The sequence below is a fragment of the Lysobacter luteus genome (assembly GCF_907164845.1).
GTDB lineage: Bacteria > Pseudomonadota > Gammaproteobacteria > Xanthomonadales > Xanthomonadaceae > Novilysobacter > Novilysobacter luteus.
In genome coordinates this window covers 610,001-667,671 of the sequence record NZ_OU015430.1, presented here as the reverse complement: position 1 = coordinate 667,671, position 57,671 = coordinate 610,001, and the positions used below count along the sequence as shown (strand labels likewise).

Below are 57,671 nucleotides of genomic sequence, written 5' to 3'. Positions count from 1 at the left end.
GCCTTGGCCGCACCGGTGCTGGACGGGATGATGTTCTCCAGGATGCCGCGGCCGCCGCGCCAGTCCTTGTTGGACGGGCCATCGACGGTCTTCTGGGTCGCGGTGGCGGCGTGCACGGTGGTCATCAGGCCACGCTTGATGCCCCACTTGTCGTGGAGCACCTTGGCCACCGGCGCCAGGCAGTTGGTGGTGCAACTGGCGTTGGAGATGATCGCCTCGCCGGCGTACTTGTCGTCGTTAACGCCGAACACGAACATCGGGGTGTCGTCCTTGGACGGCGCCGACATGATCACCTTCTTCGCACCCGCGTCGATGTGCTTCTGCGCGGTTTCCTTGGTCAGGAACAGGCCGGTCGACTCGATCACGACCTCGGCGCCGATCTCGCCCCACTTCAGGTTGGCCGGGTCGCGTTCCTGGGTCAGGCGGATCCTGCGGCCATTGACGACCAGGTCGTTGCCATCGGTGGACACCTCGGCATCGAAGCGGCCGTGCACCGAGTCGTACTTCAGCATGTAGGCCAGGTACTCCGGCTCGAGCAGGTCGTTGATGCCGACGATCTCGATGTCGTTGCCGAAGTTCTGCACGGCCGAACGGAACACGTTGCGTCCGATGCGGCCGAAACCATTGATGCCAACCTTGATCGCCATTGCGAGGAGCTCCTGAGCGGGCGGAGTGAGGGGGAAAACCCCGCCATTTTAGCCCATTGGCCGAACGGTCGACCGATGCACGGACCTTTTGCGCGAATCGCCGGCAACGAGTGCGACCCACCCACTCTTTCCGGTCATCGCTATCCTTCCCGGAACCGCCCCACGGCTCCGGACCCGCACGATGGCTGATACCCGCTCCTTTGCCCGCCGCTTCCGCGCCTCCCTGATCGGCCTGTTGGTGGTGCCGTCGCTTGCGGCGGCCTGGGGGCCACAGGGCCACCGGCTGGTGGCCGCGCTGGCGTGGGACGAGCTTGACCCGCAGGTGCGCGAGCAGATCACCGCGCTGCTGGAAGGCGAAACCGACCCCACCCTGCCCGGCATCGCCAACTGGGCCGATGATCTGCGAGGCAACGATCCCGACCTCGGCCGGCGCAGCGCGCGGTGGCACTACGTCAACATCGCCGGCGACGGTTGCGCCTACGATGCCGCTACCGCATGTGCCGGTGGCGATTGCGTGGTGGAGGCGATCCGCACGCAGGCGGCGATCCTTGGCGATCGCGACCAGCCCCTCGAGGCGCGTCGGCAGGCGCTCAAGTTCGTCGTGCACTTCGTCGGCGACGTGCACCAGCCGATGCACGCCGGCCACGGCCACGACAAGGGCGGCAACGACCTCCAGGTCCGCATGCCCGACGGCACCCCCGGCGGCAAGGGCAGCAACCTCCATCGTTTGTGGGACAGCGGCCTGCTCAACACCGCCGGCCTGGACGATGCCACTTACCTGGCGCAGCTGCGCGCGTTGCCGCTGGCAGTACCGGTCGGCACCGATGCCGCGGCCTGGGCCGAGGCGTCGTGCGACATCGTGGTGCGCCCCGGCCTGTACCCCGTGGCCGGTGCGCTGATCGACGATCGCTACGTGAGCGCCTGGCGCCCGGTGGCCGAAGCCCAGTTGCGCCGCGGTGGAGCCAACCTCGCGGCGCTGCTGAACGGCACGCTCGGCGGCTGATAACCGGCCGGCCCGGCCGCCTGGAATCAGCCTTGTGCCGCCGGCGCCTTCCCGTCGGCTTCGAACCGGATCGGAACGCGAACGCGACCCGGCACGTTCCTGCCGCCCTTCATCTCGGGTGTGAAGCGCCATTGCATCGCGGCGTCCATGGCGGCCTGGTCGAACACGCCAGCCGGCTCGGACTTCTCGACCACGACATCCAGCGGCTGCCCGCGCTCGTCGATGGAAACGATCAGCACCACGGTGCCGTCGATGCCCTGCTCGACCGCGCTCTTGGGATAGCGCGGCGGCGGCATGCGGTTGGCCGGTGGCGGAAGTGGTGACATCGGCGGCGGCGGGGGCGGCGGCGCCGCGTTAGGCGCTGGTGGCGGCGGAGGCGCCAGTGCCATCGTCGGTGCGGCCGGGGCTGGCGGTGCTGGCGGTGCATTGGGCGCAGGCGGAACCGGCGGGGCGGGCGGGGGCACCGGCAGCACCCCGTCCGGCGAAACGACCAGCACGGGTTGCTGGCTGGCCGGCTGGGCCGACCATGCGCTGTAACCGGTGACCAGTGTCAATGCCACCACTGCGGCGGCGCCAGCGAGCCGGCGGGTGAACGTGGGAACAGGTTGCCTGAGCATCGCGATTCTCTCCTTGAGTGGGTGGCCGTAGCCCCAGTGGCAGCCCAGCGGCAGCGGGATGGCTGCCAACTGCGCCTTGAACATCGCCTCGCCGTAGGCGCGGCGAGCATGCGGGTGGCACGCGATCACGCGCTGGTCGCAGGCCAGTTCCTGGTCGTGGCGGAACTGCCCGGCCGCCAGGTGAAGCAGCGGGTTGAACCAGAACACGCAGCGCGCCGCGACGAAGGCGGCATTGGCCAGCGGGTCGCCATGGCGGACGTGGCAGCGTTCGTGCGCCACCATCAGGACCCGCTGCTCGTCGGTGTAGTCGTGGTCAAACCCCGCCGGCACGACGACGCGGGGCGGCAGCAGCCCCACCGTCGCCGGCAGGCCGCACCGGCCCCCGGCCTGCAACAGCCCGTCGGCACGTGGCCGGACCTGCCCGATCGCGCGGTGGAAGCGGCGCTGCTGCAGGGCGAACACGCCGCCGGCAACCGCTGCGCCAGTGCCCCACAGCAACAGCCAGGCCGCCGCGTGCCCGTCGGGGGGCGTGGCACCGGATGCAAGCGCCTGCGGCACCGCGTTGCCGATCGCCAGCACCATCGAGACCACCGGCGCGGGTGCCGGCGCCGCCGGCAGCAGCACCGCCAGCAGGGCAACCGGTACCAGCGCCCACGTCGCATAACCCACCCCGGCGCCGAACGATCGCCGTAGCGGTGTCCGCAACAGCAGCACCAGTGCGGTGGCGACCGCGCCGGCCACCGCCAGTTCCACCAGCACCTGCAGCAGGTCAGCGGGAACCATCGTCGATCTCCTCTAGCAGGCGCCGCAGCTCGGCGACATCGGAGTGGCTGAGCTTGCGGTGCTGGCTGAAATGCGCGACCAGCGGCGCCACGCGTCCGCCAAACAACCGGTCCAGCAGGCCTTCGCTCTCGTCCAGCAGCCACTCTTCGCGCCGCAGCACCGGCGTGTAGAGATAGCGGCGTCCGTCCTTTTCAGCGGCGATCGCGCCCTTGCGCAACAGCCGGTTGAGCAGGGTCTTGATGGTCGGTTCCTGCCAGTCACGCGCCTCTGCCAGCGCGGCGACCACGTCGTCGGCAGCCAACGGATGGCGCGACCACAGGACGTCCATGACGATCGATTCGGCTTCGCTGATCTGCATTCGTTTACACCTGTAACCGTAAGCTGAAATTACACCTGTAATTCCTGCTGTCAACCCCGACCGTAACGCCGGACGCACTCAAGGTGGGGAGGATGCCGCCGATATACCGGACACCTCCCCGCGACCCATCCGGATGACGTCGTTCCCCGCCCCAGCACACGCGGTACAGGACCCGGGCGAACCTGCCGGCCCGCGGGTGCTGCTGGTCGAGAACTCGCGCGCCTACGCCAACATGCTTGCGGCCGAACTGCGCGACCGCCTGCAACTGGAGGTCGTGGCGGTGTCCTCGCTGGCGGCCGCACGCGAGGCCCTGCAGGCCGGACCACCGTTTTTCCTGGCGCTGACCGGGCTGGTACTGCCCGACGCGGACCCGTCACGGATCGCCCGGCTGCTGGTGGGACACGGACTGCCGATCGTGGTGGTCACCGGCGTGTACGACGAAGCGACCCGGGAGCAGATGGCTGAGCTGCCGATCATCGATTACGTGCTCAAGGAAGCGCCCGACACCATCGACTACCTGGTGTGGCTGGTACGGCGCGTGCTCAGCAACCGCGGGATCACCGCGCTGGTGGTCGAGCCGCCCGGGCCGGCGCGGGCGGAGACCAGCGCGCTGCTGGCGCTCTACGGCTTCCGCGTGCGCGAACTGGGAAGCGGCACCGACGGCCTGGAGGCGCTTGCAACCGATTCAACGATCCGGCTGGTGGTGGTCGAACATGACCTCCCCGACATGGACGGGGTGGAGTTCACCCGCCGTGCCCGGCAGAACCGGCCGCGCGACATCCTGTCGATCGTCGGCTCGGCCACCGGCGGCGGGGCGCCGCGCATCGCACGCTTCCTCAAGCACGGCGCCAACGACTTCATCGGCAAACCCTTCTCGCGCGAGGAGTTCATGTGCCGCATCTCGCAGAACGTCGACAACCTCGAGCTGATCGGCACGCTGCAGGACCTGGCCACCCGCGACTACCTCACCGGTCTGGCCAACCGACGCCACTTCTTCGATGCCGGTCGCCGCGCCCTGGCGTCCTCCCGGGACGAGCCGGTCTCGATGGCGATGATCGATATCGACCACTTCAAGCACATCAACGACAGCCACGGCCATGACGCCGGTGACGCCGCGCTGGTGGCGGTGGCCAACCTGATCGGCGCGCACGCGCGTGAGGGCGACGTGGTCGCCCGCTTCGGCGGCGAAGAGTTCTGCGTGTTGGCGCGTGGGCTGGACGAAGAGGAAGCGGTGGCGTACTTCCAGGCGCTGTGCGGAAGCATCGCCGCGCTCGAGATCCCGTTCCGGCAGCGCGTGCTCTCGCTCACGGTCAGCATCGGCATCTGCCACAGGGCCGGGCGCGACCTGTACGCGCTGCTGTCGGAGGCCGACCGCCAGCTTTACCTGGCCAAGGCCGCCGGGCGCAACCGCGTCGCCCTTCAGTCGCACGTGCCGGCATGACGGCGCGCTTCATCACGCGGCCATGCCGCGCAAGGCGATCAGCTGTCGGCCAACGTCCGGGCGTAGCACCGGCCCGCGTAGACATGCTATCGAATGTCGACATACCGGCAAGGCCGCGATCGGCCATGCCGCGACCATTTACAGATCCCATCCGCCCATGAAGTTGCAGGAGCTGAAAATCAGTCCCGACCAGGTCCAGGCCGGCATGTACGTCTGCCGGCTCGACCGGCCGTGGGTGGAGGCGCCCTTTCCGCTACAGGGGTTCCTGGTGGAGGCGCACGACCAGGTCGCCTGGCTGCGCGCGCACTGCGGCACGGTGTGGATCGACGTGGAGCGCGGCCTGGCACCGCCGGATGCGCAGGTCTCGCGGCGCCCACCGCCGAAACTCGCCGGCGACGAGCTGCTCGGTGGCAAGCGCTACACGGACCAGGTCGACTTCGACGCCGAGCTTCCCGGTGCGCGTGAGGCGCACGCCACCGCCACCCGGCTGGCCGCCCGCATCCTGGAAGACGTGGAAGCCGGCCAGAAGTTGGCCGTCGCCGACGTCCGGGCGGCCGCCGAGCCGATCGTGCGGAGCGTGCTGCGCAATGCTGACACCCTGTTCTGGGTGAACACCCTGCAACAGCACAGTCGCTACGCCTACAGCCATGCGATCAACTGCTGCGCGCTTGCCGCGGCGTTCGGTCGCCACCTCGGCCTGCCCGAGTCGCTGCTGGTCGATCTCGCCAGTGGCGGACTGCTGCTCGACGTCGGCAAGGCAAAGCTGCCGGACGCGCTGCTGTCGCACGACGGGCCGATGGATGCCCGGGCGATGGGCGAGGTCCGGACCCATGTCGAGCTCGCCAGCCGGATTCTCGACGAGAGCGGCGACGACCATTCCGCCGAGGTCCGGGAAATGATCCGGACGCACCATGAGCGCTGGAACGGGTCGGGCTACCCGCGGCGGCTGGTCGGCCACCAGATCCCGTTGTCGGGCCGGATGGCGGCGATCATCGACAGCTTCGACGCGATGACCAGCGTGCGTCCGCACGCCGCGCCGCTGGCGCGGCACCAGGCGCTGCAGGAGCTGTACCGTGAACGCGACCGGCTGTACCAGGGAGAGCTGGTCGAACAGTTCACCGGCTGCCTCGGCGTCTACCCGACCGGTTCGCTGGTGGAACTCAGCACCGGCGAGGTCGCCGTGGTGATGACCCAGAACCCGAGCCGTCGCCTGCGGCCGCGGGTGATGCTGCTGACCGACGCGGACAAGCGCCTGCGCGACGAGTTCAGCCCACTGGACCTGATGCGGCAGACCGAGGGCATCCCGATCTCCCAGCAGGTCAACATCACCCGCCCGCTGCCGGTCGGCGCGCACGGGCTCGACCCGGCCGAGCTGTTCCTGTGACGCGGGAAGACCTGCTCGCTCGACTGGGTCAACTGTTGGCGGAGCGCCGCGCGGACGATGGCCCACTCGGCGTGATGCTGGTGCGGCTGCAGCGCCTGCGCGAGTTCCGGATTGCCCACGGGTTTGCCGCCAGCGAACGCATGGCGGCCGCGGTCCGCGAACTGATCGGCGAGGTGCTGCGTCCCGGCGACGAGCTCCACCAGATCGACGGCGGCGAGTTCGCGGTGTTGCTGCCGCGCCTGCGCGATCGCAACCACGCGCTGCTTGCCGGCAACCGGGTGCTGCGGATCTTCCAGTCGCCGGTCCGGCTCGGCCAGCGCGAGATGCCGGCGTCGACGACCATCGGCGTCAGCGTCGCACCCGACCATGGCGACGATGCCGAAACCTTGCTGCGCCGGGCCGAAATCGCCCACGGTGTCGCGCTGCGCGGACAGGAGCGCTGCGCGATGTACGCCGACGGCACCGACACCGCCCTGATCCCGTACGAGCTGCTGCGCGACGCGATCACCGGCAACCGGCTCGAAGTCCACCTCCAACCGATCCTTCAACTGGACAGCGGCACGCTGTTCGGCGCCGAATCACTCGCCCGCTGGCACGACCCCGAGCGCGGGGCGATACCGCCCTGCGAGTTCATCCCTCTGGCTGAGGACACCGGGCTCATCACCGAGCTCACCCGGTGGAGCCTGCACTCGAGCCTGCGCCACATCGCCCAGGCCCGCCGCCACGCACCCGACCTGGGCCTGTCGCTCAACCTGTCGCCGCGCGTGTTCGGCCAGCGCGACATCGTCCCGCAGATCATGTCGTCGCTCGAGATCTGGGGCGTCCCGCCACAGGCGGTCACGCTGGAGGTCACCGAAACCGCGCTCATGGAAGACCCCGCGTTGAGCCTGCGGTTGCTGGAACGGCTCCGCTGGGAAGGCTTCCACATCTCGATCGACGACTTCGGCTCGGGGTATTCCTCGCTGGCGTACCTGAAGCAGTTCCCCGCGACCGAGCTGAAAATCGACCGGGCATTCGTCACCGACCTGCAGCGCGACCCGCGCTCGCAACAACTGGTGCAGTCGATCATCGACCTTGGCCACCACCTACGAATGGGCGTGCTTGCCGAAGGCGTCGAAGACGAGCCCACGCTGGAGCTGCTCACCCGCATGGGCTGCGACCGCGCGCAGGGCTACTTCATCCAGAAGCCGCAGCCGGCCAGCGACTTCATCAGCACGCTGGACCGGCAGGTTGCCTGATCAACCGGCGCTTGCCTGGCCGAGTGCGCGCGCCGCCTCGACCACCGCCTCGACGGTGAAACCGAAGTGCGGGAAGAGCTGGCTGGCCGGCGCACTCGCGCCAAAGCCGTCGATCCCGATCACCGCACCATCCAGCCCCACGTACTTGCCCCAGAAGCCGGACACGCCAGCCTCGATCGCGACGCGGCGGCGGCACGCCCTAGGCAGCACCGACTCGCGGTAGGCCGCGTCCTGGCGGTCGAACACGTCCGTTGATGGCATCGACACCACGCGCACGCCGTCGCCCAGTTGCGCGGCGGCCTGCATCGCCAGGCCGACTTCCGAGCCGGTCGCGATCAGGATGGTCTCCGGCGCACCGGCCGAGTCCTTCAACACGTAACCACCGCGCGCGATGTCGGCGACCTGCTGCTCGCTGCGCGGCTGGTGGTCCAGGTTCTGGCGCGAGAACACCAGGCAGCTCGGGCCGTCCTTGCGCTGGATCGCGGCACGCCACGACACCGCCGACTCGACCGCGTCGCACGGGCGCCAGACGTCGTTGTGCGGGATGTAGCGCAGGCTCGCCAGGTGCTCGATCGGCTGGTGGGTCGGGCCGTCCTCGCCGAGGCCGATCGAGTCGTGGGTGTAGACGTGGATCGCATGCGCGCCCATCAGCGCGCTCATGCGCACCGCGTTGCGCGCGTAATCACTGAAGACCAGGAAGGTCGCGTCGTACGGGATGAACCCGCCATGCAGGTTCAGGCCGTTGCTGATCGCGGTCATCGCGAATTCGCGCACGCCGTAATAGACGTAGTTGGCGTCCGGGTCGGTGCTGTTGACCGACTTGCTGCCCTTCCACAGGGTCAGGTTGGAGTGGGCCAGGTCGGCCGAGCCGCCCACCAGCTCGGGCAGCAGCGGCGCGAACGCCTCGATCGCCATCTGCGACGCCTTGCGCGAGGCCACTACCGGGCCGTCGGCCTGCAGCTTGGCGATGTAGGCGTCAGCCGCGGCGACGAAGCCATCCGGCAGTTCGGCGTGGCTGCGACGGGTCAGTTCGGCCGCCAGCTCCGGGAAACGGGCGGCGTATCTGTCGAACGCGCGGTTCCACTCGTCTTCGCGGACCTTGCCGACATCGCCCACGCGCCAGCCGTCGTAGATGGCCTGCGGGATCTGGAACGGTTCATGCTCCCAGCACAGGCCGGTGCGGCAGGCGGCGATTTCCTCCAGGCCCAGTGGGGCGCCGTGGCTGGATTCCTTGCCGGCCTTGTTCGGCGACCCATAGCCGATGGTGGTGCGGCAGCAGACCAGGGTCGGCCGGTCGGTGCAGGCCAGCGCCTGCTCGATCGCGGCCTTGATCGAATCGGCATCATGGCCATCGACGCCGCGCACCACGTTCCAGCCATAGGCCTCGAAGCGCGCGGGGGTGTCGTCGGTGAACCAGCCGGCGGTGTCGCCGTCGATGCTGATGTGGTTGTCGTCCCAGAACGCGACCAGCTTGTTCAGCCCCCAGGTGCCGGCCAGCGAGGCGGCTTCGTGGCTGATGCCTTCCATCAGGCAGCCGTCGCCCATGAACACCCAAGTGCGGTGGTCGACGACTTCGTGTTCGTGACGGTTGAAGCGTTGCGCCAGCAGCTTTTCGGCAAGCGCCATGCCGACCGCATTGGCGAAGCCCTGGCCGAGCGGGCCGGTGGTGGTCTCCACGCCGGGAGTCATGAAGTTCTCCGGGTGGCCCGGAGTCCTCGACTCCAGCTGGCGGAAGTTCTTCAGGTCGTCGATCGACAGGTCGTAGCCGGCCAGGTGCAACAGCGCGTACTGCAGCATCGAGCCGTGGCCGTTGGACAGCACGAAGCGGTCGCGGTTGAACCAGGTCGGGTTGGCCGGGTTGTGGCTCAGGTAGTCGTTCCAGAGCACCTCGGCGATGTCGGCCATGCCCATCGGCATGCCCGGGTGGCCGGAGTTGGCCGCCTGCACCGCATCGATGGCGAGGAAGCGGATGGCGTTGGCGAGGTCGCGGCGGGTCGGCGTCGGCATGGGTGGTCGGGGCTCGGGGTAGTGGACGGCGGGCGCACCTGGAGCGGCGGCGGCCTGGAGCCCGCTATTGTCCCACCCCCCGCCGGCCGTGTCGCGCCGCCCCGCCCCCGGCGGGGCGAACCGGCCACGGCATCGGGACCACGGCAGCGTCAATCGGCCAGCAGCTCCGCCGGCGGATCGATCTCGCCGCGCGACACCACCGCCGCGGCGGCCAGGTCGCCGGTCACGTTGAGCGTCGTGCGGCACATGTCGAGGAACCGGTCGACACCCAGGATCAGGCCGATGCCTTCCGGCGGCACCCCGACCATCCCGCAGATCAGCGCCACCACCGGCAGCGAGCCGGCCGGCACGCCGGCGGTGCCGATGCCGCCGAGGATGCAGACGAACATCACGGTCACCTGCTGGCCCAGGCTCAGGTCGACCCCGAAGAATTGCGCCAGGAACAGCACGGTCACGCCCTCGAACAGCGCGGTGCCGTTCTGGTTGGCCGTGGCGCCGACGGTCAGCACGAACCGCGAGACCTTGCGTGGCAGGCCAAGCTGCTCGTCGGCCACGCGCAGCGCGGTTGGCAGGGTCGCATTGGAAGAGGCGGTGGAGAACGCCATCACCATGGCTTCCTGCACGCCCTTGAAGAACTTCAGCGGCGAGTAGCCGCCGGCGAACTTCAACGCCGCCGAATAGACCACGAACATGTGGATGGCCAGTGCCAGCACCACCACGCCGACGTACGCCCCGAGCCGCGCGAGCAGGTCCCAGCCAAACAGCGCGGCCAGGTTGAACATGAAGCAGAACACGGCGTACGGGGCGAGCCGGATGACCAGCCCGATCAGGGTCATCGAGACCTCAAACAGGCCCTCGATGCCGCGCTGCAGGGTGTCGGCCGCCGGACTGCTGGTCATCACCAGGCCGATGCCGATCATCAGCGCGAAGAACATCACCGCGAGGATCGCGTTGTCGGCGGCGGCGGCGACGACGTTGTCGGGCACGATCGACAGCAGCATGTTGATGCCCTGCGGCTGGTTCGCGCTGGAACCGACGATCGCGGCGGCGCGGTCGGAACCTTCGGCCAGCATCTGCGCGGCCGCGGCGCGGTCGACCCCGACGCCCGGCTCCAGCCAGTTGACCAGCAGCAGCCCGATCACCACCGCGATGCCCGAGACGATCACGGTGTAGGCCAGCGTGCGCCACCCCACCCTTCCGAGCGACCGGACGTCGCCCATCTCGGCGATGCCGACCACCAGCGCCGAGAACAACAGCGGGATGACAAGCATGAAGATCAGCCGCAGGAACAGCGTGCCGGCCGGCTGGGTCACGTAGCTGGTCAGCCATTGCACCCAGGTTGCGTCGGGGCCGGACACGTAATGGGCGATGAGCCCGACCAGCAGGCCGGCGCCGAAACCGATCGCCATCTTCCAGTGCAGCGGCATCTTGCGTTCGGCCGCGGTTGCGCCGGTGTTGGGTTCGGTCATGGATCTGCTGCTCCCCTCGACAATCGGGCGAGCTTAACAAACCCGAATCGACGGTTCGGGCCCTCCGGCCGACCGCCGCAGGATGAACAGGCGCCGGCTCAGTCCGGTGGGTACAGCGGCGGCAGCGGACCGGTTTCCCGCGGCGGGGCTTGGTGCCAGCGCGGTCCCCGGGCGAACGCCTCGCGCAGTTGCGCGCGGGCCGCAACGCCGTCGCCCCCGGCCCAGCGCGCGCGCTCCATCGCCTCCACCGCTTCGCGTTGGGCGGGGTCGGCGAGCCGTTCCAGCACCTGCGCCACGTCGCGTGCTGGCGGGCGGGCGAGCCCACGCAGCCGATCGGCGACGTCAGCGAAATCACCCGTGTCGAGTGCCTGGCGCAGTGCTTTCAGATCGGGGCGTGTAGAGGTGGGAGGCTGCGCGGGTGTCGGCGTCGCTGCTGTGGACCGTGCTGCCGGCGACCGCTGCACGGCCCAGACCAGGGTGAACAACCACAGCGCGGCGAACACCAGCGCGGCCAGCACCCAGGCGCGGTGCTCGCGCAGATTGGCGCGGGCGGTCGAAAGCGGCGTGCCCGTGGCCGCAACCGGGTCTCCGCCCGATGCCACCGGCGCAGACGAAGGCGGCATCGTGGACGCCGGCGCGCTACCCGACACCTCCCAGTCGAGCGCCGGCAGCCGCGTGGTCCGTGCCTTGCCGGCATTGACGTCCCACCATTCCATGCCGAACCCGGCCATCGTGACGGCGCCGCCGCGCGTAGGCACCAGCGAGAACCGCCGCGTCAGGGTGACCCGTGGCCGGCCCTCGACGAAGCGCTCGTCGGCCTGGACGGGCTCGGCGAAGACCTGCACGCCATCGATCGGCGGCAGCTGCAGTTCGGGCATCTGCGCGGCGCTGGCGCCGTCGGCCACCGCCTCGATGGTGAGCGTGGCCGCGCTGCCCACGGTGAGGTCCTGTGGCACGGACTGGTAGCGCAGTTGCAGGTCGTGCAACGGCAACCAGGGTTGCGCCGCGTCGTCAGGCACCGGACGCACTTCCAGGAACCGCGGTTGCGCCCGTGCGCTCAGCTCCCCGCTGCGCCCGAGGAAGTCATCGAAGAAGCCGACCGTCCCGCGGCCCTCGAACACCGCACCGGGGATCTGCAGGGTCCCACTGCGTTCGGGGATCAACAGGTAGCGGCGTTCGATCACGGTGTAGCGCCGGCCGTCGATCTCGCGGGTGTACTGGGCGTCGTCGCCCACCTGCCGCAGCGAAGCGCCGTCCGGCTGCGCCTGGTCCAGCTGGCCGGAGACCAGCGGCACGGCCGAGTACAACCTGACCACCCAGCCCACCGCCTGCTGCACGTACGGGTCGCGGTCGTCGGCCTCGCTTTCCATGAACACGTCGTCGCCCGCGCGCGCCGGCACGGCGGCGCTGGAAGGGGTGACCACCAGCGACAGCGGCGGGGTGGTGGCAGTGCCGACCGTGAGCGCCGGGATGGTGATGACGCCGTCGCTGCGTGGCTTGAGGGCGACCGCATGCAGGGTGCGGGTCTGCATGCCGCCGCTGCCGAGCGAAACCTGCCGACTGCTGCTGCGGCCACTGATCTGGAAGGCGGACTGCAGCGGCGTGTAGTCCGGCGTGGCCGAACCGTCGGTCTCGATGTTGAGGGTTACCGTTTCACCCAGGGCGATGCGGTCGCGGTCCAGCCATGCGCGGGTCTGCGCCAGTACGCTGCTGGCGGCCATGCACAGCAGGAGCAACGACAGGGCCTGCAACCAGGCGCGGTATCGATGTGCCGAAGGAATGGATGCGTGCTTCATCGGGGCTCCCAGCCTTGTTGCATCTGCCGGCGCTGGTGCTCGAGCCGGAACTTCTCGCGCAGCAGCCCGCCGGGATCATCGGGAATGCGCCGCAACCAGGCTTCATTGGCGAGGCGGCGCTCGCGTTGTTCGGGGGTCTCGGTGGCCTCGGCGGGGGTTTCACCCTCTTCTGCCGATGGCTGCGTGGCGTCCTGCAGGGCCTTCCGCATCTGTTCGCGCTGCGCCGCATCGGCCGCCGACTGGGCTTCGGCGTCGGGTGGCGGGGTGTCGCTGTCGCGTTCGGACGGTTTGTCGGCACCGGCGTCGTCGGGCCGGCCTTCGGGCGGGGGCGCCGCGTCGTCCGCGTCGCTGTCCCCGCCCGCGCCCGACGGCTGGCCTGCACCGGGCGAACCCTGGCCGTCACCCGGTTGCTGGCTGTCGTCGTCCCCGTCCTGCTGGCCGGACTGGGGGCCTTGCGGGGGTTGCCGGTTCATCGCCGCCTCGACCGCTCGCTTGTTGGCGATGGCGTCCTCCATGCCGGGATCCTGGCGAAGCGCCTCCTCGTAGGCCTCGATCGCCTGGGGGTAATGGCCCGCCTTGGCGAGTGCGTTGCCACGGTTGTAGTCCGCGTCCGCACCCTCGACCTGGGCGTAACGCTCGGCCGCGTCGTCGAAGTCGCCGTTCCGATACGCCTCGGCGGCTTGCTGCATCTGCTGGTAGGCACGCTGGTCGGGCCGTTGCCAGAGGTCGCTGGCCGCCACCCGTCCCGGCCACCACAGCACCAGCACCAGCATCACCGCCGGCGCGCCGCGGCGGAACGCGAGCAACGCCAGCAGCATCAGCGGCGGCAACAGCCAGAACCCGCCGTCCTGCCAGCTGCGTCCGCGCTCCCCGGGCTGGTGGGTACCATCGCCGGAGCGCGGTTCGAGTACGCCGAGCGCATCCAGGTCGCCGCGGTCGCTGGTGATCGTCGCGTATCGGCCACCACCGGCGGCCGCCAACTCCCGCAGCGAACCGGGATCGAGCCGCACCGTGGCAAACCCACCGCTTGCAAGCCGGTAGGGGGCACCGGCGGTGCTGCCCACACCGAGGGCCGACACGCGGTACCCCTGCGCCGCTGCGTTGGCCGCCGCGTCACGCGCGGCCGCATCTGCGTCGTCGGTCAGCACCAGGATGTCTCCGCTGTCGAAGCCGGCCTGGCGCAATAGACCCGTCGACCAAGCAATCGCACGATCCAGCCGCTGGCCGTCCACCGGCATCACGCCCGGATGCAGCGCATCGAGGAACAGCGCGACGTTGGCGGCATCCGGCGTAAGCGGCGCGACGGTGAAGGCGTCGTCGGCAAACGCGACCAGCCCGACTTGGCCACCATCGCGTTCGGCCAGCAGTGTCGCCACCTTGGCGCGCGCCTGGGCGAGCCGGCTGGGAGGCACGTCGGCGGCCATCACGGTGCCGGACAGGTCCAGCGCAATCACCAGCGGCGAGGCGCTCTGCCACAGCGGTTGCTCGACCTGGCGCCAGCTGGGGCCGGCCAGTGCCACCACCGCGAGGGTCCAGCCCAGTGCGGCGATGAGCGCGGGAGCGCTCTGGGCGCGGCCGCCGGTCTTGCCCAGCAGCGCCTGCAGGAGGTGCGGGTCGACCGCCTCGCGCCAGATGCTTGCCCGCCGCCTGCGCGACCGCCACCACATCGCCAGCAGCGGCAGCGCGAGCAACGCCCACAGCCACGCCGGGCGGAGAAAGTGAAGCGCCGCCAGGTCCGCAGCGAGCCCGGAGGCGTTCATGCGCGCCTCCATCGGGGCCTTACGAAAGCCAGCAGTGCAAGCGCCAGTGCGCCGCCGAGTGGCCACGCATAGCGCTCGATCCGGGGCCGGACCGCCTCGCCAGGACGCTCGACCGGCTCGAGCCGGTCGATCTCGGCATAGATGCCGGCCAGCTCGGCGGTGTCTCGTGCCCGGAAGAAGCGTCCGCCGGTCGCCTCGGCGATGCGGCGCAACGTCGTTTCGTCGATCTCGTCGCCGGCGCCGGGCATCGGCAGCTGGAAGCCGAACAGCGACATCGATCCCTCGCCGCCGAACGCGATCGTGTGGACGCGCACACCCGCGTCGGCCGCGAGTTCGGCCGCCTTCAACGGATCAAGCAGCCCGGCCGTATTGACGCCATCGGTCAGCAGCACCAGCACGCGCGGCTGGTCGTCGGTCGCGGCCACGTCGGTGCGCTGCCGCAGGCGCTTCACTGCAAGGCCGATCGCATCACCAATCGCGGTCTCCTGCCCGGCCAGCCCGACCACGCTGTCGACCAGTTGCTGGCGGACGGTCTCGCGATCCAGGGTCAGCGGCGTGAGCACGTAGGCACGCCGCCCGAACACCAGCAGGCCGACCCGGTCGCCGGCGCGGCGATCGAGGAAGTCGGCGAGCACGGCCTTGGCCGCAGTGAGCCGGTCGACCGGACGGCCACCCAACTGCATGTCGGGTTCACTCATGCTCCCCGACAGGTCGAGCGCCAGCATCAGTTCGCGCCCGGCCTGCGGGGGCTGCACCGCCTCGCCCAGCACCTGCGGGCGGGCCGCAGCCACGCACAGCAGCGCCCAGGCGAGCCAGGGCAACCACCGCATCCCGCCAGTGGCACGGGCGGAAGCGTCTGCCGTCACCCGCCCCAGCCGGTCGCCGAACGGGACCTCAAGCGCGGGGGCCGTGCTGCGTCGCGCAGGCAACAGCCACCGTGCGAGCCAGGGCAGCGGCAGCGCCAGCAGCAGCCACGGCCAATCGAAACCGTCCACGCCTGGGAGCGCGGCGGCGAACTGCTGCAGCCACTCGCTCGTGCTCATTTGGCCGACATCCAATGCAGGAACAGCGCGCGCGCGACCGGTCGCAGCGCGGCCACCTCGGCGGCATCCACCTGGCGTTGATAACCGCCCTCCAGCAGCAGTCGTCCCGCGCCGTTGCTGAAGGTGCCAGGAGGCCGTGGGGGCAAGCCGCCATCAAGGAACGCAAGCCACGCGTCGCCCTGCAGCCGGTCCGCCGCGGGATTACGGCGACGAGCCGCGCGCCGCAACAGGTCGGACATCGCAGCGACCTCGGCCGACGGTGTCGCGGCTGAACGCACCGCCCGGTCGAACACCTCGGCGATCATGGCCCGGCGACGGCGACGGCGCAGTGCCCATGCGATGCAGCTCGCGACGACGATGACGACCGCCGCGATCACCAGCCACCACCCCGGTGCCGGCGGCCACCAGGAAGGGGCCGGCATCTGGTGGATATCGCGCAGTACGAGGTCCGCGCCCGCCATCACGCCACCATCGGTCGCGCCCGGCCGAGCAATGGCAACCATGATTCGCTGGGCGCATCGGTCGACAGCGCCATCGCGCGGACTCCACGCGATGGCAGCGAGTCGAGCAGGTGCTGCACCGGAGCGGCGAACTCGGCATGCCAGCGCTGGCGCTGGCCCTGATGCTCCAAGTCGACCTCGACCCGCTTGCCGCCGCTGTAGAACGGCAACACCGCCGCCGGCGGTGCGAGCTCGAGGGGATCGGTCATCAGCAGCACCACGACTTCATGGTGCTGAGCCAGCACTGGCCAGGCACGTTCGGGGAGCTCGGCCACGCTTTGTGGCTCGGCCAGTACGACCAGCCGAGAACCCGGCCGCAGGAGCCGGCGTGCATGGTCAAGCGCGACGCCCAGGCCGTCGTCATCGGCCGGCGGCGCGGTGTACCAGCGGGTCAATGCGTCGAGCACCCGCAGGGCGCCGCGCTGGCCGCCGGCCGGCGTCACCGGTGCCTCGCGGCTGCTGCCACGCAACGCCGCGATCCGGTCACCGTCGCGCGCCGCCGCCCACGCCGCGATCGCACCGGCCCTCGCGGCCTGTACCGACTTGAAGCGCGTGCGCGTGCCGAAATAAAGGGACGCTGCGGTGTCGGCGACGACCAGCGTCAGCCGCTCGCGCTCGGCCTGGTAGAGCTTTGTGTGGGCCCGGCCGCTGCGGGCGGTGAGGCGCCAGTCGATGTGCCGGGCATCGTCGCCGGCGATGTACTCGCGGGACTCGGCGTACTCCATGCCACGGCCGCGCAGCGGCGACAGCGCCTGGCCCGCGGTGCCGTGGCGGCCCAGCCGTGCCTGGCGGCGTCCGCCAGCCAGCGCGCGCAGGCCGACCAGTTCGGCGAGCGTCGGGGTGATGCCGTCGCTCACGCCGCGCCTCCACCCCGGCGGTGACGAAGCATCATGGCAGCGGCACCCGGGCCAGCAGCTCGTCCACCAGGAGCGCGCCGTCCCAACCTTCGGCTGTCGCTTCGTAACTGGGCAGGATGCGGTGGCGCAGCACGTCCGGTGCAACCGCCCGGACGTCGTCGGGATTCACGTAGTCGCGCCCGGCCAGCCAGGCGTGCGCGCGGGCACACCGCTCCAGCGCGATCGACCCGCGCGGGCTTGCTCCCCACGCGATGCGCGGCGCGAGCGCCGCGTCGTACCGGGCCGCATCGCGGGAGGCCAGCACCAGCTCCACCAGGTAGCGCTCCACCGCCGGCGCGACATGCAGGTCCAGCACCGCCGCGCGGGCAGCGAACACGTCCTCCTGAGTCAGCCGCAAAGTAGGCGTGGCCACCGGGCGCATCGCGTCGCGTGCACGCTCGCGGGCCAGGCGGAGGATCTCGGTTTCGGCGCCGGCGTCGGGATATCCGATCCGGACGTGCATCAGGAACCGGTCGAGCTGCGCCTCGGGCAGCGGGAACGTGCCCTCCTGCTCGATCGGGTTCTGTGTCGCCATCACCAGGAAAAGCGGCGGTAGCGGATAGGTCGCGCGACCGACGGTGACCTGGCGCTCGCCCATCGCCTCCAGCAGCGCCGACTGCACCTTGGCCGGCGCGCGGTTGATCTCGTCGGCGAGCAGGATCGGGTGGAAGATCGGTCCCGGCTGGAACTCGAAGCGGCCATCCTGCGGGCGCCAGACCTCGGTGCCGGTGAGGTCGGCGGGTAGCAGGTCGGGGGTGAACTGGACACGGGCGAAGTCGGCTTCCAGCCGCGCGGCCAGCGCCCGGATCGCGCTGGTCTTGGCCAGCCCCGGTGCGCCCTCGACCAGTAGGTGGCCGTCGGCCAGCAGGGCGATCAGCAATCGCTCGATCAGCGCCGACTGCCCGACAATCTCGCCGGCCAGCTCGTCACGCAGGTGACCGAACGCGGCGTGCAGTCGCGCATGGTCGTCGGCGGCCGGCACGGCAGCGCCGGCATGCGGCGAACCCGGCGTCGCAATCTCGTCCATGGATAACCTCGGGTGGGGAACGGCCCGAGTTTGACCCAACTCGGCCGCCGGGGTTCAGTCAGGCGCGACCGGGATTCAGCTTCCGCGACGGCCGGCACGTGCGCGGGGCCAACGCGCCCACAACGAAAACGGGGCCCGAAGGCCCCGTTCCGATCACGGTCCGCAGCGGTCAGCGATGATTGCGCTGCGCGACCTCGAGCACCTTCGGCGTCACGAAGATCAGCAGCTCGGCCTTCTCCTTGGAGCGGCCCTTCTTCTTGAACAGGTTGCCCAGGAAGGGGATGTCCCCCAGGAACGGAACCTTGCTGACGTCGTCGCGCTCGCGGAACTCGTAGACGCCACCGACCACCACGGTCTGGCCGTCCTCGACCAGCACCGCGGTGTTGACCGACCGGGTGCTGATCTGCGGCACGTCGCCGATGGAGGTATCGACGAAGCCCTCGATCTCGTCCTTCTTGACGTTGAGGTTCAAGAACACGCGGCCGTCGTTGGTGATGGTCGGGGTGACCCGCATCTCCAGCAGCACTTCCTTGAACTGCACGCTCGGAGTGGCGACGCCACCGGCCTGCGCAGGCTGGATGGTCACGTAGCCGACTTCCTGGCCCTGGCGGATCACCGCCTCGCGCTGGTTGCTGGTCACGATGCGCGGGTTCGAAATCACCTCGCCCCGGCCCTGCGTCTGCATGGCCGACAACTCGACGTCCAGCAGGTAGCCGGCGTTGAGGATCGACAGTGCGACCGCGCCGGCCGGGTTGGTCACCGCCAGGTCCGTCATCAGGCCGCGGGTGATCGTCGAGGTGCTGTTGAGGTTGTCGTCGTTGACGTCCAGGTTGCCGCTGAAGGCAACGTTGTCCTTGGTGCCGGTCAGGCCAAACCGCGCACCCAGCTCACGCATGAAGCTCTCGGTCGCCACGACCACGCGCGCCTCGATCACCACCTGGTCGACCGGGCGGTCGATCACGCGGATCAGCTCCTTCATCTCGGCGACCTTCTTGGGCGTGTCGCTGATCATGAGGGTGTTGGTGCGCTCGTCGGCCACCAGGCGGCCACGCGGCGAAAGGAAGCCGGTGTCGACATTGGAGCCCTGACCGCCCTGGCCGCCACCGCCGCCCGAGCCGCCGACACCCTTGGCCTCGGTCAGCGCCTTATAGATCTGGGCGGCGTTGTGGTAGTTGATCTGGATGTACTCGGTGACCAGCTCGACGCGGTTGGAAAGCGCGATTCGGGCATCTTCCTTGTCCTGCTCGTACTGGGCGATCTCCGACTGCGGCGCGATCCAGACAACGTTGCCGCTGCGTCGCTTGTCCAGGCCCTTGGCCTGCAGGACGATGTCCAGCGCCTGGTCCCAGGGCACGTTGACCAGCCGCAGGGTGACGTTGCCGGTGACGGTGTCGGAGGCGACGATGTTCAGCCCCGACTCCTCGGCGATCAGCTGCAGCACGGTGCGCACCGGCACGTCCTGGAAGTTGAACGTGACCGGACGGCCCGCGTAGCTGCGGCTGTCGCTCGTGGTGGAGATGGTCTGGCCCATCGCGGCGTTGCCGCCGTTGTCGGTCCGTGCCACCGCCGCCGGTGCGCGCGGCACGATTTCGACGATGTACTCGTTGCCCGTCTGGTAGGCCATCGACTCGAACGCGCCTTCGGTGTTGAGCACCAGCGTGGTGCCACCACCGGCGCTGCGCGCGTCGATCTGCTCGACCGGCGTGGCGAAGTCGGACACGTTGATCGGCTTCTGCAGCGAGGCCGGGATCGAGGCGTTTGCCACGTCGATGACGACGCGCGATCCCTGGGTCTGCAGGTCCGGGGCGGCACCTTCGCCGGTGAAGCGCAGGATCAGCCGGCCGGCGCCACCGTCACCCCGCTTGAAGTCGATATCCGACACCGAGATGGTGCCCGGCAACTGCTTGGCCGGGTCCGGGCTGGTGGCAGGCGCCATCTGCGTGATGAAGGTCGGCGTGAACGTCCCGCCCGCGGCGTCCGGCGATGCGGCCTGGACGCCGCTGAAGGCAGCTACCGCCCCAAGCAGCAGGCCGCAACCGGCGGTACGCGCGAGCGCCCGGGACAGGGGGCGCCGGGCAGGCAGCGCTCGAGTGGCTTTGAAAACGGTCATCGGTGCTATCCCCCAATCCTTATTGATCTTCCAACACGACGGTGGCCGGCCGTTCCAGCCAACCCCCCGCCCCGTCCGGAACCAGTTCAACCAACTCGATACGATCTTCGAACACGCCGGTCACGCGACCGTCGCTCTGCCCCATGTACGCGCCAGGCTGCACGCGGTAAGTCACCTTGTCGGGCGCCATCACCAGTGCCACGACGCTGTTGCCGCGGCCCAGCGTACCGACCATGTCGAGGCTGTCCAGCGGGAACTGCTCGAGCGTCTGCTTGCGACGGTCGGAGTCCGGGCGCGGACCGCTGCCGTTGCTGCGGTCGGTAAACGCATTGCTGAACGGGTCACGCAGCCCCTGGGCGGCGTACTCGAATGTTTCGAACTGCTGCATCACCGGCAGCGGATCCAGCGGCGGCGCAGGACGCGCCTTGACCTCGGCCACGAAGCTCTCGAGGTTGGGCGCCTCGCCCGGGGTGCTGGTCACGCCGCGCGAGCAGCCCGCCAGCAACACGAGCACCGCAGAGGCCAGCATCAGGCGGGGCATCGATGCACCGCCGCGAACGGTCAGCTCACGCATCTCAGGTCCCCTCCTTGCCGGTCTGCGCCGCGGTCGACTCGGCGATTTCTTCCTCGTCGAGGTAGCGGTAGGTCTTCACCGTGCCCGCAAGTTCCAGCGGAGCGTTGGCCGTGATGCCGACGCCCTTGCCTTCGCCACGCGGCTTCAGCGAGATGTCGTGCATCGTCATGATCACCACCCGCGGCAGCGAGGCGACGCCGCTGACGAACCCACCGAACTGGTGGTAGGTGCCCACCATGCGCAGCGCGATCGGCTTCTCGGCGTAGAACTCCTTGGGCTGCTCCGGACCGGGCTGGAACAGCTCGTTGCTGATGCCGGTGGCGAGCGCGGTCTGGGAGATGTCGACGATCAGGTCGGGCATCTCGGTCTTGCTCGGCAGCTGCCGCAGCATCTGCTGCAACTGCTGCTCCATCTGCGCGAGCTGCTGCTTCAGCGGCTCGAGGTTGGAGGCGCGGCCCTGCTTGGTCTCGAACTCGGTGCGCAGCTCGGTCTCGGTGCGCTCCAGGCCGGCAAGCTGTTCGCGCTGGTCGCGCACGAACACCCACCAGGCCAGGCCCACGATCACGATGCCGATGATCACGCACAGGCCGATCTTGGCCTGCTGCGGCCAGCCGCCGATGTTGTTGAAGTCCAGCTCTTTGATGTTGATCTTCTTGCTCACGACGCGGCCTCCTCGGTCGCGGGAACTTCCGCGGCGTCACCGGCCTCGACCGCGCCACCTTCCGCACCTTCGGCGGCGGGTGCCGTCACGGTATCGGCGGGCATCTCCGACATGGCGGCGGGCGCGGCTTCAACGTCCGTCGCGACCGGCGCGACCTCGGTGTCAACCGGCAGCGGGTCCGGGATGCCATCGCCATCCTCGTCACGAGGCGCGTTCGGGTTGGCCAGCTTGACCTGCAGCTTGAACACGTACGGCAGACCCTTGTCCTCGCCGCGGGCCTCGATGATGGCCAGCTCCGGGTTGGTCATCCAGCCGGAGCCTTCGAGGTTGCGCATGTAGGTACTGACGCGGGCGTTGGACTGCGAGCGGCCCTCGAGGGTCAGGATCTCGTTGTCCTGCTTGATCGACGTCAGCATCACGCCGTCGGGGATGGTACGGACCAGCGAGTCGAACAGGTGGACCATCTGCGAGCGGTTGGCCTGCAGCTTTTCGATGACTTCCTTGCGCGCCAGCAACTTCGCTTTCTGCTGGTCGAGCTTGTCGATCTCGGCGATCTGCGTGTCGACCTCGGCAATGCGCGCCTTGAGGAAGTTGTTGCGTTCGTTCTGGCCGTCGATCTGGCCGTTGTAGAAGCCGACGATGAGGAACGACAGCACCACGGCCGCCAGCGCCGAGAGCGCCAGCATCACCATGGCGTCCTTCTGCCGCTGCTTGCGGCGCTCGGCACGCCACGGAAGTAGGTTGATCCGTGCCATCAGTCGAAGCTCCTCAGCGCCAGGCCGCAGGCGATCAGCAGGGCGGGCGCGTCCTGGGCGAGGGCATGCGCCTGCACGCGCGGACCAAGGGTCATGTGGGCCAGCGGGTTGGCGATCATGGTCGGGACGCCCAGCTGCTCCTCGATCATCCCGGCGATGCCCGGGATGGCCGCGCAGCCGCCGGCGACGACGATCTGGTCGACGCGGTTGTACTCGCTGCCGGCGTAGAAGAACTGCAGCAGGCGGCTGATCTGCTGGACCATCGCCTCCTTGAACGGATCCAGCACCTCGGTTTCGTAGGTATCCGGCAGCCCGCCCTGGCGCTTGGCCAGGCCGGCTTCCTCGTAGCTGAGGCTGTAGCGGCGCATGACCTCGTCGGTCAGCTGCTTGCCGCCAAACACCTGCTCGCGGCTGTAGAGGCTGCGGCCGTTGCGGATGACGTTGAGGGTGGTCATCGTCGCCCCGGAATCGATCAGGGCGACCAGGCCGTCCTTCGGCGCGCTGAGCTGGTCGGCGAGGAGCGCGAACGCGTTCTCGATCGCGAACGCCTCCACGTCCATCACCTTCGGCGTCAAACCGCCGATCTCCAGCGCCGACGCGCGGACCTCGACGTTCTCGGCGCGCGAGGCGGCCAGCAGGACCTGCACCGACTCGTTGCTGCCGGGCACCGGGCCCAGCACCTCGAAGTCGAGGTTCACTTCCTCGATCGGGTACGGCACGTAGTTGACCGCTTCCAGCTCGACCTGCGCTTCCAGGTCGTCGCCTTCCAGGTCGGCCGACATCGGGATCACCTTCGTGATCACCGCCGAACCGGCCACCGCCGCGGCGGCGTACTTGGCCCGGGTACCGGACCGCGCGACCGCGCGCTTGATCGCTTCGCCGACCGCTTCGGGCTCGACGATGTTCTTCTCGACCACCGCGTTGGGCGGCAACGGCTCCACCGCGTAGTGCTCGACGCGGTAGCGGTTGCCCGCCCGCGACAGCTGCAGAAGCTTGACCGCAGTCGAACTGATATCCACGCCGACGAGCGCCGGCTGGCTCTTGGTAATGACACCCACTGTTATCTCCCCTTGCCACCAGGCGCTTGAGCGCTCTTTCCGTGGCCGCGTCCTAGATAACGGACTTTTTACGACCCCGCAACCATTCCATCCACTAATTGCCCACCAGTGCTCCTTTCTGCCGCTGGTGGTCGAACGGCTCGTTTCCCCGGCCGGCGTCGTCCCCGCGCTCCTCTATACTCCACAACCCCACTCACCCGCAATCCGGATCTGCTCGATGCCCCTACTCCGTCGCCTGCTGCGCTGGGCACTCCTGGCCGCGGCCGGCCTGGCCGTCGCATGCGTGATCGCGCTCGGCACAGTCTATTACCTGATCGCCCCGGAACTGCCCGATGTCGAGACGCTGCACGACGTCGAGATGCAGGAGCCGATGTACGTCTATGCCAGCGATGGTCGCCTGATGGCGGTGTTCGGGGAGATCCGGCGCTATCCGGTGGAGATCGCGGCGGTACCGGAGCGGCTGAAGCAGGCCTTCATCGCGATCGAGGACAACCGCTTCTACGAGCACCGCGGCGTGGACTACGTCGGCGTCGGCCGGGCGGTATGGTTGCTGCTGACCACTGATGACGAACGGGTGCCCGGCGGCTCGACCATCACCCAGCAGGTCGCGCGCCAGTTCTTCCTGAGCACCGAGTACAGCTACACCCGCAAGTTCGCCGAGATGATGCTGGCCTGGCGGATGGAGCGCGAGCTCAGCAAGGACCAGATCTTCGAGCTGTACCTCAACCGCAGCTTCTTCGGCAACCGCGCCTACGGCGTCACTGCCGCCGCCGAGTTCTACTACGGGAAGGACCTGGCCGAGCTGTCGCTCGATGAGATCGCCTCGCTTGCCGGCATTCCCAAGTTCCCCTCCAGCGGCAACCCGGTCAGCAACCCGGAGCGCGCGCGCATCCGGCGCGATTACATCCTGCAACGGATGGCGGAGCTGGGCTTCATCACCGATGCGGAGAAGTCCGCGGCGCAGCGCGCGCCCATGCACGCGACACCCCACGAGCCACCGATCCAGCTCTATGCCCCGTACGTGGCAGAGATGGTCCGCCAGGAGATGATCGACCGCTTTGGCGCCGAGGCGATGACCAAGGGTTACCACGTCGTCACCACGATCGACGCCGAGATGCAGCGCGCGGCCAACCAGGCGGTGCGCGACGGTCTGGTGACCTACGACAGCCGCCACGGCTGGCACGGCGTCGAGCAGCAGTTCGAACTGGCCGAGGGCGAGGACGCGGAGACGGCCAAGGCACACCTGCGCGGGATCGCGACCCAGACCGACATGCTGCCGGCGCTGGTGCTGGAGACCGGCGATGGCACCGCGACGGTCGTGCTGCGCAGCGGACGGGTGCTCACGCTCGGGCGCGACCAGGGCTGGAATGGCCGCAACCCCGCCAGCCTGGTCAAGCGCGGCGACGTCGTGCGCGTGCACCGCATCGACGACGAAGCGGAAGCCGATGATGGCAGCGCCGCAGCCGAGGAGGGAACGCCCCGCTACGCCTTGACCCAGCTCCCGCGCGCCCAGGCGGCACTGGTGTCGATGGAAGCCGACACGGGCGCACTGCGCGCGTTGACCGGCGGCTTCAGCTTTGCCGGCAGCAAGTTCAACCGCGCCACCCAGGCGACCCGGCAGCCCGGCTCCAGCTTCAAGCCATTCCTGTATGCCGCCTCGTTCGAGCGCGGCTTCAACCCGGCCTCGATCGTGCTCGATGCGCCGGTGGTGTTCCGTGACCGCGCCGGCAACACCTGGCGGCCGCAGAACGACGACGCCCGCTTCCTCGGACCGATGCGCCTGCGCGAGGCATTGGTGCGCTCCCGCAACCTGGTGTCGGTGCGCCTGCTGGATGCGATCGGCGTGGATTACGCGCGCAAGTACATCAGTCACTTCGGGTTCGAGGAGGACCGGCTGCCGCCGAACCTCTCGATGTCGCTGGGCACCGCATCGCTCACCCCGTTGTCGATCGCGCGGGGATACGCCGCGTTCGCCAATGGCGGCTTCCGGGTGACGCCGTGGCTGATCAAGCAGGTGAAGGACCGCGACGGCGCGGTGATCTTCGAGGAGAACCCGCTCACGGCCTGCCCGTACTGCGGCGGCGGCGGCGCGCGCCGCCAGGCGGCCGGCAATACCAATGGCGGCACGGTCGTCGGCGGCTTCAACCTCGGGCCCGCCGCGGCACCGGCTGAACCGGCTGAACCGGCTGAACCGGCGGCAGCCGAGCAGCAGGCGAAAGCCGCGCCGGTCGAGCCGCCGGCCGACATGAAGGTCGCGCCGCGTGCCATCGACGGCCGCATTGCCTACCAGCTCCAATCGATGCTGCGTGACGTGGTGCAGCGCGGTACCGGCACCCGCGCCAAGGTGCTCGGGCGCGAGGACGTGGGCGGCAAGACCGGTTCCACCAACGAGCATCGCGATGCCTGGTTCTCGGGACTCGGAGGCGGGCTGGTGACGACGGTGTGGGTCGGTCGCGACAACTTCGAGTCGCTTGGTCGCGGCGAGTACGGCGGCAAGGCCGCGCTGCCGGTCTGGATCGACTTCATGCGGGTTGCGCTGGAGGACCGTCCGGTTGCCGAGAACCTGCCGCCGGACGGCATGGTCGAGGTCGGCGTGGCGGCCAACGGCAGCCTCCTGCCCGCGAGCGGTGGTGGCATCACCGAGTGGGTCAAGACCGAAGACCTGGAACGCATGCAGGCGTATGCCGAGTACGACAGCTACGGCCCGGACGCGCGCCAGTCCGAGGAGACGTTCGACATCTTCTGAGCGTGCTAGCGTGGACGCGCCGGGCATCCGGCGCGATGTTGTCCACCCGGATGGAGGTCGCTATGCCCCGTCGCAAGCAGGCAAGCCAGGGCAAGGCGGAAATGGCGGGGCACCATGCCCGCCATGCCCAGACACGCATCCGTGAACGCCGTGAGCGGGTCGCCGGCGAGGCCGCCCGCCTCATCGCCGAGGGCGGCCTGCGCGACTACCACCAGGCCAAGCTCAAGGCTGCCCAGCGGCTCGGCATTTCCGACGACGCCTCGCTTCCGCGCAACCGTGAGATCGAGGACGCGCTGCGCGAGTACCAGCGCCTGTTCCGCCCCGACCACCAGGATGAGCTGCGCCGGCGGCGCGAAGCCGCGCTGCGTGCCCTGGATTTCTTCGATCCGTTCGATCCGCGGCTGGTCGGACCGGTGCTGGAGGGCACCGCCGACGCGCGCAGCCCGGTCACGCTGTTCGTCCACAGCGACGATCCCGACGCAGTGCCGCGATTCCTCGAAGAGCGCGGCATCCCGGCCGAAGCCGGCGGGCGGCGCCTGCGGCTGGACAGGGAGCGCAGCAGCGACTTTCCGGTGTGGTTGTTCACCGCCGAGGACCTTGCGTTCGAACTGACCGTGCTGCCCTGCCTGCTGCTGAGGCAGGCGCCGCTCTCGGCGATCGACGAGCGCCCGGTGCAGCGCGCCAACGCCACGCAGCTGCGCGAGCTGCTGACGCGGCAGGAGATCGACGACTACGGCGGCTGATGCGCGCACGGCCCGAAACGAAAAACGCCCCGCAGTGCGGGGCGTTTCCGTGTACCGGGTGTCGCGTGCGGTCAGCGGCCGTCGATACCGACGTAATCGCGCTTGGGCGAGCCGGTGTAGATCTGCCGCGGACGGCCGATCTTGTTCTCCGGGTCGTCCTGCTGCTCCAGCCAGTGCGCGACCCAGCCCGCGGTCCGGGCAATGGCGAACATCACGGTGAACATCTCCACCGGGATGCCGAGCGCCTTGTAGATGATGCCGCTGTAGAAATCGACGTTCGGATAGAGCTTGCGCTGGACGAAGTAGTCGTCCTTCAGCGCGGCTTCCTCGAGCTTCATCGCCACGTCGAGCAGCGGATCGTTCACGCCGAGCTGGCCGAGCACCTCGTGGGTCATCTTGCGCACCAGCGCAGCGCGCGGGTCGTAGTTCTTGTAGACGCGGTGGCCGAAGCCCATCAGGCGGAAGCCGGACTCCTTGTCCTTTGCCTTGTCGATCGCCGACTGCACGTTTTCCGGACGGCCGATCTCGTTGAGCATCTTGAGCACGGCTTCGTTGGCGCCACCGTGCGCAGGTCCCCAGAGCGCCGCGACGCCGGAGGCGACGCAGACGTACGGGTTGGCACCGGTGGAGCCGACCAGGCGCACAGTCGAGGTCGACGCATTCTGCTCATGGTCGGCGTGCAGGATGAACAACAGGTCCATCGCTTTCGCGGCGACCGGGTTCAGCTCCAGCGGCTCGCTCGGCACTTCGTACAGCATGTGCAGGAAGCGCGTGGTGTAGTCGAGGTTGTTGCGCGGGTAGCGCAGCGGCCAGCCGACCGAGTGGCGGTAGCAGGCGGCGGCGATCGTCGGCACCTTGGCGATCAGGCGGATCGCGGCCAGGCGGCGCTGCTCCGGGTCGTCCAGGTCGAGATCGTTGTGGTAGAAGCTCGCCATCGAACCGAGCATGCCGACCAGCATCGCCATCGGGTGGGCGTCGTGGCGGAAGCCGCCGAGGAAGCCCTTGAAGGCCTCGTGCATCATCGTGTGATGCGTGACCTCGTGCTCGAACGAGGCGAACTCGTTGCGGTCCGGCAGCTGGCCGTTGATCAGCAGGTAGGCCACCTCGAGGAAGCTCGACTGCTCGGCGAGCTGTTCGATCGGGTAGCCGCGGTACAGCAGCACGCCCTCGTCGCCGTCGATGTAGGTGATTGCCGACTTGCAGCTCGCCGTCGCGGTGAAGCCCGGGTCGTAGGTGAAGTGGCCGGTGGCCTTGGGCAGCTTGCCGATGTCGATGCACGGTGCGCCGATGGTGGGACGCTGGACCGGCAGCTCGACGCTGCTGTCACCGACGGAAAGGGTCGCCTGGGCGCTGGAAGATGTTTCGGACACGAAGCACTCCTCATGTCTGCACGTCCGCGAACCGGTCGGGGACGGAGGGGGGATGGACAAGAACGCGGACCGCACCGCGATCTCCCAATTATCGCACAGTGCCGTACCGCATGGTCCCCGGTGCACGACGCAACACAGCGTTCCCGCGGAGGCCGGGCCGGGGCACGGCCCTCCCCGCAAAGGCCGGGCGGCGGAAACGACGACGGCCGCCTCGCGGCGACCGTCGTGGATGCAGCTTGCGTCTGCGCTTACTTGGCGTAGCGCTTGCGGAACTTGTCCACGCGACCGCCGGTATCCATGATCTTGTGCTTGCCCGTGTAGAACGGGTGCGACGCCGACGAGATGTCGACCTTGATCAACGGGTACTCGTTGCCGTCCTCCCACTTGACCGACTCCTTGCTGCCAAGGGTCGAGCGGGTCAGGAACTGGAAGTCGCTGGTCACGTCCTGGAACACGACTTCGCGGTATTCAGGATGGATGCCGGCTTTCATTGGCACTCACCAATTATGCGGAGGGAAGCGCGGCAGTATAGCGGCCGTTCCGGGAGCGACGCAAGCCCGTTGTGCGCACGACTAACGCGCCGCCAGCGCGGCCTCGATGCGGGCCTCGAACCGGGCCTGGTCGTAGCGCATCAGGATCGCGGCATTGTCGGGTGAGCCGCCGCGGCGCTGCCAGTCCACCACTGTTGCGCCGCGGCTGTGGTGGCCGGCCAGCTCCACCGCCAGGGGCCGTTCGACCACCTCCAGCGCGGCCGACGGCTCCAGCGCGTAGGCCATCGCCAACGCATCGGCCGAATGCCAGCGATCGCCCCGGCTATCGCCCGCCCACTGCCGGGTCTTGCGCGAGATCTCCTCGTAGAACGTCGCCCGGGGATGGCCGCACGCCAGCCAGCGCTCGACATCGCGGTGTGGGAACCCGTGCTCCATCACCGCCTCCCAGTCGGCCAGGTCGACCTTCGGGAAGGCGTCGAACACGATGTGGGCGGCTTCCGGGTCGAAGCCGATGTTGAACTCGGCGACGGCGCTGGTGTTGCCGCGCCCGGTCACCGCGCCGCCCATCACCACCAGCCGTGCCACGCGGGAAGGCAGGCCGGGATCGAGCCGGAGCGCGAGGGCGAGGTTGGTCAACGGACCCAGCGCGACCAGCAGCAGGCGGCCGGCGAACTCGTGCGACAGTCGCAGGATCGCAAGCGCGGCGTGCTCGCCCTCCGGCTGGCGCGCGGCCGGCGTGTAACCGATGTCGCCGAAGCCGTCGCGGCCATGTACGTAGCCGGCATCTTCGGCCATGTGCAGCAGCGGGGTGGCGCATCCGGCAAACACCGGCACGTCCACGCCGGCCACTTCGCACAGCTTGAGCGCGTTGGCGACGGTATGCGGCAGCCCGACATTGCCGGCCGCGATCGTCAGCCCGACGACCTCGTGGCGTGGATCGTTGAAGGCCATCAGCAGGGCGAGCGCGTCATCGACGCCGGGGTCGGTGTCGATAAGCAGCGGAATGCGATCGGTGTCGGGGGGCGTGTCGGTCATTGCCCGATTATGCCGGCAGCCCCGACCCGCGCGTCAGGCGCCGGCATAGCGCACCGCCCCGCCTACCCACCGCGCGACGATCGCATCGGCCACCGTTGGCGATTCGGCCAGCAGGCGCTCGCCGATGGAATGGACCTGGGGCAGCAGGTCGGCATCGCGCGCGAGGTCGGCCAGGCGGAAGCCGGCCAGGCCGGTCTGCCGCGTACCCAGCAGCTCACCCGGGCCGCGCAGTTCGAGATCGCGTTCGGCGATCAGGAAGCCGTCGCTGGTCTCGCGCATGGTCTCGAGCCGTTGCCGCGCCAGCTGCGACAGCGGCGACCGGTACAGCAGGACGCAACTCGACGCCGCGCTGCCCCGCCCCACCCGCCCGCGCAACTGGTGCAACTGGGCCAGGCCGAGCCGCTCTGCGTTCTCGATGATCATGAGCGAGGCGTTGGGCACGTCCACGCCAACCTCGATCACCGTGGTAGCGACCAGCAAGCCGATCGCGCCGGCCTTGAAGGCGGCCATCGTCGCCTGTTTCTCGGCGGCCTTCATGCGGCCATGGACCAGTCCGACCCGAAGCCCCGGCAGTTGCGCCGACAGGGTCTCGAAGGTGGTCTGGGCGGCCTGTGCCTCGATCCGCATCGTCGCCCCGGGGCGGTCGTTCTCCTCGGGGTCGTCGATCAGGGTGCAGACCCAGTAGGCCTGCCGGCCCTCCGCGCACGCCGCACGGATACGCTCCACCAGCTCGGGGCGTCGCTCGGCGCTCAACGCCACCGTTTGGACCGGCGTGCGGCCGGGCGGCAGTTCGTCGATCGCGGACACGTCCAGGTCGGCGTAGGCCGACATTGCCAAGGTCCGCGGAATCGGCGTCGCGGTCATCACCAGCTGGTGCGGCACGGTGGCGCCCGCGCCGATCTCGCCCCCACCCCCCTTGTCGCGCAGTGCCAGGCGCTGGTGCACGCCGAAGCGGTGCTGCTCGTCGACGATCGCGAGGGCCAGGTCGCGAAACGCGACGCCTTCCTGCATCAGCGCATGGGTGCCAAGCACCACCTGGGCCTGGCCACTTGCCACCGCTTCGAGCACCTTCGCGCGCGCCCGTCCGGTCACCTTGCCGGCAAGCCAGGCGACCTGCACGCCGAGCGGTTCCAGCCAGCCGCGCAGGTTGGCCAGGTGCTGCTCGGCCAGCAGTTCGGTGGGTGCCATCAGCGCGGCCTGTCGGCCGTGGGCGACGGCCAGCATCGCTGCCAGCGCGGCCACCACGGTCTTGCCGCTGCCGACGTCGCCCTGCACCAGGCGCAACATGGGCGACGGCTGCGCGAGGTCTGCCAGGATTTCACCGAACACGCGCTGTTGGGCGCCGGTCAGTGAGAACGGCAGCGATGCACGCAGGCGCGCCGCCAGCGTGTCGTCGTGCAGGACCGGCGCGGCATGCGCCTGCTGGGCGATGCGCTGGCGGCGAAGGCTCAGGTGGTGCGCGAGCAGCTCCTCCAGCACCAGCCGACGCTGCGCCGGGTGGCGCCCCTCGAGCAGTTGCGCGACGTCGGCATCGCGCGACGGGCGGTGCACGGTGAGCAGTGCTTCGCGCAATGGCGGCAACTGCATGGAGGCGAGCACGTGCGGCGGCAGCAGCTCCAGCGTGCCGTCCTCGGGAAGGCGGTCGAGCGCGAGCCCGATCAGCCGTCGCAGCGCAGCCGGGCCGATACCCTCGATGGCCGGGTACACCGGGTCGAGCCGGTCGCCGAGCGCGTCCCCCTCGGCATCATCGAGAATGCGATAGCTGGGGTGGACGATCTCCAGCCCGTTCTGGCCGGGCCGCGGCGTGCCGTAGCAGCGGATCCGGACGCCCGGCTGGAACTGGTTGACCTGCGCCGAACGGAAATGGAAGAAGCGCAGCACCAGCGTCCCCTGCGAGTCGTCGCAGACCGCCACCCGCAGCAGCGGCCGGTAACGGAACCCGCGTTCGACCGCTTCGACCCTGCCTTCGACCTGCGCGGCCACGCCCGGCTGCAGCGCCCGGATCGGGGTCAGCCGGGTGCGGTCTTCGTACTGCCGTGGCAACTGCAGCCACAAGTCCTGCAGGCAGGCCAGGCCGCGCGCGGCGAGCTTCTCGGCCACCTTCGGGCCGCAGCCCGCCAGCGCGGTCAGCGCGGTATCGCCGACCGCCGCCAGGGCGGGTGCGGGGCGGGCGGCGCGCCTGGCCAAGCCGGGTCTAGCCGGCCCGGTGTGCGGTGGACGCGTTTGCGAGGACCAGGATCGCGTCGACCTCGAAGGCCGCCCCCTTCGGAAGCGCCGAGACCTGGATGGTCGAACGCGCCGGGTACGGGGCGTCGAAATACTCGGCCATCACCGCATTGACCTTGGCGAAGTCCCCCAGGTCGGTGAGGTAAAGGCCGAGCCGCGCCACCTCGTCGTCGAGTGAGCCACCGGCCGCCGCGCACACCGCCTTGAGGTTGTCGAAGGCCCGGCGCGCCTGCGCCTCGATGTCGCCACCGACGATCTCGCCGGTTGCAGGGTCCAGCGGGATCTGGCCCGACAGGAATACCGTGTCGCCCATCCGGACGGCCTGGGAATACGGGCCGATCGCCGCGGGGGCCTGGTCGGTCTGGATCGGGGTGCGGGACATGGTGGCTCCTGGCGGCGTCGTGGAACCGCATTGTAGGAGTGCCGCCGGGGGCGGGCCAGCAGCCCGCCCGCACGGTCAGATGCGCTGGACGCCCATCACCACGCCCAGCCGGCGAACCCGGCGGATGACGTTGGCCAGGTGGCGCCGGTCGCCTACCTCGATCGAGAAGCGCAGTACCGCGATGTGGGTGTCGCGCTCGAGGTACTCGACCCGGTCGATGTTGGATTCCGCCTCGGCGATCGCGGCGGCGACCTGGGCCAGCGCGCCTGGCCGGTTGTCGACCTCGATCCGCAGGGCGGCGCTGAAGTCGCCGCTGACCTTGCGGTCCCAGCCCACCGCCACCCAGCGTTCGGGCGACTTGCGGTAGTCGGTGATGTTGGGACAGTCCAGCCGGTGCACCACCAACCCCTTGCCCGCGGTGTGGTAGCCCATGATCTCGTCGCCAGGCACCGGCAGGCAGCAGTTGGCGAACGTGATCACGCCGCGCTCGGTCCCGGTGATCAGGATCCGGTCCTTGCTCAGCGGCACCGGTCCGGACCGCTCCGGGGTGGCACGCGTGCCGGGCTCGCGCGCAAGTAGCATCGCCACTTGGCTGGGCATGCGGTTGCCCAGGGCAATGTCGGCCAGCAGCGCTTCCAGCCGCGGATACCGGTGCTCGTGCAGATAGCTTTCGACCCGCTCGGCCGGCACGCGCTCGAGCGAGGTGCCCTGCGCTTCGAGCGCGCGGTCGAGCATGCGATGGCCAAGCTGCACCGCGTCTTCGTGCTCGATGTGCTTGAGCTGCTGGCGGATCGACGTGCGGGCCTTGCCGGAAACGACGAACTCGAGCCATTGCGGCTTGGGCATCGACGAGCGCGCGGTGATGATCTCGACCCGCTGGCCGTTGGCAAGCCGGGTGCGCAGCGGCACCAGCTTGCCGTCCACGCGGGCGGCAACCGCCTGGTTGCCGACATCGGTGTGTACGGCGTAGGCGAAGTCCAGCGCGCTGGCGTTGCGCGGCAGCGACATGATGTCGCCCTTCGGGCTGAACAGGTACACCTCGTCGGGGAACAGGTCGACCTTGACGTTCTCGAGGAACTCCAGCGAGGAGCCCGCCGCGTGCTGGGTCTCCACCAGCCCGCTGATCCAGCTGTGGGCGCGGCTCTGGGCACTGTTGGGGCCTTCGGTGCCGTCCTTGTAGGACCAGTGCGCGGCGATGCCCTTCTCGGCAATCAGGTCCATCTCCTCGGTGCGCAGCTGGACCTCGACCGGCGAGCCGTAGGGTCCGAACAGCACCGTGTGCAGGGACTGGTAACCGTTCGCCTTCGGGATCGCGATGAAGTCGCGGAAGCGCGCGTCCAGCGGCTTGTAGGTGGCGTGCACCACGCCGAGCGCGTGGTAGCAGTCGGCGACGCTGCGCAGCACGACCCGGAACCCGAACACGTCCATCACCTGGGCGAAGCTTTTGTGCTCGGCGTGCATCTTGGTGTAGATGCTCCACGGCGATTTCACCCGGCTGATCAGGCGGTGCGGCAGCTTCTCCTTGGCCAGCCGCTGGGCAAGGTTGGCCTCGATCTGGACCAGTGCTTCGCGGCGCACCACCGGCTGGGTGCGGATGCGTTTTTCAAGTACGGCGTGGCGCCATGGATACAGCGCGCGGAAGCCCAGGTCCTGCAGCTCGGCCTTGATCAGGTTCATGCCCAGGCGCTGGGCGATGGGCGCGTAGATCTCCAGGGTCTCGCGGGCGATGCGGGCACGCGACTCGGCGTTCTTGGCGCCGAGCGTACGCATGTTGTGCAGGCGGTCGGCGAGCTTGATCAGGATGACGCGCAGGTCGCGCGACATCGCCAGCAGCATCTTGCGGAAGCTCTCGGCTGCGGCTTCCTGGCGGTCGCGAAAGTGGAGCTTGTCGAGCTTGGTGACCCCGTCGACCAGTTCGGCCACGGTGTCGCCGAACTCCGCGGCGATGCAGTCGCGCGTGAGCGGGGTGTCCTCGATCGTGTCGTGCAGGATCGCCGCGACCAGTGTCTCGACGTCCAGGCGCTGCTCGGCCAGCACGCAGGCGACCGCGACCGGATGGGTGATGTAGGGCTCGCCGGACTTGCGGGTCTGCCCGGCATGCGCCGCGGCGCCGATCGCCCAGGCCCGGCGCAGCATCGCGCGCTGGGGCTCGGTCAGATAGGCGGCGGCCTGCTCCAACTCGCGGACGTACTCGGGCAGGGCCGCGTCGTCGGCGACCGGTACATCGAAACGGCTACAGGCGGGCTCGGCGGGGGTCATGCTGGCAATCTACGCGCGCCGCGCGGCGCGGCGCAATGCGCGGGCAGGCGTCCGGAAACCAAGAGCCCCGCGCTTGGCGGGGCTCTGCGGCACGTCAGTGGGGGGACGGGTCAGTCGTCGCCCTTGGACAGGTCGTCGTCGGCAACCACTTCCGCGGCGGCCCACTCCAGCGCCTCGCGTTCCTTGCGCTCGCGCTCGGCCTTCTCGACCGCGTCCACGTAATCGGTGTCGATCTTGCGCGCGGCGATCTCGCGCAGGGCAAGCACGGTCGGCTTGTCGTTGGACTCGCTGTTGTCCAGCTGCGGCTCGACGCCGTTGGCCAGCTGGCGGGCGCGCTTGGCGGCCATCATTACGAGTTCGAAGCGGTTGTCGACCACTTCCAGGCAATCTTCTACGGTGATGCGGGCCATGGGGCTCCTGGCGGCCGGGGCCGTCGATGCGTACACAAAGGGGACGGGAGTGTAGCCGACCGCCGCCTCCAGAGGCAAGCATCGACTTGTCCAATCAATGACTTACAGGCGCCGCGCGCAGTGCCGCTTCCGCCACTCCTGCCAAATGCCGCTTCAGGCGTCGTTGGCCAGCAGCAGGCTGATCAGCCTGCCGTGGCGGGCCACCTGGGCCTCGCGGCGGAGCCGGCTGGCGGTGAAGATCGCGCACATCTCGTCGACCGCCGTGGCGAAGTGCTCGTTGACGATGACGTAGTCGAACTCGCCATAGTGAGACATCTCCTCGCGCGCGGCGGCCAGCCGCCGCGCGATGACCTCCTCGCTGTCCTGCCCGCGCACCCGCATGCGCTGTTCCAGCGCGTCTCGCGACGGCGGCAGGATGAACACACTGACCGCCCCGGGCACCTTGGCCCGGACCTGGCGCGCGCCCTGCCAGTCGATCTCCAGCAACACGTCCTTGCCGCTGGCCAGTTGCGGCTCGACCGACTGGCGGGCGGTGCCCTTCCAGTCGCCGTGGACGCGGGCGTGCTCGAAGAAGTCACCCGCCTCGACCATGCGCTCGAACTCGGCCGCATCGACGAAATGGTAGTGCTCGGCATGCCGCTCGCCCGGGCGCGGCGCGCGCGAGGTGAACGAGATGGACAGCCGGATGTTGGGATCGCGCGCGAGCACCGCGTTGACGATGCTCGATTTCCCCGCACCCGACGGCGCCGCGACGATGTACAGCGTTCCGCGCATGGTCATTCGATGTTCTGCACTTGTTCGCGGACCTGGTCGATCAGCACCTTGAGCTCCACCGCCGCGCCCGAGCTGCGTGCGTCCACCGACTTCGAGCCGAGGGTGTTGGCCTCGCGGTTGAACTCCTGCAGCAGGAAGTCGAGCCGGCGGCCGACGGCCTCGCGCAGCGTGAGCACGCGGCGCGCCTCGGCGACATGGGAATCGAGCCGGTCGAGCTCCTCGTCGACATCGAGCTTCTGCAGCCAGATCACCAGCTCCTGCTCGAGTCGACCGGGGTCGGCCGGCTGGGCCAGGTCGGCCAGGCGGGCCTGCAGCTTGATGCGCTGGCCTTCGCGGATCGCCGGCATCAGGCCGCGCACGTCGGCGGCGATGCGGGCGACGCCGTCCACGCGCTCGTTGATCGCGGCTGCCAGTTTCGCGCCCTCGCGTTCGCGTGCGGCAACGAATTCGTCGAGCACCTCGTCCAGCAGCGCGAGCGCCTCGGCCTTGAGCGCGTCGGGGTCGGTCGACGGCGCCTGCAGCACCCCGGGGAACTGCAGCAGCTGGGTGAACTCGGTATGCAGGCCGGGGAAGCGCGGGTCCAGGTCGATCGCCAGGTCACTGAGCTCGCGCAGGCGGACCAGGTTGACGTGCAGGCCACCCTCGCCTTCCGGCGCACGCAGGCGCAGGGTCAGGTCGAGCTTGCCGCGGCTGATCCGTGCCGTGACACGCTCGCGCAGCACCGGCTCCAGCGCGCGCAGGTCGTCATGCAGGCGCACCCCGATCTCGAGGAAGCGATGGTTGACCGAACGCAGCTCGCACCCGAGCGTGCCCCATTGCGTCGCGCGCTCGCCGCTGGCGAAGGCGGTCATGCTGCGGATCATCTGGAATCCCAAGGCCGACAAGGAGCGAATGGTAAACTCGCGCGCCCCCAAGACGGTAATCGGCGCCATGACAGACGGCAGCATCGCGTTCACGCGCCCCAGCGGCCGCGCGCCCGACCAGTTGCGTGAAGTGCGCATCGAGCGTGGCTTTACCCGCTACGCCGAAGGCTCGGTACTGGTCAGTTTCGGCGAGACCCGGGTGCTCTGCACCGCCAGCGTGGAAAACCGGGTGCCCGCGTTCCTGCGCGGCAAGGGCGAAGGCTGGGTCACCGCCGAGTACGGCATGTTGCCGCGCGCCACCCACACCCGCAGCGACCGCGAGGCCGCGCGCGGCAAGCAGGGCGGCCGCACGCTGGAGATCCAGCGACTGATCGGCCGTTCGCTGCGCGCCTGCGTCGATCGCAAGCTGCTCGGCGAGCGCACCATCACGCTCGATTGCGACGTGCTGCAGGCCGACGGCGGTACCCGCACCGCGGCGATCACGGGCGCCTACGTGGCGCTGGTCGATGCGATCAACGGTTTGGTCGCCTCGCGCGCGATCAAGGTCCCGCACGGGCGTTCGCCGGTGTTCGGCGCGGTCGCGGCAGTATCGGTGGGCATCTACCGTGGCGTGCCGGTGCTCGACCTCGACTATGCCGAGGACTGCGACTGCGACACCGACATGAACGTGGTGATGAACGACGGCGGCGGTTTCATCGAGCTGCAAGGCACGGCGGAGGGCCACGCGTTCCGGCGCGAGGAGCTCGCGGCGATGACCGCACTCGCCGAAGCCGGCGTTGCGCAGCTGGTCCAGCTGCAGCGCGAGGCGCTCGCCGGGTGAGCGCAGTGGGCGCGACCCGGATCGTCGTCGCGAGCGGCAATGCGGGCAAGCTCGCGGAGTTTGATCGGCTGCTCGGCGAAGCCGGCTTCACGTTCGTCGCGCAGGGCGAGTTGGGCGTCGACGATATCCCGGAAACCGGGCTGACTTTCGTGGAGAACGCGCTGTTGAAGGCGCGCCACGCCGCACGGATCACGGGCCTGCCGGCGCTGGCCGACGATTCGGGACTGTGCGTCGATGCGCTCGGCGGTGCGCCCGGTCTGTACTCGGCGCGCTACGCCGGCGAGCCCAGCGACGCGGGCCGCAACATCGACAAGCTGCTGGCGGCGCTGGCGCACGTGCCCGACGATCAGCGCGACGCGCATTTCCACTGCACGCTGGTGCTGGTGCGCCACCCGGAAGACCCGCGCCCGCTGATCGCCCAGGGCGAATGGCATGGGCGTGTGCTCACGGCGCCGCGCGGGAACGGCGGGTTCGGTTACGACCCGGTGTTCCTGGATCCGGACAGCGGGCTGACGGCGGCCGAACTCGATCCGGCGGCGAAGGCGCGCGCCAGTCATCGTGGGCGGGCGTTGGCGGTTCTGCGGGAGCGGTTGGCCATTTAGCACTCGCTCGCGGGACGCGGGGGCGCGTGTCGGGTGAGCCGCACAGTCGCTCCCCGACACTCGCTTGGTGTGCGGCTCACCCGACACGCGCTTTGAGGGGGTGCTTTGGGTCTTGGCGGACGCGCCACTTGGTGCCTTCGGTCGTACAGAACCGCGGTCCGGATGGGACAATGCGCCGGTGAGCCTCACCCCGCCCCCGCTGTCCCTCTACGTGCACGTGCCGTGGTGCGTACGCAAATGCCCTTACTGCGACTTCAATTCGCACGAGGGGCGGGGCGAGCTTCCGTTCGCGGCCTACGTCGATGCACTGCTCGCCGACCTGGACCAGGACCTGCCACTGGTGTGGGGCAGGACCGTCCAGACGGTGTTCTTTGGCGGCGGCACACCGAGCCTGATGCCGCCGGAGTTCATCGACCGGTTCCTGCAGGGCGCCAGTGCGCGGCTGCGGTTCGCGCCGGGCTGCGAAATCACGCTGGAGACCAATCCCGGCACCGCCGAGCACGGCCGATTCGAGGGTTACCGCGCGGCGGGCGTCAACCGGTTGAGCTTCGGTATCCAGAGCTTCGACGACGGTTGCCTGCAGCGCCTGGGCCGCATCCACGACAGCCGGGAGGCCGAGGCGGCCGTCACCCTGGCGCGCGAGGCCGGTTTCGACAATTTCAACCTGGACCTGATGTACGCCCTGCCCGGCCAGGACCTGGCGATGGCGATGCACGACCTGGAGCGTGCGTTTGCGCTGGAGCCGACGCACATCAGTCATTACCAGCTCACGCTGGAGCCCAACACCGTGTTCGCGGCGCGGCCGCCGGTCGGCATCCCCGACGAGGACCTCGGCTGGGACATCCAGGAACGCTGCCAGGCCATGCTCGCCGGGGCCGGTTATGCGCAGTACGAGGTCAGTGCCTATGCGCGGCCCGGTCGCCAGTGCGCGCACAACCTCAACTATTGGACCTACGGTGACTATCTCGGGATAGGTGCCGGTGCGCACGGAAAGATCACCCTCGGGCACGACGAATCGATCCTGCGCCGCTGGAAGCACAAGCACCCGACGCGCTACCTCGCCGATGCCGGCACGCCGGCCGCGATCGGCGGTGACGAGGTTGTCGCGCCGGGGCGGCGCCCGTTCGAGTTCATGCTCAACGCGTTGCGGCTGGTGGACGGGTTCGCGCTCGGGCTGTTCGAGCAACGCACCGGGCTGCCGGCCGCGGTGATCGAGCCGATCCTGGCCGAGGCGACGGGACGCGGCTGGCTGCAGGTCGAGGACGGGCATGTCCGACTGACGGAGTTGGGCCGCCGCTTTACCAATGACGTGGTGGCGCTGTTCCTCGAAGGGTGAGGCTCAAGTTCCGGCCGGCCCGGCCGATATCCCGCTGGAGTCGCGACCGTGTTCACAAAAACGCGAGTACGCTCTGACGTTGTTCAGTAGGCCGGGGAGCCCGAGTGCATGCCCAATCGCCATCCATCCAGCCCCGTTGCGCCGTCCGCCGCCGCCACGGCGGCCGCGCGCGACCTGCCGCCACGTGTCCACGGGCTGCTGGAGCGACTGCTGGGCATGGTGTCTTCCGAGATGCGGCGGGCACTGGACAGGATGCTGGTGACGATGGAGATCGAGCTCGAGCAGCACGCCCGGATGGCCCGCAACCCGGCGCTGCAGGCCGGTCACATGGCGATGCTCGGTGCGCTGCAACGCCAGCGCGAACGCTTCGTCCCCACGTATCTGCGGGGGCTTGAGCAGGCCGTCTTCGGCATCCGGCAGCCGTCGACCGATACGTCGCCCGGGGTACCCACCACGCGTCCGGAGGACCTGCGGCTGGTCGACCACAGCGAGGTCGGTGAGGACGCGATCCTCGACACCATCGCGGACCGCCTCGAGGGTCGTGCACGGTTGCCCTTGCTGCTCCTGGGCCAGCGCTTCGGCGTTCTGGCGGGCGCGCCGGCGTTCGCGGCGCGGTCGCTCCCGGTCGGGCCGCACCGCCTGGCCGGGTTGCTGACCAACGCAGCGGAAGCGGTGGGCCTGGAGCGGGAGTCGCGCACCCAGCTGTACCGGATCTTCGAGCGCCAGTTCATCGACGACTACGCTGGGCTGGTCGAATCGATGAACGCGCTGCTGGAACGCGAGAATGTGTTGCCGGGGCTGACCTTCGTGCCGTTGCGCCGGCCACGTCGGCGGGTCGAAGAAACCACGTCGGCCGATCCTGCCGCAGGCGACACCGACGCCGCTACCCGCACCGGCGGGTTCACCGGATGGCTGGGCCAGACCGTGCCGATGCGCGAGCGCCCGAAGACCGAGGCCGGTCCCGACTTCGCGCTGCTGCGCGAGTTGCTGGCCGCGCGCCGCTCGCAGGCATCGTCCGGCGAGCCGCTCCCATCCGAGCCGCGCGTGTCCCTCGACACCGGCGAGGTCGATGCCGCTCTGGGTACGCTGCAGGCGCGCTCGTCCACCACGCCCGCCGCCCACGGCGTCTCCGAGATCCGCCAGGCGCTGCTGGCGCAGAGCCGCCTGCGCCTGGGGCAGCCGGCCGCGCTGTCGCCGGAAGACAACGACACCTTCGACCTGGTCGGCCTGCTGCACAGCGGCATCGGCCGCGAGCTGCGCCCCGACAGCCCGAGCCGGATGCTGGTCGACCGCCTGCAGGTGCCGTTGCTGCGGGTGGCGCTGCATGACCACGACTTCTTCCTGAAACCCCGGCACCCGGCGCGCGAACTGCTCAACGCCGTTGCCGAACCGGGTGCGCGCTGGCTGGCCGACGACGAGGTCGACCCGCAGCTGACCACCCACATGGAGCAGGCGGTCGACCACGTCGTGCGCCACTACGACGGCGATGCGGCGGTGTTCGACACCGCCAACCGGAAGCTGCAACAACAAATCAAGCGCACCAGCCAGAAGGCCGAGATCAGCGAGCGCCGCCATGTCGAGGCCGCACGCGGACGCGAGAAGCTCGCCTTGGCCAAGCAGGAGGCCCAGGCCCTTGTCGACCGCGCGGTCGGTGATTCCCCGGCGCCGCGGTTCCTGCGCAACCTGCTCGACCAGGCCTGGGGCGATGTGCTGACGCTGGTACTGCTGCGCCACGGCGCGGAGTCACCGGAGTGGACCGCGCACGTCGCCGACACCAGCCGGATCGTCGCCGCGAGCCTGCACGGCGACCTCGCCACGCCGGAGCTGACGGGTCGCGTGTCGCATGCGCTTTCGCTGGTGGGCTATCACGGCGCGGAGGCGCAGGCGATCACGCGGCGCCTGACCGGTGCGCCCGAACTCGACGACGACGCCGCCTCGCGCACCGAACTTGCGATGAAGCTCAAGGCGCGGTCGCGGCTTGGCTCCGACGCCACCGAACCGCAGGCCGCCACGCTGCCGCGCACGCCGCGCGAGCAGGAGTTCTACGACCACCTGTGCACGTTGCCCTTCGGCACATGGATCGAATTCCCAGTCAACGAGCGCGGCGAGGTCGTCCGTCGCCGCCTGGCCTGGTACAGCCCACGCACCGGCCACGCACTGTTCGTGAACCAGCGTGGCCAGCGGATCGAGGACGGCAGCGCGCCGCAGAACCTCGACCCGGTCGCGCGCCTGTTCGCCGCCGGCACCGCGCACGTGGTCACCGCCGACCGCGGTGGCCTGGTGGATCGCGCCTGGCAGGCCACGCTTTCGATGCTTCGCGGGCTGGGCCCGGGCCGCACCGGCACTGGAGAGGTCCGATGACCGCCGACGAGTACCGCCGCGCCCCGCGCCACGACGTGCCCGACACCGTGCGCGTCATCGACACCATGACAGGCGCCGTGGTCGGCCGGATTGGCAACATTTCCGAAAGCGGGATGCTGCTGATCGCCTCCATGCCGCTGGCCGACGACGCGCTCTACCAGTTCCGCCTGGAGATCGGCGACGAGCGCCACCCGGTCATCGAGGTCGGCGCGCACCTGTTGTGGCAGGACCAGGCCAGCGCGGCCGGACAGATCTGGATGGGCTTCCGCTTCATCAAGGTCATCGATGCGCACGCTCAGCCGTTGCGCGACTGGCTGCGTTCTCTGGCGGCCCGCGCCGGCTAGCGGGCGACTGGCGCCGGCGTGCGCGACCGGTGCAGCAGGATGGGTTCGGGCCGATGCAGGTCGAAACCCTGTGCATAGTCGATGCCGATCACCGCCAGCGCCTCCAGCACCTCCGCACTCGCGACCCATTCGGCGACCACCAGCAGCCCGCGCTGGTGGCCGATGTCGTTCACCGCCCGCACGATCGCGTAGCTCATGGGGTCGGTGAGCAGGTCGCGGATGAAGCTGCCGTCGATCTTGATGATGTCCACCGGCAGGTTCTTGAGGTAGCCGAACGACGACATGCCGGCACCGAAGTCGTCCAGTGCCAGCTTGCAGCCCGCATCACGCAGCCGCCCAAGGAAGCGCGCGACCTGCGAGAGGTTGCGCACGGCGACCGTCTCGGTGATTTCGAAGCAGACCTTCTGCGGGTCTATCCGGTGGGTATCCAACAACTGCAGGATCAGTTCGACGAGGGATTCGTCCTCGATGCTCGCGCCTGACAGGTTGATGGTCGCCAGCCTGAGTCCGTTGCCGCTGGGATGCAGGCGGTCGAAGTTGGACAGCGCGGTCTCGATCACCCAGCGGTCGATCATCGGCATCAGGCCGTAACGCTCGGCCGCCGGCAGGAAGGCCCCCGGCAGCACCAGCCGACCGTGCGGGTCGCGGAAGCGCAGCAGCAATTCGATGTAGGTCCCCTCGCCTGCGCCGGAGACCGGCCGTACCTCCTGGTACATCAGCACCAGCCGGCCCTCGGTGGCTGCCCAGCGCAGGCGGTTGGCCCACTCCATCTCGCCATGCCGGCGCGCGGTCTCGTCGTCACTGGCCGAATAGAAATGGACCCGGTTGCGACCGCTCTCCTTGGCCATGTAGCAGGCGGTGTCGGCCTGCGCCAGCACGTCCTTGAACGTCTGCCCCGGTTGGTCCAGCACGACCCCGCCGATGCTCACGCTGATGGTGTAGCTGCGCTGCTCCCAGACAAACACGTAGCCGTCGATGCGTTCGCGCAGGCGCTCGGCCAGCGCGCGGGCCTGGCCGGGGTCGTACGTCCCCGGCGCCAGCACGCCGAACTCGTCGCCCCCGAGCCGGGCAAGCAGTACTCCCTCGTCGCCGAGCTGCTCGCGCATCGTCGTCGCCAGCTGGATCAGCAACTGGTCGCCGGCGGTGTGGCCGGAGGTGTCGTTGATCAGCTTGAACTGGTCCAGGTCCAGGTACAGCAGCGTCGCCGGCGGGCCTCCCGAAGACACGCCGTCGAGCACGCGCTCCACCCGGCGCTCGAATTCGCGGCGGTTGTACAGTTCCGTCAGCGCGTCATGACTGGCCTGGTAGCCGAGCATCTCGGTCAGCTGTCGCTGCTCGGAGATGTCGGTGGCCACCATCAGCAGCATGTCCTGGCCGCCGACGTCGACGCGGGAGGTCGATACGCTCGCCCAGAATTGGTCGCCGTTGGTGGTCGTCAGCACCGCCTCGGAGGCGCTGCCGCTGGCGAGCTCGCCGGCCTGCGTGCGAATCCCCAGCCGCTGGTCGTCGAACATCGACGACAACCCCAGCTCGGCGGCGGTCTCGCCCAGCCGCAGGCGCGCCGCCTGGTTGGCGTACGTGATGCGTCCGTCGCCGGCACGTGCCAGCAGCACGAGGGCCGGCAACAGCTCGTTGAGCACGCGGAACCGCTCCTCGCTCTCGCGGTAGCGCCGGCTCATCCGCCAGCCCAGCTCGAGGGCGCGGCGCCGCGACGTCAGTACCGACCACACCAGCAAGGCGAACAGCGCGCTGGCCACCAGGCCCGGCCACAACCCCGATTGCGTCAGGTCGGCCACGGCTGTGGAATCGGCAAGTGCGTGCACCTGGATTCGCCACTCTCGGCCGCCAACCGTCAGCATGCGCGTGGTGGCCGTCCCGCCATCGGCGTGCGGACTCGGGTTGGAATCGAACAGCAGTCGTTCCGGCCCCCCGGTCACGTCGGTGACGCTGGCGTGGAACGCGGAGCCGGCGACGTCGCCGGGCAGCGAGTCGGCGATCAAGCGCTGGACATTGAACGAGATCGCCAGCGAGCCGCGCTCGCGTGCACGCCGCTGGGCCGGCGTCGCCGGTGGTTGCCCGGAATGGAAGATCGGCAGCCTCAGCGTCATCCCTTCAGGCTCGCCGGCGGCGTCAACGTCCAGGGCCTGTTGCTGCACCAGCCGGAAAGGCGCCGACAGCATCGGCCGGTCGCTGTCACGCGCGGCGAGCAGCGCGGCGAGGTTGGCCGGCTGGTCGCCCACATCCAGGCCGACCACGTCCTCGTTGCCCTCGAGCGGCGCGACCAGGGTGGTCACGTAGCGCCCGTCTTCACCGCGCTCCGCGTAGGCCAGTGCCGCGAGCCCAGCGAAGCGTTCGCGGGGTCGGAGGTTCTCGTACAAGTTGGCGAATTCGTCGGGTTCGACCTCCGACGATGCGAGGAACAGTGACTGCACCGAACGCGCCAGCAGTTCGCAGCTGCGCACGCGCTCGCGGACCGACTCGGTCACGGTCTCGGCCATCACGTCCAGGTCGGCGCGCTGGTCGGCCGCTATCCGGCGCTGCTGGCCGTGCGCCAGCCAGATGGAAATCGAGACGCCGAGCAACAGCGCGACCAGCGACCACACCCAGGCCGCGACACCCAACGGCGCAACGTCTTCCACCACGGACATGGGCTGCGGGGGTGGCGGGAATCGGTCAGAATCGTGGCTCTCCCGCAAAGAGAACTCCCATGACTCACCAGGCAATGTCGAAGTTATACACGGAACATGTCGAGGAACTGCAACGACGCAGCGCCCTCGCACTGGAACGCGGTGGCTTCGACCACCTGGTCGTGCCGAGCGGATCGACCCACTACCAGCTGTTCGACGACCGCGACTATCCGTACGCGGTCAACCCGCAGTTCAAGGCGTGGGCGCCGCTTGTCAGCAACCCCGGCAGCTGGCTGGTCTACACCCCCGGCGAGAAGCCCAAACTGGTGTACCTGCAGCCGTTCGACTACTGGCACGTGGTGCCGCAGGCGCCGTCGGGCTACTGGGTGGAACACTTCGACGTGGTGGTGATCCGTGAACCGGGCGAGGCGCTGGAGCACCTGCCGGCCGACCCGTCGCGCAGCGCGATCCTCGGCGAGCCGCAGAGCGCGCTGGACGATGGCACCGGGCGCGCGTTCGTACCCAACAACCCGGCGGCGGTGGTCAACTACCTGGAGTTCCACCGCGCGATCAAGACGCCGTACGAGATCCGGATGATGCGCGAGGCCACCGCGCACGGTGTGCGCGCGCACCGTGCCGCCGAACGTGCGTTCCGTGCCGGTGCCAGCGAGTTCGGGATCCACCTGGCCTACTGCCAGGCAGCCCGCCAGGACGCCAACGACCTGCCCTACGGCAACATCGTCGCGCTCAACGAGCACGGCGCGGTGCTCCACTACACCAACCGCGACCGCCTGCCCCCCGACGAAATCCTCAGCTTCCTGATCGACGCCGGTGCCAGCCACCTGGGCTACGCCTGCGACATCACCCGCAGCTACGCGTTCGACCCGGCCAGCGAGTTCCAGTCGATGATCGACGCCGTGGACGCGGCCGAGCAGCGCCTGTGCGACAAGGTGCGCGCCGGCACCGACTACCGGCAGATCCACCTGGACGCGCACCTGGAAATGGCGACGGTCCTGCGCGACTTCCGCATCGTCGACATGTCGCCGGAGTCGATGGTGGAGACCGGCGTCAGCGCGAAGTTCTTCCCGCACGGCATCGGCCACTATATCGGCCTGCAGGTGCACGACGTCGGGGGCTTCCTGGCCTCCGACACCGGCGGCACCATCGACAAGCCGGAAGGCCATCCCTACCTGCGGCTGACGCGGGTGCTCGAGCCCGGCGCAGTGGTGACGATCGAGCCCGGCATCTACTTCGCCGACCTGCTGCTGAAGGAGCTGCGCGACGGCGAACACGCCGGTGCGGTGGACTGGGCCCGCGTCGACGCGCTGCGCCCCTACGGCGGCATCCGCATCGAGGATGACGTGGTGTGCACCGAAGGCGATCCGATCAACCTGACCCGGGAAGCCTTCGCCGCGCTGGGCTGAGCACCGGCACCGGCAACACCCCGACCGCCCGCGCACTGTCGCGGGCGGTCCGGTTGCCGGGGGGGGCGCCGCTAGGGCGTGCGCGCGGAGGCCATGAACGCCTCGATCTCGTCCGCGCTGCGGGCCAGCTTGTCGGTCAGCACCTTGTGGCCGTCCCGGGTGACCAGCACGTCGTCCTCGGTGCGGATGCCGATTCCGCGCCACTTGGCCGCCACCGAGGTGTCGTCGGGACGGATGTACAACCCCGGCTCGATCGTGAACACCATGCCCGGCTCGAGCAGGCGCGACTCGCCGTCGAGCCGGTAGTCGCCGACGTCATGTACGTCGATGCCGATCCAGTGGCCGGTCTTGTGCGGGTAGAAGCGCCGGTAGCTGCGATCGGACAGGTGCTTCTCCAGCCTGCCCTTGAGCAGGCCAAGCCGCAGCAGGCCTTCGGTCAGGGTCTCGACCGCAGCCAGGTGGCCAGCCTCGTACGCAACGCCCGGTCGCGCCTGCGCCATCGCGGCGGCGTGGGCGTCGCCGACGAGGTCGTGCAGGAGTCGCTGCTCCTTGGTGAAGCGCCCGTTGGCCGGGAACGTGCGGGTGATGTCGGCGGCGTAGCCGGCGTACTCGGCGCCCGCGTCGATCAGCACCAGGTCGCCGTCTTTGACCGGGCCGTCGTTGGCCACGTAATGCAGTACGCACCCGTTGCCGCCGGCCCCGACGATGGTGCCGTATGCCGGCACGGCGTTGCTGGCGCGGAACACGCGTTCCAGCTCGGCCTGCAGTTCGTACTCGTGGATACCCGGCCGCACCGCGCGCATGGCGGCCTGGTGGGCGGCGACGGTGATGTCGGCGGCGCGCTGCATGAAGCGGAGCTCGTCGCGGTCCTTGAACAGGCGCAGTTCGTCCAGCAGGTGCCCCAGCTCGAGGAACTCGTGCGGCGGCTTGTTGCCCATCTTCATCATCGCGCGCACGCGGTTGACCCAGCCGATCAGCTTGAGGTCGAACTCGGCGTCGCGGCCGAAGTGGTAGTACACCCGAGAGCGGCCCTCCAGCAGGCCGGGCAGGATGTCGTCGAGGTCGCTGATCGGGTACGCGTCATCCAGGCCGAACGCCTCGACCGCCCCTTCGGGCCCGAAACGCGGCCCGTCCCAGCCTTCGCGGTCGGGATCGCGCTCGCGGCAGAACAGCACGGTCTCGCCGTGCGCGCGGCCGGGGACCAGCACCAGCACCGCCTCCGGCTCCGGGAAGCCGGTCAGGTACAGCAGGTCGGAATCCTGCCGATAAGGGTAGTGGGTGTCCCGGCTGCGGATCCGTTCGGGCGCAGCTGGCAGTATCAGGATGGCGTCGTCGCCGGCGATGCGCATCAGTTGCCGGCGACGGCGTGTGTAGGCACGCGCGGGCATCGTCAGGGGAGCGGGCATGTCAGTTGAGGCTTTGGCGATGGCGGGCGGCGAGCACGCAGTCGCCGTGCAACAGGAGGGTGGCGACGCGGACGAACTCCTCGATCTCCGCCAGCGCAGCTTCGTCTTCCTCGTCGCCGTCGTCCTGCGCCTGCGCGCCGGCCAGCTTGGCCAGGTCGCCAAGGGCCTCGGAACTTTCCTCCGAGAGCTTCGGGTTCGCGCCGGCCGCCAGGCCGAAACCACCGAGGAAGCCGCGGCACCAGTCGAACAGGGCGCCGCTGCGTTCGACCAGCGGAGCGTCCGCGGCGGGCAGCAACAGCGCGAAGTCGAAGCTGCGGTCCTCCAGCTGGGCCGCACTCGCCGTCCTCAGACGGTCCAGCGGGCTGTCCTCGGCCGGGGTCGGCAGCGTGTCGTCCACCAGTACCCGGGCGGGCCACTCGCGGACGGGCGCACCGCCGCCGGCGAGCCATCCGCACAGGCCGCCGTGGAGTTCCGACGCGGGGCTGGCGAGCGCGAGGCGACGGATCTCGGCATCGACCTCGGACGGGTCCGGCAGGGCACTTTTCGACACGGGCAATCACCGCAACTCGGGGAGGCCAAGTCTAGCAACGGCACCGTCCACGCCGCTGCACGCCGGTTGGCGCCAGCCGACCCGGCTGCCTACACTGCCGGCTGCCTCGCCAAACGATGCGGTGCCGTGCTCCCATCGCTCCTGCCCACCGCGCGTACGCGACGACGAGCCATCGCCCTGCTCGCCTGCCTGCTGGGCGTGGCCGCGCTGGCACCGGCCCAGGCTGCCACCCGCGACTACTACTTCACCCCGATCGGCAGCGAGCAGGGGCTGGCGCAGAACTCCGTCACCGCGATGGTGCAGGACGCGCAGGGGTTCGTCTGGGTCGGCACGCAAGGTGGATTGCACCGCTACGACGGCAGCCGCTACGTGGCCTACCGGCACGACCCCGGCGATGCGGCCAGCCTGCCCGAAAGCTTCGTCACCGCGCTGGCCATCGACCCCGACGCCAACGCGCTGTGGGTCGGGCTGTACTCGCGCTACCTGGCGCGGATCGACCTCGGCAGCGGCCGGATCCAGCGGTTCGCGCTCGACGCGCCCACCGGCGACTCGCCGGCGCGCCAGGTCAGCGCGGTACTCCCGCGCGACGGCGTCGTCTGGGTCGGCACGCTCGGCGGCCTGGAGCGTTTCGACCCGGCCACCGGCGAGCGCCGGCAGGTGCTGGCGCTCACCCCGGACCGCCTGCGCCTGGCGCCCTACCAGCAGTTGCTGGCCGACCACGCAGGCAGCCTCTGGTACGCGACCGCGGCCGGCCTGTTCAAACTGGGCAAGGACCATGTCGCGCGTCGCGTCGGTGGTCCCCTTGCCGCGCGCAGCCTGTTGCTGGACCGCGACGGCACCCTGTGGGTCGGCCGCGAGGACGGTCTGTTCCGGGTGGTCGGCGACACGCTCGCCAACGCCTGGCGGCCGGCCTCCGGCCACGAGGACGACGGCCGCGTGCGGGCGATTGCGCAGGCGCCCGACGGCCGCCTGTGGCTGTCCACCTACGGCGCCGGCCTGGTCAGGTTCGACCCCGTTACCGCCGAGAGTCGCAGGATCCGCGGCTCGGTCGTCCCGGCGAGCCTGCCCGAGGACACCGTCGGCAGCCTGATGGTCGACCGCGGCGGGATGCTGTGGCTCGGCGGGCTGTCCCGCGGCGTGGCGGTCACCGACCCCGCCGGTGCCCGCTTCAGCTACCTGGTCGACATGGAGACCGCGCGTGGCCGCGAGGCACCCGGCAGCGACAGTGTCCGCGCCGTCCACCAGGACGCGCACGACACCCTGTGGATCGGCACCGACGAAGGGCGGTTGCTGCGCTACCACATGGGCGAGCGGCGCTTCGAGGACTGGACCGCGCGGGTGCCGCCCACCGCCACTGCGCGCCGCATCATGGGCATCGCCGATGCCGGCCACGGACGCCTGTGGCTCGCCACCACCTCCGGCCTGCTGCGGCTGGATCCGGCAACCGGCACGTTCGAGGCCATCGCCCTTGGCAGGTTCAGCGATGCCAACCTGCGCGCGGTGCTGGTGGACCGCGATGGCAACCTCTGGCTCGGCACCTACGGCAACGGCGCGCTGCTCTACCAGCGCGACCGCCAGCGGGTGGTGCACTACGGCCACGGTGCGGGCGACCCGCGCAGGCTCGCCCACCACAGCGTCCACGCACTGCTGCAGGACCGCAAAGGCCGGATCTGGTTCGGTACCGGCGGCGGCCTGGACGTACTGGATCCATCCAGCGGGCGGTTGCAGCACTTCCGGCATGGTGCCGGGGGCTCGGGCGCACTGCCCAGCGACATGGTGCGTGCGCTCCACCTGGACGCCGACGGCTCGGTGTGGGTCGGCACCCACGCGGGACTGGCGCAGGCGGTGGAGCCGGCTCCGGGCGCGATCGGCTTCCAGCTGCCGCTGGCCGAAGCCACCGACCGGCGCCTGCCGCCGGCGGTGTACTCGATCACCAGCGATGGCGAAGGCCGCGACCGTCGGGTGTGGCTGGGCACCGACATCGGCATCATCCGGCTGGATGCAGGCCTCGGACGGGCGCATACCTATGGCCTGGCCGACGGCTTGCAGGACCGGGAGTTCAATGGCGGCGCGATCGCCGTGCTGGACGACGGGCGGATCGCGATGGGTGGCGTGCGTGGGCTCAACCTCTTCGACCCGCGCAGGATGCAGGCGAGCGGATACACGCCACCGTTGCGATTGCTCGCCGCGCGTGTCGGTGCCGATGCCCCGAACGACGAGACCGTCATGTGGCAAGCGTCGGAGCTCGACGTCCCCGACGGCGCCGACATCCTTCGACTGCGCATCGGCGCGCTCGACTTCGCCCCGGCCGCCGACACCCGCTATCGCTATCGCATGGAAGGATTCGACAAGGGCTGGATCGACAACGGCACGCAGTCCGACATCACCTACACCCGGCTGCCGCCGGGCAACTACACCTTCCGCGCACAGGCGACCGACCGCGACGGCCTGTGGGGGGAGAACGAGCTGCGCGTGCCGGTGCATGTAGCACCGCCGTTGTGGCGCCACCCGCTTGCCGTCGCCGCCGCGGTGGTCGCGTTGTTGTCGCTGCTCGCGTCACTGGGTTGGCGCTGGCAGCGGCGGCGCCGGCTGGAGCAGGGCTGGTTCCGGCAGATCCGCGAACGCGAGGAGCGACTCCGGCTCGCCCTGTGGGCTTCGGGGGAACAGTTCTGGGATTACGACCTCGACAGTCGCCAGATGCACCGCATGCGGGTGGTCGAGTCAACGGGCAACCGGCCCGAGATGGCCATGCACAACCAGGTCGTCGGCAACCAGGCGATCCACGAAGACGACTTCCCGCAGGTGCGCGAAGCGATGCTCCGCCACCTGCGCGGCGAGGTCGCGCTGTTCACCTCCGAACACCGCACCCGCGACGCCGAGGGCGAGCCCTGGCGGTGGGTCCGTGCGCGCGGCCGCGTGGTTGAACGCAATGCCGATGGTCGTGGCCTGCGGGTGGCCGGCACCGCGCGTGACATCACCGAGAGCCGCAGCGCGGAACGCGAGCGCCGGATCTCGAGCGAGGTGCTGCGTTCGATGGCCGAGGCGGTGGCCGTGTTCGATCGGGACTTCACGTTCATTTCGATCAACCCCGCCTTCACCCGGATGACGGGCTACAGCGATGTCGAGGTAATGCGCCGGTCCACTGCTCTGCTCGACAGCAGCCGCCACGATCCGCGCTTCTACCGCCACATGCGCGACGAACTGCAACGCGAGGGGCGCTGGTCCGGCGAGATGTGGCAGCAACGCAAGGATGGCGGCGAGTTCCTGTGCTGGCTCCAGGCCAGCTCGGTGGCCGACGCCGATGGCGAGCCCAACCACTTCGTCGCGGTGCTCAGCGACATCACCGACCAGAAGCGCGCCGAACAGGAGCTGCGTTACCTGGCCAACTACGACACCCTGACCAACCTGCCCAACCGCGCGCTGCTCGGTGAGCGGCTGTCGCGCGCGATGGTGCGGGCACGCGCGAGCGGGCGGATGATCGCGGTGCTGTTCCTCGACCTTGACCGATTCAAGGACATCAACGACTCGTTCGGCCACGCCGCGGGCGACCGCATCCTGCGCGAGGCGGCGATGCGCCTGCAGCAGATCGTCGGCGCCGGGCACACGGTCGCGCGCCTGGGTGGCGACGAGTTCACCGTGCTGCTCGAGGACCTCGAGACCCCCGACCAGGCCGAGCAGGTGGCCCGCGAACTGATCGACGCCTTCCAGGCACCGCTGGACGTCCGCGAAGGCCAGGACGTGGTGATCTCGCCCTCGATCGGCATCAGCCTGTTCCCCGACCACGCGCTCACGCCGGCTGACCTGCTCAAGCATGCCGACACCGCGATGTACCAGGCCAAGGCCATAGGTCGGCGCGCCTTCATGCGCTACGCCGACAGCATGGACATCGAGGTGCGCCGGCGCGCGACGATCTCCTCCGCGTTGCGCAAGGTTCTGGACCGCGACGAGCTTTCGCTCGCGTTCCAGCCGCGGCTGTCGTTCGCGCGTGATCGCATCACCGCGGTGGAGGCGCTGTTGCGCTGGAACAGTGCCGAGCACGGTGCGATCCCCCCGGCGCAGTTCATCCCGATCGCCGAGGAGACGGGACTCATCCTCGAGATCGGCGAGTGGGCGCTTCGACACGCCTGCGCCACGCTGAGGCGTTGGCGCGATGAGGGGCTCACCGAACTGTCGGTCTCGGTCAACGTGTCGGCGCTGCAGCTGCTGCGCGGCAACCTGCCCGATGTCGTGGCACGCGCGCTCGCAGAGACCGGCGTGCCGGCCGAACGGCTCGAACTCGAGCTGACCGAGTCCGTGATCATGGCCAATGCCGGCGAGACCGCGGCAACGCTGCAGGCGCTGCGCGACCTCGGCGTGCGCCTGGCGATCGACGATTTCGGCACCGGTTACTCGTCGCTGTCGTATCTCAAGCGCCTGCCGATCAACACCCTCAAGATCGACAAGGAGTTTGTCGACGACCTCTGCCACGACCCGGACGATGCCGCGATCACCAGCACCATCATCACCATGGGGCACTCGCTGGGGTTGAACGTCGTCGCCGAGGGGGTGGAGGACGCCGACCAGGTCGCGTTCCTGCGCCGCCATGGCTGCGACGAGATCCAGGGCTACTGGCTGGCCCGTCCGCTGCCGGCCGCTCGCTGCCTGGAGTACCTGTTGCAGCGCGAACCCGCGTCCGCGCCGGAAGCCTGACCCGACGCGGCCCCTTCTTGACCGGCATGCGGCGCCTGCTATCGTGCCGGGATGGACCGCTCCGAACTGCTCGCCCAGCTGCAGGCCCTCGTCGACCGCATCGACGGGCTCGCCGAGCGCAGCCGTCGGCTGCAGGAGGAGAATCGCAGCCTGCGGCAGCAGCAGGAGACACTCGCCAGCGAACGTGCCGCCCTGCTGGCAAAGAACGAGCAGGCACGGGCACGCGTTGAAGCAATGATTGCGCGGCTCAAGTCGCTGGAGCAGCACACGTGAGCACCAGCGTGCCGGTCAGCATCCGGCTGCTCGACCGCGAGTACACCGTCGGCTGCGAGCCCGACGAACGCGACAGCCTGCTGGCCGCGGCCAAGCTGCTGGACACCCGCATGCGCGAGATCCGCGGCAACAACCGGATGGCGGCACTCGACCGGGTGGCGGTGCTCGCAGCGCTGAACTTCGCGCATGAGGTCCAGCAGATGCGCCACGACGACGAGGGCCGAACGCGCGAGCTGGCCCGCAGCCTCGGCGACCTGCAACGCAAGCTTGACGGCCTGTTCGACGACCCGGCCCGCTGAGCGGCCCAGCCCGGGCTGAATCGCACCCCTGCGAGCCCGACGAACGGGTCTTGCCGCCGCTGGCGACGCGCTATAATCGCCGCACGTCCTCTGCTGTGGACGACGGCGCGCGCAAACATTCGCCTTGTCCCTTAATTGCGACCGCGGGGGCGCAGCGGAAGCCCGGAGTGCAAGTCCGCCCTGGTAGCGGGAAGCCCGACGGCCTCCAAGCGTTCCCACTTGAACCACGGGTTCAAGGTCGTTTCGCGCGCATCGCCATCGGCGGAGGACTTTTCTTTTTCGTGGAGCGCGCTTACGCGCCCGCCGGCCCGACGGCCGACCCAGTCACCCGACCCGGACCGGATCACGCTGGATGCCCGACGAACGCGACGAACTGCTGCGCCCGTTGCGTCTGCAATTGCGACAGCGCCGACGCGAACTTGTCGCCGCCGAGCGCATCAACGCCGCCCAGCGACTTGCCCGCCACCTGCTCGATCTGGATTTCGCCCCGGTCACCGGCCACGTCGCCGGCTACTGGGCAATGGATGGCGAGATCGCCCTGCATGCCTGGCAACTCGCCCTGCCTCCGGGGTGCACCTACTGCCTGCCGGTCCTGGCCGACGACCGTCTGCGCTTCGCGTCGTGGCGCCCCGGCGAGGCGCTTGTGCCAAACCGTTTCGGCATCCCCGAACCCGCGTTGGAGCGCGGAGCTCTGCTGGATGCCGGGCAGATGCAACTGGTGGTGATGCCGCTGGTGGGTTTCGACACCCACGGACATCGCCTGGGGATGGGCGGTGGCTGGTACGACCGCACCTTTGCAACACGCCTCCAGCACCCGGCGCCCCCCTGGCTGGTGGGCGCCGCGTTCGAGCTCCAGCGCGCAGAGCTGCCCGCGCCGGCCGGCTGGGACGTGCCGCTCGATGCCGTCTGCACCGAGGCCGCCATCCACGATTTCCGCAAGGTCGAATCATGAGCACACGCCGCCGCTACTGGCTGATGAAGTCCGAGCCGGACGCGTTTTCCATCGATGACCTGCAGCGTGTCGGTGTCGAGCCCTGGAACGGGGTGCGCAACTACCAGGCGCGCAACTTCATGCGCGACGGCATGCGGGTCGGCGACGGGATACTGTTCTACCACTCCAACACCAAGGTCCCCGGCATCGTCGGTACCGCCACGGTCGCCAGTCCCGCCTATCCCGACGACACCCAGTTCGACCCACGGTCCCATTACCACGACCCGAAGGCCACCCGCGAAGAGCCGCGCTGGTTCCTGGTCGACGTGGCGTTCGAGCGCAAGCTCTCGCGTACGATCGCGCTGGACGAGATCAAGTCGCATGCCGACAGCCTTGGCGACGAGTTCGCCCTGATACGCCGCGGCAACCGGTTGTCGGTGTTCCCGGTGTCGGCCGCGCAGTACAAATTCCTGCTCTCCCTCGAGTAACCCACCATGTCCGAAGCCAAACGCCAGGCCGCCCTGAAGGCCATCGAGTACGTCGAACACGACAGCATCATCGGCGTGGGTACCGGTTCGACCGTCGCCTATTTCATCGAGGCGCTCGGAGAGATGCGCGATCACATCCGCGGCGCGGTATCGAGCAGCGAGCAGAGCACCGCCCGGTTGCGTGCAGTCGGGATCGAGGTCCTCGACCTCAACAACACCGGCACCCTGTCGCTGTACGTCGACGGCGCCGACGAGTGCGATCCGCACAGGCGACTCATCAAGGGCGGCGGCGCGGCACTGACCCGCGAGAAAATCATCGCCGAGGCAAGTTCGCGCTTCGTCTGCATTGTCGACCCGAGCAAGCAGGTCGACGTGCTCGGGCGCTTCCCGCTGCCGGTGGAGGTCATCCCGATGGCCCGCAGCCTGGTGGCCCGCGAGATCCTCGCAATGACGCGGGCACAGCCGGTGTGGCGCCAGAACGAGGATGGCAGTGGCGTGGTGACCGACAACGGCAACGTCATCCTCGACATCCACGGGCTGGCGATTACCGACCCGCTCGCGCTGGAGCAGGCGATCAACCAGATCCCGGGTGTGGTCAGTGTTGGGCTTTTCGCGCGGCGCCCGGCTGACGTTGTCATCGTCGGCGGCGAGCCGCCGCAGGTCCTGTAGCCGGGCAGGCTGCGCGGCGGGGAACCCTCCGCCGCCTGGACAACTTGGCAAACCCGCGGGTTGACGCGCGCGCATGCCGCAGCGTCCCGAACTTCGAAAAGAAGAAGGCCGGTCCCTTTTGGGGGCCGGCCTTCGGTGTAAATGCTCAGCGATGACCTACTCTCGCATGGCAAGGCCACACTACCATCGGCGCATGTGCGTTTCACTTCCGAGTTCGGGATGGGATCGGGTGGTTCCACACAGCTATTGTCACTGAGCAAGCTGTTGGAGTCGCGCCCAGGGGGCGCGGACTCGCATGGGGTGGGACGTAGCGAAATTGGGTCTGGAATGTCATCGACGCGTCGTCGAGTCCAAGGCCACTTGAGGTTATATGGTCAAGCCACACGGATCATTAGTACTGGTTAGCTCAATGCATTGCTGCACTTACACACCCAGCCTATCAACCACCTGGTCTTGATGGTTCCTTCAGGGGAGTCAAGCTCCCGGGAGATCTCATCTTGAGGCGCGCTTCCCGCTTAGATGCTTTCAGCGGTTATCGCTTCCGAACATAGCTACCCGGCAATGCCACTGGCGTGACAACCGGAACACCAGAGGTTCGTCCACTCCGGTCCTCTCGTACTAGGAGCAGCCCCTCTCAAATCTCCAACGCCCATGGCAGATAGGGACCGAACTGTCTCACGACGTTCTGAACCCAGCTCGCGTACCACTTTAAATGGCGAACAGCCATACCCTTGGGACCGACTACAGCCCCAGGATGTGATGAGCCGACATCGAGGTGCCAAACACCGCCGTCGATATGAACTCTTGGGCGGTATCAGCCTGTTATCCCCGGAGTACCTTTTATCCGTTGAGCGATGGCCCTTCCATACAGAACCACCGGATCACTAAGACCTACTTTCGTACCTGCTTGATCCGTCGATCTTGCAGTCAAGCACGCTTATGCCTTTGCACACAGTGCGCGATGTCCGACCGCGCTGAGCGTACCTTCGTGCTCCTCCGTTACTCTTTGGGAGGAGACCGCCCCAGTCAAACTACCCACCATACACGGTCCCCGACCCGGATTACGGGCCCAGGTTAGAACGTCAAGCACGACAGGGTGGTATTTCAAGGATGGCTCCACCCGAACTGGCGTCCGGGTTTCACAGCCTCCCACCTATCCTACACAGACGAACTCAACGTTCAGTGTAAAGCTATAGTAAAGGTTCACGGGGTCTTTCCGTCTTGCCACGGGAACGCTGCATCTTCACAGCGATTTCAATTTCACTGAGTCTCGGGTGGAGACAGCGCCGCTGTCGTTACGCCATTCGTGCAGGTCGGAACTTACCCGACAAGGAATTTCGCTACCTTAGGACCGTTATAGTTACGGCCGCCGTTTACTGGGGCTTCGATCAAGAGCTTCGCCTTGCGGCTGACCCCATCAATTAACCTTCCAGCACCGGGCAGGCGTCACACCCTATACGTCCACTTTCGTGTTTGCAGAGTGCTGTGTTTTTGATAAACAGTCGCAGCGGCCTGGTCACTGCGACCCCCGCCAGCTATAGCCCGCATGGGCCACCAGCAGGGGTGCACCTTCTCCCGAAGTTACGGTGCCATGTTGCCTAGTTCCTTCACCCGAGTTCTCTCAAGCGCCTGAGAATTCTCATCCTGCCCACCTGTGTCGGTTTACGGTACGGTCTGCGTAAGCTGAAGCTTAGGAGCTTTTCCTGGAAGCGTGGTATCAGTCACTTCGCCCTAATGGGCTCGTCTCGGTGCTCGGTGTTGAATGGGGATCCGGATTTGCCTAAATCCCCCACCTACCGCCTTTCCCCGGGACAACCAACGCCCGGTAGACCTAACCTTCTCCGTCCCTCCATCGCACTTACGCGAGGTGCTGGAATATTAACCAGCTTTCCATCGACTACGCATTTCTGCCTCGCCTTAGGGGCCGACTCACCCTGCGTCGATTAACGTTGCGCAAGGAAACCTTGGGCTTTCGGCGTGCGGGCTTTTCACCCGCATTATCGTTACTCATGTCAGCATTCGCACTTCCGATACCTCCAGCAGACTTCTCAATCCACCTTCAACGGCTTACGGAACGCTCCTCTACCGCGCATACAAAGTATGCACCCCAAGCTTCGGTTTACCGCTTAGCCCCGTTAAATCTTCCGCGCAGACCGACTCGACCAGTGAGCTATTACGCTTTCTTTAAAGGGTGGCTGCTTCTAAGCCAACCTCCTGGCTGTCTGTGCCTTTCCACATCGTTTTCCACTCAGCGGTAATTTGGGACCTTAGCTGTGGGTCTGGGTTGTTTCCCTTTTCACGACGAACGTTAGCACCCGCCGTGTGTCTCCCATGCAGTCTGTCCTGGTATTCGGAGTTTGCCATGGTTTGGTAAGTCGCAATGACCCCCTAGCCATAACAGTGCTCTACCCCCAGGAAGATTCACA

At 69.0% G+C, this 57,671-nt stretch carries 46 protein-coding genes, 2 rRNA genes and 1 other RNA gene (2 of these 49 running past the window's edge); 19 read left to right on the top strand and 30 right to left on the bottom strand.

Annotation, left to right across the window (positions count from 1 at the left end; genetic code table 11):
• Positions 1-647: the 5' portion of a type I glyceraldehyde-3-phosphate dehydrogenase gene (gap, locus tag KOD61_RS03090; protein WP_215219604.1), read on the bottom strand. Its footprint begins 358 nt before the window's first position; 647 of the gene's 1,005 nt are visible here — the first part of the coding sequence; the start codon lies at positions 645-647; its stop codon lies off the left edge, out of view.
• A 181-nt stretch (positions 648-828) separates the two neighbouring features.
• On the opposite strand from gap, the gene KOD61_RS03085 reads away from it, so the two are divergent.
• Positions 829-1,650 (top strand): S1/P1 nuclease, encoded by an 822-nt coding sequence (locus KOD61_RS03085; RefSeq protein ID WP_407074557.1) that lies wholly within the window; start codon positions 829-831, stop codon positions 1,648-1,650.
• Positions 1,651-1,676: 26 nt separating this feature from the next.
• Here KOD61_RS03085 and KOD61_RS03080 read toward each other — a convergent pair whose 3' ends face one another.
• Entirely contained in the window at positions 1,677-3,050 is a 1,374-nt protein-coding gene (locus KOD61_RS03080) for a TonB family protein (RefSeq protein WP_215219603.1), read from the bottom strand.
• Complete coding sequence (locus KOD61_RS03075; protein ID WP_215219602.1) at positions 3,037-3,408, bottom strand: BlaI/MecI/CopY family transcriptional regulator; 372 nt, start codon at positions 3,406-3,408, stop codon at positions 3,037-3,039. Before KOD61_RS03075 ends, KOD61_RS03080 begins: the two co-directional genes overlap by 14 nt.
• 133 nt (positions 3,409-3,541) lie before the next feature.
• On the opposite strand from KOD61_RS03075, the gene KOD61_RS03070 reads away from it, so the two are divergent.
• The 3 genes from KOD61_RS03070 (at position 3,542) to KOD61_RS03060 (ending at position 7,471) form a co-directional block, all read left to right on the top strand.
• Positions 3,542-4,849 (top strand): GGDEF domain-containing protein, encoded by a 1,308-nt coding sequence (locus KOD61_RS03070; protein ID WP_215219601.1) that lies wholly within the window; start codon positions 3,542-3,544, stop codon positions 4,847-4,849.
• Positions 4,850-5,006: 157 nt separating this feature from the next.
• The gene (locus tag KOD61_RS03065) at positions 5,007-6,233 is read left to right on the top strand and encodes an HD-GYP domain-containing protein (RefSeq protein WP_215219600.1); all 1,227 of its coding nucleotides are present in this window, start codon (positions 5,007-5,009) and stop codon (positions 6,231-6,233) included.
• The gene (locus tag KOD61_RS03060; RefSeq protein WP_215219599.1) at positions 6,230-7,471 is read left to right on the top strand and encodes a putative bifunctional diguanylate cyclase/phosphodiesterase; all 1,242 of its coding nucleotides are present in this window, start codon (positions 6,230-6,232) and stop codon (positions 7,469-7,471) included. Before KOD61_RS03065 ends, KOD61_RS03060 begins: the two co-directional genes overlap by 4 nt.
• Here KOD61_RS03060 and tkt read toward each other — a convergent pair whose 3' ends face one another.
• From tkt to KOD61_RS02995, 13 genes are all read right to left on the bottom strand, one after another.
• Positions 7,472-9,478: a transketolase gene (tkt, locus tag KOD61_RS03055; RefSeq protein ID WP_215219598.1), complete on the bottom strand. Its 2,007-nt coding sequence runs from the start codon at positions 9,476-9,478 to the stop codon at positions 7,472-7,474.
• A gap of 149 nt (positions 9,479-9,627) precedes the next feature.
• Positions 9,628-10,947: a dicarboxylate/amino acid:cation symporter gene (locus KOD61_RS03050; RefSeq protein ID WP_215219597.1), complete on the bottom strand. Its 1,320-nt coding sequence runs from the start codon at positions 10,945-10,947 to the stop codon at positions 9,628-9,630.
• A gap of 98 nt (positions 10,948-11,045) precedes the next feature.
• Complete coding sequence (locus tag KOD61_RS03045; RefSeq protein ID WP_215219596.1) at positions 11,046-12,743, bottom strand: BatD family protein; 1,698 nt, start codon at positions 12,741-12,743, stop codon at positions 11,046-11,048.
• Positions 12,740-14,503 (bottom strand): VWA domain-containing protein, encoded by a 1,764-nt coding sequence (locus tag KOD61_RS03040; RefSeq protein ID WP_215219595.1) that lies wholly within the window; start codon positions 14,501-14,503, stop codon positions 12,740-12,742. Before KOD61_RS03040 ends, KOD61_RS03045 begins: the two co-directional genes overlap by 4 nt.
• The gene (locus KOD61_RS03035; RefSeq protein ID WP_215219594.1) at positions 14,500-15,546 is read right to left on the bottom strand and encodes a vWA domain-containing protein; all 1,047 of its coding nucleotides are present in this window, start codon (positions 15,544-15,546) and stop codon (positions 14,500-14,502) included. The genes KOD61_RS03040 and KOD61_RS03035 overlap by 4 nt, the downstream gene beginning before the upstream one ends.
• Positions 15,543-16,007, bottom strand: coding sequence for a DUF4381 family protein (locus tag KOD61_RS03030; RefSeq protein ID WP_215219593.1), 465 nt, complete (start codon positions 16,005-16,007; stop codon positions 15,543-15,545). Before KOD61_RS03030 ends, KOD61_RS03035 begins: the two co-directional genes overlap by 4 nt.
• Positions 16,007-16,903, bottom strand: coding sequence for a DUF58 domain-containing protein (locus tag KOD61_RS03025; RefSeq protein WP_251370636.1), 897 nt, complete (start codon positions 16,901-16,903; stop codon positions 16,007-16,009). The genes KOD61_RS03030 and KOD61_RS03025 overlap by 1 nt, the downstream gene beginning before the upstream one ends.
• A 31-nt stretch (positions 16,904-16,934) precedes the next feature.
• Positions 16,935-17,969 (bottom strand): AAA family ATPase, encoded by a 1,035-nt coding sequence (locus KOD61_RS03020; protein ID WP_215219592.1) that lies wholly within the window; start codon positions 17,967-17,969, stop codon positions 16,935-16,937.
• 169 nt (positions 17,970-18,138) lie between these two features.
• Positions 18,139-20,079, bottom strand: a complete 1,941-nt coding sequence (locus KOD61_RS03015) for a type IV pilus secretin PilQ (RefSeq protein ID WP_215219591.1) — start codon at positions 20,077-20,079, stop codon at positions 18,139-18,141.
• A gap of 19 nt (positions 20,080-20,098) precedes the next feature.
• The gene (locus KOD61_RS03010; RefSeq protein WP_251370682.1) at positions 20,099-20,620 is read right to left on the bottom strand and encodes a pilus assembly protein PilP; all 522 of its coding nucleotides are present in this window, start codon (positions 20,618-20,620) and stop codon (positions 20,099-20,101) included.
• A gap of 34 nt (positions 20,621-20,654) precedes the next feature.
• A complete protein-coding gene (locus KOD61_RS03005; protein ID WP_215219589.1) occupies positions 20,655-21,314 on the bottom strand; it encodes a type IV pilus inner membrane component PilO in 660 nt (219 codons plus the stop codon).
• Positions 21,311-22,069 (bottom strand): PilN domain-containing protein, encoded by a 759-nt coding sequence (locus tag KOD61_RS03000; RefSeq protein WP_215219588.1) that lies wholly within the window; start codon positions 22,067-22,069, stop codon positions 21,311-21,313. Before KOD61_RS03000 ends, KOD61_RS03005 begins: the two co-directional genes overlap by 4 nt.
• On the bottom strand, positions 22,069-23,127 hold the full coding sequence (locus KOD61_RS02995) for a pilus assembly protein PilM (RefSeq protein WP_215219587.1): 1,059 nt from the start codon (positions 23,125-23,127) through the stop codon (positions 22,069-22,071). Before KOD61_RS02995 ends, KOD61_RS03000 begins: the two co-directional genes overlap by 1 nt.
• A 217-nt stretch (positions 23,128-23,344) precedes the next feature.
• Here KOD61_RS02995 and KOD61_RS02990 point away from each other — a divergent pair, with 217 nt between their 5' ends.
• Positions 23,345-25,873, top strand: coding sequence for a penicillin-binding protein 1A (locus KOD61_RS02990; RefSeq protein WP_215219586.1), 2,529 nt, complete (start codon positions 23,345-23,347; stop codon positions 25,871-25,873).
• A 101-nt stretch (positions 25,874-25,974) separates the two neighbouring features.
• The gene (locus KOD61_RS02985) at positions 25,975-26,616 is read left to right on the top strand and encodes a hypothetical protein (RefSeq protein ID WP_215220257.1); all 642 of its coding nucleotides are present in this window, start codon (positions 25,975-25,977) and stop codon (positions 26,614-26,616) included.
• 71 nt (positions 26,617-26,687) lie between these two features.
• On the opposite strand, the gene KOD61_RS02980 is transcribed toward KOD61_RS02985, so the two are convergent.
• From KOD61_RS02980 to KOD61_RS02940, 9 genes are all read right to left on the bottom strand, one after another.
• Positions 26,688-27,986 carry a citrate synthase gene (locus tag KOD61_RS02980; protein WP_215219585.1) on the bottom strand — a complete coding sequence of 433 codons (1,299 nt, stop codon included), beginning with the start codon at positions 27,984-27,986 and terminating at the stop codon, positions 26,688-26,690.
• A 248-nt stretch (positions 27,987-28,234) separates the two neighbouring features.
• Complete coding sequence (locus KOD61_RS02975) at positions 28,235-28,477, bottom strand: type B 50S ribosomal protein L31 (protein WP_215219584.1); 243 nt, start codon at positions 28,475-28,477, stop codon at positions 28,235-28,237.
• An 81-nt stretch (positions 28,478-28,558) separates the two neighbouring features.
• Positions 28,559-29,512: a nucleoside hydrolase gene (locus KOD61_RS02970; RefSeq protein WP_215219583.1), complete on the bottom strand. Its 954-nt coding sequence runs from the start codon at positions 29,510-29,512 to the stop codon at positions 28,559-28,561.
• Positions 29,513-29,545: 33 nt separating this feature from the next.
• Positions 29,546-31,699 carry an ATP-dependent DNA helicase RecG gene (gene recG / locus KOD61_RS02965; RefSeq protein ID WP_215219582.1) on the bottom strand — a complete coding sequence of 718 codons (2,154 nt, stop codon included), beginning with the start codon at positions 31,697-31,699 and terminating at the stop codon, positions 29,546-29,548.
• A 7-nt stretch (positions 31,700-31,706) separates the two neighbouring features.
• Positions 31,707-32,120 carry a RidA family protein gene (locus KOD61_RS02960; RefSeq protein ID WP_215219581.1) on the bottom strand — a complete coding sequence of 138 codons (414 nt, stop codon included), beginning with the start codon at positions 32,118-32,120 and terminating at the stop codon, positions 31,707-31,709.
• 75 nt (positions 32,121-32,195) lie between these two features.
• Complete coding sequence (locus tag KOD61_RS02955; protein WP_215219580.1) at positions 32,196-34,379, bottom strand: RelA/SpoT family protein; 2,184 nt, start codon at positions 34,377-34,379, stop codon at positions 32,196-32,198.
• A 110-nt stretch (positions 34,380-34,489) separates the two neighbouring features.
• Positions 34,490-34,789: a DNA-directed RNA polymerase subunit omega gene (gene rpoZ, locus KOD61_RS02950; protein ID WP_215219579.1), complete on the bottom strand. Its 300-nt coding sequence runs from the start codon at positions 34,787-34,789 to the stop codon at positions 34,490-34,492.
• Positions 34,790-34,942: 153 nt separating this feature from the next.
• On the bottom strand, positions 34,943-35,563 hold the full coding sequence (gene gmk, locus KOD61_RS02945; protein WP_215220256.1) for a guanylate kinase: 621 nt from the start codon (positions 35,561-35,563) through the stop codon (positions 34,943-34,945).
• 2 nt (positions 35,564-35,565) lie between these two features.
• A complete protein-coding gene (locus tag KOD61_RS02940; RefSeq protein WP_215219578.1) occupies positions 35,566-36,426 on the bottom strand; it encodes a YicC/YloC family endoribonuclease in 861 nt (286 codons plus the stop codon).
• A gap of 82 nt (positions 36,427-36,508) precedes the next feature.
• Between KOD61_RS02940 and rph the strand changes: the two genes are divergently transcribed.
• The 5 genes from rph (at position 36,509) to KOD61_RS02915 (ending at position 41,889) form a co-directional block, all read left to right on the top strand.
• Positions 36,509-37,246, top strand: a complete 738-nt coding sequence (gene rph / locus KOD61_RS02935) for a ribonuclease PH (RefSeq protein ID WP_215220255.1) — start codon at positions 36,509-36,511, stop codon at positions 37,244-37,246.
• 5 nt (positions 37,247-37,251) lie between these two features.
• Positions 37,252-37,848, top strand: a complete 597-nt coding sequence (gene rdgB / locus KOD61_RS02930; protein WP_215220254.1) for an RdgB/HAM1 family non-canonical purine NTP pyrophosphatase — start codon at positions 37,252-37,254, stop codon at positions 37,846-37,848.
• Between the two features lie 178 nt (positions 37,849-38,026).
• Positions 38,027-39,184, top strand: coding sequence for a radical SAM family heme chaperone HemW (gene hemW / locus KOD61_RS02925; RefSeq protein WP_215219577.1), 1,158 nt, complete (start codon positions 38,027-38,029; stop codon positions 39,182-39,184).
• A gap of 108 nt (positions 39,185-39,292) precedes the next feature.
• Positions 39,293-41,545 (top strand): DUF1631 family protein, encoded by a 2,253-nt coding sequence (locus tag KOD61_RS02920; RefSeq protein WP_215219576.1) that lies wholly within the window; start codon positions 39,293-39,295, stop codon positions 41,543-41,545.
• Positions 41,542-41,889 (top strand): PilZ domain-containing protein, encoded by a 348-nt coding sequence (locus tag KOD61_RS02915; protein ID WP_215219575.1) that lies wholly within the window; start codon positions 41,542-41,544, stop codon positions 41,887-41,889. Before KOD61_RS02920 ends, KOD61_RS02915 begins: the two co-directional genes overlap by 4 nt.
• On the opposite strand, the gene KOD61_RS02910 is transcribed toward KOD61_RS02915, so the two are convergent.
• Positions 41,886-44,537: a bifunctional diguanylate cyclase/phosphodiesterase gene (locus tag KOD61_RS02910; RefSeq protein ID WP_215219574.1), complete on the bottom strand. Its 2,652-nt coding sequence runs from the start codon at positions 44,535-44,537 to the stop codon at positions 41,886-41,888. The two genes, KOD61_RS02915 and KOD61_RS02910, sit on opposite strands and share 4 nt — an antisense overlap.
• Before the next feature lie 59 nt (positions 44,538-44,596).
• On the opposite strand from KOD61_RS02910, the gene pepQ reads away from it, so the two are divergent.
• Positions 44,597-45,940: a Xaa-Pro dipeptidase gene (gene pepQ, locus KOD61_RS02905; RefSeq protein ID WP_215219573.1), complete on the top strand. Its 1,344-nt coding sequence runs from the start codon at positions 44,597-44,599 to the stop codon at positions 45,938-45,940.
• Positions 45,941-46,011: 71 nt separating this feature from the next.
• Here pepQ and KOD61_RS02900 read toward each other — a convergent pair whose 3' ends face one another.
• The gene (locus KOD61_RS02900) at positions 46,012-47,346 is read right to left on the bottom strand and encodes an aminopeptidase P N-terminal domain-containing protein (RefSeq protein WP_215219572.1); all 1,335 of its coding nucleotides are present in this window, start codon (positions 47,344-47,346) and stop codon (positions 46,012-46,014) included.
• Position 47,347: 1 nt separating this feature from the next.
• The gene (locus tag KOD61_RS02895; RefSeq protein ID WP_251370635.1) at positions 47,348-47,896 is read right to left on the bottom strand and encodes a UPF0149 family protein; all 549 of its coding nucleotides are present in this window, start codon (positions 47,894-47,896) and stop codon (positions 47,348-47,350) included.
• Positions 47,897-48,022: 126 nt separating this feature from the next.
• Here KOD61_RS02895 and KOD61_RS02890 point away from each other — a divergent pair, with 126 nt between their 5' ends.
• The 7 genes from KOD61_RS02890 to rpiA all read left to right on the top strand — a co-directional run bounded on the left by KOD61_RS02890 (position 48,023) and on the right by rpiA (position 55,245).
• Complete coding sequence (locus tag KOD61_RS02890; RefSeq protein ID WP_215219571.1) at positions 48,023-52,585, top strand: EAL domain-containing protein; 4,563 nt, start codon at positions 48,023-48,025, stop codon at positions 52,583-52,585.
• Between the two features lie 51 nt (positions 52,586-52,636).
• A complete protein-coding gene (locus KOD61_RS02885) occupies positions 52,637-52,858 on the top strand; it encodes a TIGR02449 family protein (RefSeq protein ID WP_215219570.1) in 222 nt (73 codons plus the stop codon).
• A complete protein-coding gene (locus KOD61_RS02880) occupies positions 52,855-53,157 on the top strand; it encodes a cell division protein ZapA (RefSeq protein ID WP_215219569.1) in 303 nt (100 codons plus the stop codon). The genes KOD61_RS02885 and KOD61_RS02880 overlap by 4 nt, the downstream gene beginning before the upstream one ends.
• Before the next feature lie 84 nt (positions 53,158-53,241).
• Positions 53,242-53,429, top strand: a non-coding RNA gene (gene ssrS, locus KOD61_RS02875) — 6S RNA.
• An 80-nt stretch (positions 53,430-53,509) separates the two neighbouring features.
• Positions 53,510-54,109, top strand: a complete 600-nt coding sequence (locus tag KOD61_RS02870; protein WP_215219568.1) for a 5-formyltetrahydrofolate cyclo-ligase — start codon at positions 53,510-53,512, stop codon at positions 54,107-54,109.
• Entirely contained in the window at positions 54,106-54,576 is a 471-nt protein-coding gene (locus tag KOD61_RS02865) for an EVE domain-containing protein (RefSeq protein WP_215219567.1), read from the top strand. The genes KOD61_RS02870 and KOD61_RS02865 overlap by 4 nt, the downstream gene beginning before the upstream one ends.
• Positions 54,577-54,582: 6 nt before the next feature.
• Positions 54,583-55,245, top strand: a complete 663-nt coding sequence (gene rpiA / locus KOD61_RS02860; protein ID WP_215219566.1) for a ribose-5-phosphate isomerase RpiA — start codon at positions 54,583-54,585, stop codon at positions 55,243-55,245.
• A gap of 143 nt (positions 55,246-55,388) precedes the next feature.
• Here the strand turns inward: rpiA and rrf are convergent.
• A 5S ribosomal RNA gene (gene rrf, locus KOD61_RS02855) occupies positions 55,389-55,502 on the bottom strand.
• Between the two features lie 113 nt (positions 55,503-55,615).
• Positions 55,616-57,671 (bottom strand): 23S ribosomal RNA (locus KOD61_RS02850); it runs 823 nt beyond the window's last position.

Bases quoted from the DNA above. Each gene is read 5' to 3' on its own strand.
- KOD61_RS03085 (WP_407074557.1), top strand. From the start codon at position 829: ATGGCTGATACCCGCTCCTTTGCCCGCCGCTTCCGCGCCTCCCTGATC.
- KOD61_RS03080 (WP_215219603.1), bottom strand. From the start codon at position 3,050: ATGGTTCCCGCTGACCTGCTGCAGGTGCTGGTGGAACTGGCGGTGGCC.
- KOD61_RS03075 (WP_215219602.1), bottom strand. From the start codon at position 3,408: ATGCAGATCAGCGAAGCCGAATCGATCGTCATGGACGTCCTGTGGTCG.
- KOD61_RS03070 (WP_215219601.1), top strand. From the start codon at position 3,542: ATGACGTCGTTCCCCGCCCCAGCACACGCGGTACAGGACCCGGGCGAA.
- KOD61_RS03065 (WP_215219600.1), top strand. From the start codon at position 5,007: ATGAAGTTGCAGGAGCTGAAAATCAGTCCCGACCAGGTCCAGGCCGGC.
- tkt (WP_215219598.1), bottom strand. From the start codon at position 9,478: ATGCCGACGCCGACCCGCCGCGACCTCGCCAACGCCATCCGCTTCCTC.
- KOD61_RS03050 (WP_215219597.1), bottom strand. From the start codon at position 10,947: ATGACCGAACCCAACACCGGCGCAACCGCGGCCGAACGCAAGATGCCG.
- KOD61_RS03045 (WP_215219596.1), bottom strand. From the start codon at position 12,743: ATGAAGCACGCATCCATTCCTTCGGCACATCGATACCGCGCCTGGTTG.
- KOD61_RS03040 (WP_215219595.1), bottom strand. From the start codon at position 14,503: ATGAACGCCTCCGGGCTCGCTGCGGACCTGGCGGCGCTTCACTTTCTC.
- KOD61_RS03035 (WP_215219594.1), bottom strand. From the start codon at position 15,546: ATGAGCACGAGCGAGTGGCTGCAGCAGTTCGCCGCCGCGCTCCCAGGC.
- KOD61_RS03030 (WP_215219593.1), bottom strand. From the start codon at position 16,007: ATGGCGGGCGCGGACCTCGTACTGCGCGATATCCACCAGATGCCGGCC.
- KOD61_RS03020 (WP_215219592.1), bottom strand. From the start codon at position 17,969: ATGGACGAGATTGCGACGCCGGGTTCGCCGCATGCCGGCGCTGCCGTG.
- KOD61_RS03015 (WP_215219591.1), bottom strand. From the start codon at position 20,079: ATGACCGTTTTCAAAGCCACTCGAGCGCTGCCTGCCCGGCGCCCCCTG.
- KOD61_RS03010 (WP_251370682.1), bottom strand. From the start codon at position 20,620: ATGCCCCGCCTGATGCTGGCCTCTGCGGTGCTCGTGTTGCTGGCGGGC.
- KOD61_RS03000 (WP_215219588.1), bottom strand. From the start codon at position 22,069: ATGGCACGGATCAACCTACTTCCGTGGCGTGCCGAGCGCCGCAAGCAG.
- KOD61_RS02990 (WP_215219586.1), top strand. From the start codon at position 23,345: ATGCCCCTACTCCGTCGCCTGCTGCGCTGGGCACTCCTGGCCGCGGCC.
- KOD61_RS02985 (WP_215220257.1), top strand. From the start codon at position 25,975: ATGGCGGGGCACCATGCCCGCCATGCCCAGACACGCATCCGTGAACGC.
- KOD61_RS02975 (WP_215219584.1), bottom strand. From the start codon at position 28,477: ATGAAAGCCGGCATCCATCCTGAATACCGCGAAGTCGTGTTCCAGGAC.
- KOD61_RS02970 (WP_215219583.1), bottom strand. From the start codon at position 29,512: ATGACCGACACGCCCCCCGACACCGATCGCATTCCGCTGCTTATCGAC.
- KOD61_RS02960 (WP_215219581.1), bottom strand. From the start codon at position 32,120: ATGTCCCGCACCCCGATCCAGACCGACCAGGCCCCCGCGGCGATCGGC.
- KOD61_RS02955 (WP_215219580.1), bottom strand. From the start codon at position 34,379: ATGACCCCCGCCGAGCCCGCCTGTAGCCGTTTCGATGTACCGGTCGCC.
- rpoZ (WP_215219579.1), bottom strand. From the start codon at position 34,789: ATGGCCCGCATCACCGTAGAAGATTGCCTGGAAGTGGTCGACAACCGC.
- gmk (WP_215220256.1), bottom strand. From the start codon at position 35,563: ATGCGCGGAACGCTGTACATCGTCGCGGCGCCGTCGGGTGCGGGGAAA.
- KOD61_RS02940 (WP_215219578.1), bottom strand. From the start codon at position 36,426: ATGATCCGCAGCATGACCGCCTTCGCCAGCGGCGAGCGCGCGACGCAA.
- KOD61_RS02920 (WP_215219576.1), top strand. From the start codon at position 39,293: ATGCCCAATCGCCATCCATCCAGCCCCGTTGCGCCGTCCGCCGCCGCC.
- KOD61_RS02915 (WP_215219575.1), top strand. From the start codon at position 41,542: ATGACCGCCGACGAGTACCGCCGCGCCCCGCGCCACGACGTGCCCGAC.
- KOD61_RS02910 (WP_215219574.1), bottom strand. From the start codon at position 44,537: ATGTCCGTGGTGGAAGACGTTGCGCCGTTGGGTGTCGCGGCCTGGGTG.
- pepQ (WP_215219573.1), top strand. From the start codon at position 44,597: ATGACTCACCAGGCAATGTCGAAGTTATACACGGAACATGTCGAGGAA.
- KOD61_RS02900 (WP_215219572.1), bottom strand. From the start codon at position 47,346: ATGCCCGCTCCCCTGACGATGCCCGCGCGTGCCTACACACGCCGTCGC.
- KOD61_RS02885 (WP_215219570.1), top strand. From the start codon at position 52,637: ATGGACCGCTCCGAACTGCTCGCCCAGCTGCAGGCCCTCGTCGACCGC.
- KOD61_RS02870 (WP_215219568.1), top strand. From the start codon at position 53,510: ATGCCCGACGAACGCGACGAACTGCTGCGCCCGTTGCGTCTGCAATTG.
- KOD61_RS02865 (WP_215219567.1), top strand. From the start codon at position 54,106: ATGAGCACACGCCGCCGCTACTGGCTGATGAAGTCCGAGCCGGACGCG.
- rpiA (WP_215219566.1), top strand. From the start codon at position 54,583: ATGTCCGAAGCCAAACGCCAGGCCGCCCTGAAGGCCATCGAGTACGTC.